General features: G+C 73.6%; 49 protein-coding genes (2 of these 49 running past the window's edge). 26 read left to right on the top strand and 23 right to left on the bottom strand.

All coding sequences use genetic code 11. The features are described 5' to 3' along the window. On the top strand, positions 1–1,400 hold the 3' portion of the coding sequence (gene treY / locus ACIQNG_RS11535) for a malto-oligosyltrehalose synthase (protein WP_401484174.1). It extends 964 nt beyond the left edge of the window; 1,400 of the gene's 2,364 nt are visible here — the last part of the coding sequence; its start codon lies off the left edge, out of view; it ends in the stop codon at positions 1,398–1,400. 369 nt (positions 1,401–1,769) lie between these two features. On the opposite strand, the gene ACIQNG_RS11530 is transcribed toward treY, so the two are convergent. The 3 genes from ACIQNG_RS11530 to ACIQNG_RS11520 form a co-directional block, all read right to left on the bottom strand. Continuing rightward, a complete protein-coding gene (locus ACIQNG_RS11530) occupies positions 1,770–2,204 on the bottom strand; it encodes an SSI family serine proteinase inhibitor (RefSeq protein WP_401484173.1) in 435 nt (144 codons plus the stop codon). 14 nt (positions 2,205–2,218) lie between these two features. Continuing rightward, positions 2,219–3,580: a M14 family zinc carboxypeptidase gene (locus tag ACIQNG_RS11525; RefSeq protein ID WP_401484457.1), complete on the bottom strand. Its 1,362-nt coding sequence runs from the start codon at positions 3,578–3,580 to the stop codon at positions 2,219–2,221. Positions 3,581–3,901: 321 nt separating this feature from the next. Next, positions 3,902–4,453, bottom strand: coding sequence for an FHA domain-containing protein (locus tag ACIQNG_RS11520; protein WP_401484171.1), 552 nt, complete (start codon positions 4,451–4,453; stop codon positions 3,902–3,904). 174 nt (positions 4,454–4,627) lie between these two features. On the opposite strand from ACIQNG_RS11520, the gene treZ reads away from it, so the two are divergent. Next, positions 4,628–6,373, top strand: coding sequence for a malto-oligosyltrehalose trehalohydrolase (gene treZ, locus ACIQNG_RS11515; RefSeq protein ID WP_401484169.1), 1,746 nt, complete (start codon positions 4,628–4,630; stop codon positions 6,371–6,373). Between the two features lie 73 nt (positions 6,374–6,446). On the opposite strand, the gene ACIQNG_RS11510 is transcribed toward treZ, so the two are convergent. From ACIQNG_RS11510 to ACIQNG_RS11500, 3 genes are all read right to left on the bottom strand, one after another. Further along, entirely contained in the window at positions 6,447–7,442 is a 996-nt protein-coding gene (locus ACIQNG_RS11510) for an aminoglycoside phosphotransferase family protein (RefSeq protein ID WP_401484167.1), read from the bottom strand. Between the two features lie 47 nt (positions 7,443–7,489). Continuing rightward, complete coding sequence (locus tag ACIQNG_RS11505; RefSeq protein ID WP_401425965.1) at positions 7,490–8,617, bottom strand: aminopeptidase P family protein; 1,128 nt, start codon at positions 8,615–8,617, stop codon at positions 7,490–7,492. Between the two features lie 216 nt (positions 8,618–8,833). Beyond that, positions 8,834–9,457, bottom strand: a complete 624-nt coding sequence (locus ACIQNG_RS11500; RefSeq protein ID WP_401484165.1) for a PDZ domain-containing protein — start codon at positions 9,455–9,457, stop codon at positions 8,834–8,836. 159 nt (positions 9,458–9,616) lie between these two features. Between ACIQNG_RS11500 and ACIQNG_RS11495 the strand changes: the two genes are divergently transcribed. After that, positions 9,617–11,152 (top strand): hypothetical protein, encoded by a 1,536-nt coding sequence (locus tag ACIQNG_RS11495; RefSeq protein WP_401484162.1) that lies wholly within the window; start codon positions 9,617–9,619, stop codon positions 11,150–11,152. Here the strand turns inward: ACIQNG_RS11495 and cyc2 are convergent. Both cyc2 and ACIQNG_RS11485 read right to left on the bottom strand, forming a co-directional pair. Further along, positions 11,145–13,496: a germacradienol/geosmin synthase Cyc2 gene (gene cyc2, locus ACIQNG_RS11490; protein ID WP_401484160.1), complete on the bottom strand. Its 2,352-nt coding sequence runs from the start codon at positions 13,494–13,496 to the stop codon at positions 11,145–11,147. The genes ACIQNG_RS11495 and cyc2 overlap by 8 nt on opposite strands. A 184-nt stretch (positions 13,497–13,680) precedes the next feature. After that, positions 13,681–14,640: an ABC transporter substrate-binding protein gene (locus ACIQNG_RS11485; RefSeq protein ID WP_401425955.1), complete on the bottom strand. Its 960-nt coding sequence runs from the start codon at positions 14,638–14,640 to the stop codon at positions 13,681–13,683. 387 nt (positions 14,641–15,027) lie between these two features. On the opposite strand from ACIQNG_RS11485, the gene ACIQNG_RS11480 reads away from it, so the two are divergent. The 4 genes from ACIQNG_RS11480 (at position 15,028) to ACIQNG_RS11465 (ending at position 19,345) form a co-directional block, all read left to right on the top strand. After that, positions 15,028–17,637 (top strand): ATP-binding protein, encoded by a 2,610-nt coding sequence (locus tag ACIQNG_RS11480; RefSeq protein ID WP_401484158.1) that lies wholly within the window; start codon positions 15,028–15,030, stop codon positions 17,635–17,637. Next, entirely contained in the window at positions 17,634–18,110 is a 477-nt protein-coding gene (locus ACIQNG_RS11475) for a roadblock/LC7 domain-containing protein (protein WP_401425951.1), read from the top strand. Before ACIQNG_RS11480 ends, ACIQNG_RS11475 begins: the two co-directional genes overlap by 4 nt. A 163-nt stretch (positions 18,111–18,273) precedes the next feature. Next, entirely contained in the window at positions 18,274–18,759 is a 486-nt protein-coding gene (locus ACIQNG_RS11470) for a DUF742 domain-containing protein (protein ID WP_401426416.1), read from the top strand. Then, entirely contained in the window at positions 18,746–19,345 is a 600-nt protein-coding gene (locus ACIQNG_RS11465) for a GTP-binding protein (protein ID WP_401484157.1), read from the top strand. The genes ACIQNG_RS11470 and ACIQNG_RS11465 overlap by 14 nt, the downstream gene beginning before the upstream one ends. A gap of 78 nt (positions 19,346–19,423) precedes the next feature. On the opposite strand, the gene ACIQNG_RS11460 is transcribed toward ACIQNG_RS11465, so the two are convergent. The 7 genes from ACIQNG_RS11460 to ACIQNG_RS11430 form a co-directional block, all read right to left on the bottom strand. Next, positions 19,424–20,098, bottom strand: coding sequence for an ABC transporter permease (locus ACIQNG_RS11460; RefSeq protein ID WP_401425946.1), 675 nt, complete (start codon positions 20,096–20,098; stop codon positions 19,424–19,426). Continuing rightward, the gene (locus tag ACIQNG_RS11455) at positions 20,095–20,793 is read right to left on the bottom strand and encodes an ABC transporter permease (RefSeq protein WP_401425943.1); all 699 of its coding nucleotides are present in this window, start codon (positions 20,791–20,793) and stop codon (positions 20,095–20,097) included. Before ACIQNG_RS11455 ends, ACIQNG_RS11460 begins: the two co-directional genes overlap by 4 nt. Next, the gene (locus tag ACIQNG_RS11450; RefSeq protein ID WP_401484154.1) at positions 20,790–21,965 is read right to left on the bottom strand and encodes an ABC transporter ATP-binding protein; all 1,176 of its coding nucleotides are present in this window, start codon (positions 21,963–21,965) and stop codon (positions 20,790–20,792) included. The genes ACIQNG_RS11455 and ACIQNG_RS11450 overlap by 4 nt, the downstream gene beginning before the upstream one ends. An 83-nt stretch (positions 21,966–22,048) precedes the next feature. Next, positions 22,049–22,549 (bottom strand): hypothetical protein, encoded by a 501-nt coding sequence (locus tag ACIQNG_RS11445; protein WP_401484152.1) that lies wholly within the window; start codon positions 22,547–22,549, stop codon positions 22,049–22,051. An 18-nt stretch (positions 22,550–22,567) separates the two neighbouring features. After that, positions 22,568–23,296: an FAD:protein FMN transferase gene (locus tag ACIQNG_RS11440; RefSeq protein WP_401484150.1), complete on the bottom strand. Its 729-nt coding sequence runs from the start codon at positions 23,294–23,296 to the stop codon at positions 22,568–22,570. 1 nt (position 23,297) lies between these two features. Then, positions 23,298–23,768: an FMN-binding protein gene (locus ACIQNG_RS11435; protein ID WP_401484148.1), complete on the bottom strand. Its 471-nt coding sequence runs from the start codon at positions 23,766–23,768 to the stop codon at positions 23,298–23,300. Between the two features lie 141 nt (positions 23,769–23,909). Then, positions 23,910–25,250 carry a ferric reductase-like transmembrane domain-containing protein gene (locus tag ACIQNG_RS11430; protein WP_401484147.1) on the bottom strand — a complete coding sequence of 447 codons (1,341 nt, stop codon included), beginning with the start codon at positions 25,248–25,250 and terminating at the stop codon, positions 23,910–23,912. A 272-nt stretch (positions 25,251–25,522) separates the two neighbouring features. On the opposite strand from ACIQNG_RS11430, the gene ACIQNG_RS11425 reads away from it, so the two are divergent. The 3 genes from ACIQNG_RS11425 (at position 25,523) to ACIQNG_RS11415 (ending at position 29,306) form a co-directional block, all read left to right on the top strand. After that, positions 25,523–26,212, top strand: coding sequence for a response regulator transcription factor (locus tag ACIQNG_RS11425; RefSeq protein ID WP_401426414.1), 690 nt, complete (start codon positions 25,523–25,525; stop codon positions 26,210–26,212). Continuing rightward, positions 26,209–27,675 (top strand): sensor histidine kinase, encoded by a 1,467-nt coding sequence (locus ACIQNG_RS11420; protein WP_401484146.1) that lies wholly within the window; start codon positions 26,209–26,211, stop codon positions 27,673–27,675. The genes ACIQNG_RS11425 and ACIQNG_RS11420 overlap by 4 nt, the downstream gene beginning before the upstream one ends. A 563-nt stretch (positions 27,676–28,238) precedes the next feature. Beyond that, positions 28,239–29,306 (top strand): YbhN family protein, encoded by a 1,068-nt coding sequence (locus tag ACIQNG_RS11415; RefSeq protein ID WP_401484144.1) that lies wholly within the window; start codon positions 28,239–28,241, stop codon positions 29,304–29,306. Between the two features lie 88 nt (positions 29,307–29,394). On the opposite strand, the gene msrB is transcribed toward ACIQNG_RS11415, so the two are convergent. From msrB to ACIQNG_RS11395, 4 genes are all read right to left on the bottom strand, one after another. Continuing rightward, positions 29,395–29,802, bottom strand: coding sequence for a peptide-methionine (R)-S-oxide reductase MsrB (gene msrB / locus ACIQNG_RS11410; RefSeq protein ID WP_401425924.1), 408 nt, complete (start codon positions 29,800–29,802; stop codon positions 29,395–29,397). 14 nt (positions 29,803–29,816) lie between these two features. Then, positions 29,817–31,208 (bottom strand): UDP-N-acetylmuramate--L-alanine ligase, encoded by a 1,392-nt coding sequence (murC, locus tag ACIQNG_RS11405; protein ID WP_401484142.1) that lies wholly within the window; start codon positions 31,206–31,208, stop codon positions 29,817–29,819. Positions 31,209–31,561: 353 nt separating this feature from the next. After that, on the bottom strand, positions 31,562–32,035 hold the full coding sequence (locus ACIQNG_RS11400) for an indole-3-glycerol phosphate synthase (RefSeq protein WP_401425920.1): 474 nt from the start codon (positions 32,033–32,035) through the stop codon (positions 31,562–31,564). Positions 32,036–32,187: 152 nt separating this feature from the next. Continuing rightward, complete coding sequence (locus tag ACIQNG_RS11395) at positions 32,188–32,973, bottom strand: pyrimidine reductase family protein (RefSeq protein WP_401484140.1); 786 nt, start codon at positions 32,971–32,973, stop codon at positions 32,188–32,190. Positions 32,974–33,020: 47 nt separating this feature from the next. Here ACIQNG_RS11395 and zapE point away from each other — a divergent pair, with 47 nt between their 5' ends. The 6 genes from zapE to ACIQNG_RS11365 all read left to right on the top strand — a co-directional run bounded on the left by zapE (position 33,021) and on the right by ACIQNG_RS11365 (position 40,022). Beyond that, positions 33,021–34,211: a cell division protein ZapE gene (zapE, locus tag ACIQNG_RS11390; protein WP_401484138.1), complete on the top strand. Its 1,191-nt coding sequence runs from the start codon at positions 33,021–33,023 to the stop codon at positions 34,209–34,211. Between the two features lie 830 nt (positions 34,212–35,041). After that, the gene (locus tag ACIQNG_RS11385; protein WP_401425913.1) at positions 35,042–35,623 is read left to right on the top strand and encodes a carbonic anhydrase; all 582 of its coding nucleotides are present in this window, start codon (positions 35,042–35,044) and stop codon (positions 35,621–35,623) included. An 8-nt stretch (positions 35,624–35,631) separates the two neighbouring features. Continuing rightward, positions 35,632–37,122 (top strand): SulP family inorganic anion transporter, encoded by a 1,491-nt coding sequence (locus tag ACIQNG_RS11380; protein WP_401484135.1) that lies wholly within the window; start codon positions 35,632–35,634, stop codon positions 37,120–37,122. 114 nt (positions 37,123–37,236) lie between these two features. After that, a complete protein-coding gene (locus tag ACIQNG_RS11375; RefSeq protein ID WP_401425908.1) occupies positions 37,237–38,187 on the top strand; it encodes a slipin family protein in 951 nt (316 codons plus the stop codon). 238 nt (positions 38,188–38,425) lie between these two features. Then, positions 38,426–39,289, top strand: coding sequence for a polysaccharide deacetylase family protein (locus tag ACIQNG_RS11370; RefSeq protein ID WP_401484133.1), 864 nt, complete (start codon positions 38,426–38,428; stop codon positions 39,287–39,289). 28 nt (positions 39,290–39,317) lie between these two features. After that, entirely contained in the window at positions 39,318–40,022 is a 705-nt protein-coding gene (locus tag ACIQNG_RS11365; protein ID WP_401484132.1) for a peptidyl-tRNA hydrolase, read from the top strand. A gap of 17 nt (positions 40,023–40,039) precedes the next feature. Here ACIQNG_RS11365 and ACIQNG_RS11360 read toward each other — a convergent pair whose 3' ends face one another. Beyond that, positions 40,040–41,194, bottom strand: a complete 1,155-nt coding sequence (locus ACIQNG_RS11360; RefSeq protein WP_401484130.1) for an aminoglycoside phosphotransferase family protein — start codon at positions 41,192–41,194, stop codon at positions 40,040–40,042. 209 nt (positions 41,195–41,403) lie between these two features. On the opposite strand from ACIQNG_RS11360, the gene ACIQNG_RS11355 reads away from it, so the two are divergent. The 3 genes from ACIQNG_RS11355 (at position 41,404) to ACIQNG_RS11345 (ending at position 45,524) form a co-directional block, all read left to right on the top strand. Next, entirely contained in the window at positions 41,404–42,759 is a 1,356-nt protein-coding gene (locus tag ACIQNG_RS11355; protein ID WP_401484128.1) for a DUF692 domain-containing protein, read from the top strand. A gap of 203 nt (positions 42,760–42,962) precedes the next feature. After that, entirely contained in the window at positions 42,963–43,772 is an 810-nt protein-coding gene (locus ACIQNG_RS11350; protein WP_401484126.1) for a TIGR04222 domain-containing membrane protein, read from the top strand. Between the two features lie 168 nt (positions 43,773–43,940). Next, a complete protein-coding gene (locus ACIQNG_RS11345; protein ID WP_401425893.1) occupies positions 43,941–45,524 on the top strand; it encodes an alpha/beta hydrolase in 1,584 nt (527 codons plus the stop codon). A gap of 30 nt (positions 45,525–45,554) precedes the next feature. Here the strand turns inward: ACIQNG_RS11345 and hemQ are convergent, their stop codons facing one another. Together hemQ and hemG are read right to left on the bottom strand one after the other, a co-directional pair. Next, complete coding sequence (gene hemQ / locus ACIQNG_RS11340; RefSeq protein WP_401425891.1) at positions 45,555–46,280, bottom strand: hydrogen peroxide-dependent heme synthase; 726 nt, start codon at positions 46,278–46,280, stop codon at positions 45,555–45,557. Between the two features lie 4 nt (positions 46,281–46,284). Further along, the gene (hemG, locus tag ACIQNG_RS11335) at positions 46,285–47,742 is read right to left on the bottom strand and encodes a protoporphyrinogen oxidase (protein WP_401484124.1); all 1,458 of its coding nucleotides are present in this window, start codon (positions 47,740–47,742) and stop codon (positions 46,285–46,287) included. 208 nt (positions 47,743–47,950) lie between these two features. Here hemG and ACIQNG_RS11330 point away from each other — a divergent pair, with 208 nt between their 5' ends. The 3 genes from ACIQNG_RS11330 (at position 47,951) to ACIQNG_RS11320 (ending at position 51,656) form a co-directional block, all read left to right on the top strand. Further along, on the top strand, positions 47,951–48,964 hold the full coding sequence (locus ACIQNG_RS11330; protein ID WP_401484122.1) for a DUF4349 domain-containing protein: 1,014 nt from the start codon (positions 47,951–47,953) through the stop codon (positions 48,962–48,964). Between the two features lie 43 nt (positions 48,965–49,007). After that, positions 49,008–50,441, top strand: coding sequence for an FAD-dependent oxidoreductase (locus tag ACIQNG_RS11325; RefSeq protein ID WP_401425885.1), 1,434 nt, complete (start codon positions 49,008–49,010; stop codon positions 50,439–50,441). 357 nt (positions 50,442–50,798) lie between these two features. Then, positions 50,799–51,656: a rhomboid family intramembrane serine protease gene (locus ACIQNG_RS11320; RefSeq protein ID WP_401484456.1), complete on the top strand. Its 858-nt coding sequence runs from the start codon at positions 50,799–50,801 to the stop codon at positions 51,654–51,656. A gap of 13 nt (positions 51,657–51,669) precedes the next feature. Here ACIQNG_RS11320 and hemE read toward each other — a convergent pair whose 3' ends face one another. Next, positions 51,670–52,737 carry a uroporphyrinogen decarboxylase gene (hemE, locus tag ACIQNG_RS11315; RefSeq protein WP_401484119.1) on the bottom strand — a complete coding sequence of 356 codons (1,068 nt, stop codon included), beginning with the start codon at positions 52,735–52,737 and terminating at the stop codon, positions 51,670–51,672. Positions 52,738–52,853: 116 nt separating this feature from the next. Between hemE and ACIQNG_RS11310 the strand changes: the two genes are divergently transcribed. The 4 genes from ACIQNG_RS11310 to ACIQNG_RS11295 form a co-directional block, all read left to right on the top strand. Beyond that, complete coding sequence (locus ACIQNG_RS11310) at positions 52,854–53,531, top strand: DUF3000 domain-containing protein (protein ID WP_401425878.1); 678 nt, start codon at positions 52,854–52,856, stop codon at positions 53,529–53,531. Positions 53,532–54,067: 536 nt separating this feature from the next. Beyond that, positions 54,068–54,730 (top strand): response regulator transcription factor, encoded by a 663-nt coding sequence (locus tag ACIQNG_RS11305; protein ID WP_037671863.1) that lies wholly within the window; start codon positions 54,068–54,070, stop codon positions 54,728–54,730. 243 nt (positions 54,731–54,973) lie between these two features. Next, positions 54,974–56,263 carry an HRDC domain-containing protein gene (locus ACIQNG_RS11300; protein WP_401425875.1) on the top strand — a complete coding sequence of 430 codons (1,290 nt, stop codon included), beginning with the start codon at positions 54,974–54,976 and terminating at the stop codon, positions 56,261–56,263. A 363-nt stretch (positions 56,264–56,626) separates the two neighbouring features. Further along, positions 56,627–57,671 carry the 5' portion of a thiolase family protein gene (locus ACIQNG_RS11295; RefSeq protein ID WP_401484117.1) on the top strand. Its footprint extends 173 nt past the window's final position, so only the first 1,045 of its 1,218 coding nucleotides appear in the window; it begins with the start codon at positions 56,627–56,629; the stop codon falls past the right edge of the window.

Raw genomic sequence — 57,671 nt, 5'->3', positions numbered from 1 at the left:
CCGACCGGGGCGGCGAGTGGGCGGCGACCGTGCGCCGGGCCGCGTACAAGGTGCTGGGGCATGAGCTGGCGGCCGAGCTGGAGCGGCTGACGCGGACCGCGAGCCGGGTGTGCGCCGACTCGCCGGACCCGGCGCTGCGCGACCGGGCGCCCTGGGCGCTGCGCACGGCCCTGCGTGAACTGCTGGTCCGGCTGGAGGTCTACCGGCCGTACTCGGCCGCCGACACGGCCGCGCTGCTCACCGAGGAGGTCGCGGCCGAGGCCCGGCTCGCCTTCCTGGTGCCCGAGGAGTCGGGCGCGGTCGATGCCGTACGGGATCTGCTGCTCGGTCGGCACGGGGAGGGGCCGGGGCCCGCGGAGCTGCGGGCGCGGTTCGCCCAGACGGCGTCGGCGCTGCGGGCCAAGTCGGTGGAGGACACGGCGTACTACCGCTATGTGCCGCTGCTGTCGGCGGCGGAGGTCGGCGGGAACCCGGGTGCCCCCGGGGTGACGCCGGAGGAATTCCACGCGTACTGCGTCCGGGTGCAGCGCGACTGGCCGGCCACCGGCACCGTCGTGACCACGCACGACGCCAAGCGCAGCGCCGATGTCCGGGCGGCGCTCGCGGTGCTGACGGAGTGCCCGCGGCGCTGGGCGGACATGCTGGCGGAGGTCACGCGCTCGGGCGAGGGAGTACCGGACGCCCAGCTCGCGTGGGCGGCCTGGCAGACGGTGTTCGGGCTGGGGCCCGCCGCGCCGGAGCGGGTACGGGAGGCGCTGCTGAAGCATGTGCGCGAGGCGGGGCTGTACACGAGCTGGACCGAGCGGGAGCCGCCGTACGAGAGCGCCGTGGCCGCGTTCGTGGACGCGGGGCCCTGCGGCGCCCCGGGTGAGCGGGTGACGACCCTCAGGCGGGCGCTGGAGCCGTACGTCCGGGCCAATGTGCTGGGCACCGCGCTGCTCCATCTGACGATGCCGGGGGTGCCGGATCTGTACCAGGGCACGGAGGGCGAGTACCGGGCGCTGGTGGACCCGGACAACCGGCGGGCGGTGCCGCTGCCGCCGCCGGACCCGGGCGAGAAGGGCGCGCTCACCCGCGCGGCGCTGGGGCTGCGGGCGCGTCGGCCCGAGGCGTTCGGCGACACGGCGACCTACGAGCCGCTGTCCGCCGGGGGCCCCGCCGCGAACCACTGTCTGGCCTTCGCCCGCTCCGGACGGACCGTCACCGCCGTGACCCGGCTGTCCCTGCGCCTCGCGGAGTCCGGCGGCTGGGCGGACACCCGGCTGCCGCTGCCGCCCGGCCGCTGGACCGACGTCCTGCACCCGGGACCCGAGTTCTCGGGACCCACCCGCGCGGCCGACCTCTTCGCACGTTCACCGGTGGCACTGCTGGAACGCGTGGACGGCGACGGACCCCGCTGACGAGCACACGGGCGGCAGCGAGGGGCCCAGGGGGCGCGTGATGCCGGGGTGGCCCCGGCCCACCCGAGCCGCCGGACGGCCCACGCGCAGCCCACCTGCTCCCACGCGCCCCCGTTCGTGGACGTGCCGAGGCGACGAGCGCACCTGCCGCCGGCCGGACCCGGCCCCCGCGCCCGGCACCGACCACGACGCCGCCCCGCCGAAGCCCCGGTGTCAGGCGGGCGGCCACGTGGATGACACCCCGTCGGCCGACCCCACGACGGCGTACGTCGTCGGCGGGGACGCCTTCCCGCGCGAGGCCGCCGCTGTCCCGGGCGCACGCCCCCTGACGGGCGGGCCCGGATGCGGGTGTACGGCGGCCCCGGGGGCTCAGTCGTCCAGCTCGAACACCGCGCCGGTGCTCCCCTTCAGCTCGCAGTCGTTGGAGAACGTCTTGCGGAACTCGACCGACCGTCCGCTCCACTGCCCGCGGGCGTGGGCGGTCACCGGCGCGTGCAGCAGGGGGCAGCTGGCGGCGGCCCGCGGGATGTTGCCGATGTCGCCGCCCGCGGAGGCGAGTTGCCCGCATGCCTCGGCGGCCAGGGTGTGGCCCTGGGGCGGGTTGCACATGAGGAGGGTGCCGCTGGTGTCGCTGACGAGATGGTCCCCGCGTGTGACGCTCAGGTACAGCCAGTTGCCCGGGAGGGAGGGCTGGACGGACGCCTGGGCGGGCGCGGTGGCGGCGGCGAGCAGCAGGGCCGCGAGCAGCCCGCCGCGTACCGCCCTCCTCGCCGTCGACTCCTTGCGATATGCGTGGTATGTCATATACGTCTTGTACGTCATTCCCGGTGCATCGGCACGGCGGTGGGCGGCCCCCAGCCTCCCCGCTCACCCGAACGGGAGGGCCGTACGGCCCGGCGCCGGGCCAGGTCGAAGGCGTCCAGCACCACCTGCGCCTGGTAGGCGACCTGCCGTTCGACCGGGATCCAGCGCGCCCCGCACCCGTCGCGGAAGTCGGCGCACCACAGGTCGATCAGCCGGTTCAGCTCGGGCAGCACCCCGGCCGGGTCGGATCCGGCCCGTCGCACCAGCTGGTGCAGGAGCCCGGCGGTGCGCAGCGCGAGACGGCGCGCGGCGAGCCGCAGGGCGGTCAGATGCGCGCGGGTGAGCGAGGGCAGCGGATGGGTGCGGGGGACGCGGTCGCGGGTGTCCGGGTCCCAGGCGTCGGCGATGCCGGGGCAGACGTAAAGGTAGTCGTCCACGGGGGCGAGCAGCCGGCCCGCGTCCGGAGCGCCCGTCAGATACGGGCGGCAGCGCGCGAGGAGCGCCTTCAGCAGCCGGGTGTCCGCGCGCAGAGCGCGGCTGAGGGCGCGCAGCGCGCCGTCGGGGTCGGCGAGCGCGGAGCCGTCCTGCACGGCGGCCACCCCCCACATCGGGGCCTCCACGACGGCCGTGACGGTGCCGTACCGGTGGGGGTGGAACCAGGTGGACTCCACCGCCGCCTCGGTGATCGCGGCGGCCAGGCCCGCGCGCCGGGGGCGGGGGATCCGGTAGACGGCGGGGCCGAGGGCGGGCCAGTACAGGGTGTCGTACGGGCCGAGTTCGCGCGGTACGCCCAGCCGGGCCGCCGCACGGGCGACGCGCGGGGCCAGTCCGGGCAGGTCCCGGGTGAGTTCGACGAAGCCGCCGCCGACGTCCACTCCGTGCAGCGAACACTGGAAGAAAGGTTTCATCTGGTCCTGGAGCCCGAGCAGCGCCCGGGTCTCGGGCAGCACGGCGCCGGCCGCGCCGTCGGGCAGCCACTCGGGCTGTTCGAGGAAGCCGGGGCGGAAGAAGTTCCGAAAGTACCGGCCGAGTGTGTACGGACCTCGCAGCCACCCCTCGTTGCGGCGCAGCCCGTCCGGGTCGAGGCAGAGCAGCAGGTCCCAGGTGACATCGGCGCCCTCGTGGAGCGCGGGGTCGGCGAGCACCCGCTCGGCCAGGTGGAGGGTGGTGGCGCCGCCGCACGGCTCGTTGGCGTGCGGTCCGGCGACGACGAGGGCGTGCCGGCTGCCGCGCCCCACGGACAGCAGCCACAGGGGCGAGCCCGCGCGCGAGGTGCCCGCGCGACGCAGCCGGGCGAGCCCCGGCCGGCGGGCCACGAGGGCGGCGGCCCGGGAGCCCAGTTCGTCGGGGGTGGGGTAGCGCTGGAGGGGCGGCAGGGCACACCTCCCCCGTGCGACGCCGTCGTCGTATCACCTGTAGTGCAGGCGTAGGCACAGTCAGTCAGTCACGCACAGGGGTGGACGTCAACACCGGCGCAGGCAAAGGGTTCTCCAGGACAGCGGGCGGGGCGTCCCGCGCGGGGGCCCACCGGCGGGGCGGGCGTCGGACGCCTCGGACGCCGTCCGGCGGGGCGGGCGTCGGACGCCTCGGACGCCGTCCGGCGGGGCGGGCGTCGGACGCGGCGCCGGGGGCACACGCCGGGCGCATCCGACCCCATCCGCGGCGGCAGGCATCGGGCGCGGCGCCGACAACCCCGTTCAGCCCGCCGCCAGTCGGAAGGCCATGCGGCCGAAGGACACCTGGTCGCCCTCCGCCACCGCGACCGCGCCGATGACCCGGCGTCCATTGACCGTGGTGCCGTTGGTGGAGCCGAGGTCGCGCAGCACCCACATGCCGCCCTGGCGGGTGAGTTCGGCGTGCACGCGCGAGACCGTCTCGTGGTTCAGCCGCAGCCCGTTCGCCGGGTCGCGGCCGATCCGCAGCGCGTGCCCGGCCGCCGGGTGGGGCAGCAGCAGCTTGGGCAGCCGCTCGGCCCGCCAGGCCGTGCGCAGCCGTACGGTGAACCCGGAGACGGCCTCGACGGTGCCGAACACCGCGCGGGAAAGGCGGCCCTCGGTGGGCAGATCGGCGGTGAGCAGGGCCAGCTCGTCGGAGCGGCGGGCCACCAGCGCCAGTTCCATGCGGCGCACGAACGTGTCGTGCGACAGACGGCCCTTGGCGACGCCGTCACGGAGCACCTTCAGCGCCTGGTCGCGCTCCGCGTCCGAGAGCCGCGCGGGGTACGTGGAGAACTCGAAGGACGACGTCACAAGGCTGATTGTCGGTCAGCGAGGAGCGGGTGTCCAGAAAACCGGTCAGCACCGGCCACGCGCGCGTACCCGCCGACACCGGACGCGAACGGGGGTATGGGACAGCCAAATGATCGCGCTTCCCGCACCATGGGACGCGCTACATCCCGGTGAGCAGACGAAGGGGAACCGTCCGTGCAGTTCGAGGTGTGGGCACCGCAGGCAGAGAGCGTGGCGCTGGAGTGCGACGGCGCCACGCGCGCGATGGAACGCGATCCGCGGCGAGCGGGATGGTGGAGGGGAGAGGCCGACGCGGCGCACGGCTCGCGGTACGGCTACGCGCTGGACGGCGGGCCGGTCCGGCCCGATCCGCGCTCGCGGCGGCAGCCGGACGGCCCGGACGGGCTGAGCGCGGTGGTCGACCACGGACGCCACACCTGGCGGGCGCGGTGGTCCGGGCGCCCGCTCCAGGGGGCGGTGCTGTACGAGCTGCACGTGGGCACGTACACGCCCGAGGGCACCCTGGACGCCGCCGCCGAGCGGCTCGGCCACCTCGCGGAACTGGGCGTCACCCATGTGGAGTTGATGCCGCTGTGCCCCTTCCCGGGCCGGCACGGCTGGGGCTACGAGGGCGTGTCGCTGTGGGCGGTGCACGAGCCGTACGGCGGTCCCGAGGCGCTCCAGCGGTTCGTGGACCGGGCGCACTCCCTGGGTCTGGGCGTGGTCCTGGACGTCGTCCACAACCACCTCGGGCCGTCCGGGAACTACCTCCCCGAGTTCGGCCCGTACTTCACGGACACCCATCACACGCCGTGGGGTTCGGCGGTCAATCTGGACGCGCCGGGCTCCGACGAAGTGCGCGCCTATCTGCTCGGCAGCGCGCTGGCCTGGCTGCGGGACTACCGGCTCGACGGGCTGCGGCTGGACGCCGTGCACACCCTGGCGGACAGCCGCGCGTACCCGTTCCTGGAGGAGCTGTCGACGTCGGTCGACGCGCTCTCCGCCGAGGTGGGCCGGCCGCTGTTCCTGGTCGCCGAGTCCGATCTCAACGACCCCCGGGTGATCACACCGCGCGCGGAGGGCGGCCTGGGACTGCACGCGCAGTGGAGCGACGACTTCCACCACGCCCTGCACACCGCCCTGACCGGCGAGTCCCAGGGCTACTACGCCGACTTCGCGCGGGCCCCGTTCGCCGCGCTCGCCAAGACGCTCACGGGCGGCTTCTTCCACGACGGCACGTACTCCGGCTTCCGGGGCCGCCACCACGGCCGCCCGCTGGACCGGACCCGGATCGCCGCGCACCGGCTGCTCGGCTACACCCAGACCCATGACCAGGTCGGCAACCGCGCCCAGGGCGACCGGCTGTCGGCCGCCCTCTCCCCCGGTCTCCTCGCGTGCGGGGCGACCCTCGCGCTGACCGGGCCCTTCACCCCGATGCTGTTCATGGGCGAGGAGTGGGCGGCGGCCACGCCCTGGCAGTTCTTCACCGACCACACCGACCCGCACCTGGCGGACGCGGTACGGCGGGGCAGGCGGCGCGAGTTCGCCGCGCACGGGTGGGCCGAGGAGGAGGTGCCCGACCCGCAGGACCCGGCGACCCGGGACCGCTCGTGCCTGGACTGGTCCGAGCCGGACCGCGAGCCCCACGCGCGGGTGCTGGCCTGGTACCGGCGGCTGCTCGCGCTCCGCCAGGACCAGCCCGACCTCACCGACCCCGATCTGTCCGACCTCAAGGTGGCCTACGACGAGAGCGCGCGCTGGCTCGCCTTCCGGCGCGGGGACATCTGTGTGGCCGTCAACCACGCCGGGGAGCCCGCCGCGATCCCGCTGGGCACCCGCCGCGCGGTGGTCCTCGCCGCGTGGGAGCCGGTGGAGCCGCCGGGCGAGGACGGGCTGCTGCGGCTGCCGGGCGAGTCGTGCGTGGTGCTGGTGCAGCCCTGAGCCGAGCCCGCCGCGGCGACGGGGGACGCAACCCCGGAGGACGCAACCACGGGGGACACGCTCTGAAGGCGGCTCAGGGCGGGTCGTCCTCCCGCAGTTCTGTCACCCGCTCCAGCAGGATCGCCTCCCACGCGTGCGCCGTCCGGTCGCGCAGGGCGGACAGCGGCACCGGGCCACCCCCGCCCTCGACGCGGGCGGCGAGGTGGACGACCGCGTCGCAGCGGGCCAGCCACAGCCCGCGCAGACAGGGGCGGGCGCCGTAGCCGGCGAGGGTGGCGGCGCGGACGGCGGCCGGGGAGCCGACGGCCTGGGCGAGGGCGGCGATGTCCTCGGCGGGGTCGCCGATCGCGGCCTCGTCCCAGCCGAGGACGCCCCGCACCCGGCCGTCGGCGCTGACCACGAGGTGCTCGGCGGTCAGGGCGTGGTGGACCAGGACGGGGGCGCCGAAGGTGCCGGCGGCGCCGGACCGGGTCCCCAGCTGGGCGGCGGCGGCCGGGGTGAGCTGGCGCACGCGCGCGGAGTCGAACTCGTCGGCGGCGGCGAGCCGTTCGGCGGCGTCCGTGGCCGCCTGCCGCAGTGCCTCCAGCGAGCGGGGCGCCAGCCGTGGCACCCCGAGCGCCTCGGCCTGTCGTACGGGCACCTCGCGCAGCCCGGTGAGGACGGCGGCGAGGTCGGCCTCGCCGAGCGCGGAGACGTCCTGGCGGTCGCCGGAGCCGCCGGGCACCTTGGTGTCCAGGGTGTAGCCGAGGCCGGGCGCCCACTCGCCGTGCGCCACGCTGAGGGGCACGGTGACCGGGAGGTGCGGGCGGACCAGTTCGCGCAGCCGCAGTTCGCGGCGGTGGCGGACGGCGGCCTCGGGGTCGGGGGCGAGGCGCAGCACATGGCGGGTGCCGACCCACCAGGTGACGCCGGTGCCGGAGACCGGCCGGACCTCGGGACCGCCGGGGCCGGGAGCGCCGCTGCCGCCGACGGTTTCCTTCCCGTCGCCGGGTTCTTCGAGCAGGGTGCGGACCAACCTGCGGACGGTGTCCGCGGTCGGTGTCGGTGCGGGTGTCGCTGCCGGGGTCATGGTCACGTCGTCGTGTGCGGTCTCCGGATGAGAGGGGTGGTCCGGGCTCAGTCGACGACCACGAGTTCGCGTGTGGTGTCGTTCAGCCTCCGGCCGCCGTCCCCGGTGACGGTGACGATGTCCTCGATGCGGACGCCGAAGCGGCCGGGCAGATAGACGCCGGGTTCCACGGAGAAGCACATGCCGGGCACCAGGGGCCGTTCCTCGCCCTCGATCATGTACGGCGGCTCGTGGGTGGTGACGCCGATGCCGTGTCCGGTGCGGTGGATGAAGTACGTGCCGTATCCGGCGTCGGCGATGACCGCGCGGGCGGCCCGGTCGACCTCCTGGCAGGCGACGCCGGGCCGTACCGCCTCGAATCCGGCCTGCTGGGCGGCGCGCACCAGATCGTGCACCCGGCGTTCCTCGTCGGTGGGTTCGCCGACGTGGACCGTGCGGGAGGTGTCGGAGCCGTAGCCGTCCTTGAGGCCGCCGAAGTCGAGGACGACCATGTCGCCGCGCTCGATGACCCGGTCGCCCGCCTCGTGGTGCGGGTTGGCGCCGTTGGGGCCGGAGGCGACGATGGTGAAGTCCACCTGTTCGTGTCCGTGGCGGCGCAGCAGCGCGGCGAGGTCGGCGGAGACCTCGGACTCGCGCCGGCCGCCGAAGCGCACCGCGCGGATCTCCTCGAAGGTCGCGTCGGCCGCCGCGCCCGCCGCCGCCATCAGCTCCAGTTCGGCGGCGTCCTTGACGGCGCGGAGCATGGGCAGTGCCTCGGTGAGGGCGGCGTACGAACTGTGCGGCAGCGCCCTTTGCAGACCGAGCAGATGCAGGGCCCAGGCGTTGTCGCTGACGCCGAAGCGGCCGGTCGGGGCGAGCAGGGCGGCGGTGGCGGCGTAGGGGTCCTCGCCGTCGGTCCAGTCGCGCAGCGCGAAGGCGGGCGCCCCGGTGGCCTTGGCCGCGTCGGGCGCCTCCAGGGTGGGCACGACCAGCGCCGGATCGCGGCCGGGGGCGAGGACCAGCAGAGTGAGCCGTTCGGTCGCCGCGGGCGGGGCGTAGCCGGTGAGCCAGACGAGGTCGGGCCCCGGCGCGATGAGCAGTCCGGCCAGCCCGGCGGCCTCGGCCTCCCGCACGGCGCGCTCCGTACGGGCCCGGTAGTCATCGGCGGTGAAGGGCTCACGCGGGCTGGCGGTCATCGGGGGCCTCCCTGGCGACGGGGTGGACTACGGCAGCATCCTGCCTCCCCCGCGAGTACCGCGCGAGCGGTCCGCCCAGGTTCGACCCCCGCGATGACCCTGGGCCCGCACCCGCGTTTCCCCCGGCCTCCCACCGCCGATTCCGCGGCCCCGCACCGGTGTTTTCCCCGGCCCCGCTTCCGCGTTCCGCCCCGGTCACCCGCGGCGGCCGTGGGGTCAGAGGACGTAGCCCGGTGTCACGGAGAGTTGCTGGTAGCCGCCGCTGTCGTGGCGAACGGTCACGGTGACCGGCTTTCCCGGTTCGGCCGCGCGGACCGCGCGGGCGAGGTCGGCGGCGGCGTCCACGCGGGTGCCGTCGAAGGTGAGGAGGACATCACCGCGGACGAGTCCGGCGGAGTGCCCGGGGCCGGGTACGTGGACGCCGACGAGCAGGGCGCCGGGCTTCTCGGCGTCGACGGCCTCGGCGCCGAGGGTCGCGCCGGGAAGGGCCGGGGAGCCGGGCGGCACGGAGGCATCGGATCCGGCCACCCCGGCCGTGCCGCCGGGGGCGGTACGCGGAACCGGTCCCGCCGCTTCCGGGGGCTGCCGTCGCAGGTCGGCGAGGGTGCTCATGCCGATCACGGTGGCGCCGACCGTGCCGATGCCGACTCCGGAGAGGACCAGCACGGTACCGGCCAGGAGGCCGAGGAGCAGCGTCCGCAGCCGTCGGTTCCGGCGCCGCGCGGCGTGCGGTCGGCGGGTGGCCCCGGCCTTCTCCCCGCGGTTCTTCGCACCGCCGGGCCGACCGGTCCCGGACACCCGACCGGGCATCGGCTTGGGTCGCAGCGCCGTCTGTTCCATCGGATCACCTCCCGCTGTGCTCTACCCGGCGCATCGGCGCCCGACGAGTCACGAACGAGTGAGACTGAACTCCGGTCAGGACCGAAAAGCGCTCAACCATCGAACGCCAGTTCCCGTCATGCACCGAGAATGTCAGCGCTGGCTGTTACGTTCCGTGACATGACGGATGAAGCCCTGCGGCTGCTCAGGGAGCAGCCCTCTCTCGCGGCGCGAGCCGCCCACCCCTTCGGCTTCGATGTGGACCGTGCCGACCACGGCCATGTCGAGGAGGTCCGCCTCGTCACGGGCGGCCCGCTGGAGGTCATCGCCGGCGACGACACCGGTGGCACGTACTTCCGGTGCGCGGACGGCTCGGTGCTGTACGCCTCCTCGGAGGGCGCGTCCGGGCTGGTCGGCTCGACCGTGGACGAGGCCCTGGAGACAGTCATCGGCCTGCCGGACTGGGGCGCGTACGCGAACCTCACACCGGAGGACGGCGAGGCGGCGGTCCAGGCCATGGCGGCGGAGGTCGCCGCGGAGTTCCTTGAGCACTACGGCCCCGGGGTCGAGGAGCAGCGCGTCGCCCTGCTCGCCGCGCTGGGCCTGCCGGAGCGCCCGCGGGTCGAGCTGGTGAGGCTGCTGTACGCCGCACTGGAGCGCAGCGAACCGGAGTTCGTGCTGCTCAACGCCGAGGAGGGCCGGGCCTACGAACCGCTCCACGACCGCCCGCTCCCCCCGCTGTGGACACCGGTGCTCGCCCGGGGCCGCGCCGACCTCGCGGCGCTGCGCAGGGGGGACGGGGCGACGCGCGCGGCGGTGGAGTCGGACGCGGTGCGCCGCCGGGTGGTGCTGCGGGCCGCCCAGTTCGACCGCGCGGAGGGCGACCGGGAGCTGCTGCGGCGGCTGCTGCGCCGGGAGGCGGACCGGTCGATGACGGACGAACTGCGGCTCGCCGCCATGCTGGTGGGGCGGTACGGCCGGGCGGAGGACCTGCCGCTGCTGCACGAGGTGCGGGACACCGACTTCGACACCGCGCAGGGGCTGAGCGAACTGCCCGGTGCCCGCGCGGACGGTGCGGAGCTGGCGCGCTGGGCACGCGATCTGGACACCTTGCGGTTCGGCTCGGATCCCGCGGACGAACCACTGCTCCTATGGACCGGGCTCGCCCTCGACCAGGGGCTGACCGAGCTGGCGCGGGTGGCCCTGATCCGGGACCTGGACGAGATCGAGCTGGACCAGGGCCGGCTCAGGAGCCCGGCCGATCCCGGTCGGCTGGTCCCGCAGCCGCTCGCGGATCTGGCCCGGGAGTTCGAGCGGCTGGGCGACCTGCGCCAGGCCCTGCGCGCCCAGCGGCTGCACACGGCGTTGCAGGACACCGCGTGGAACCGGGTGTCGGCCCGGCTCGACCAGGCCCGGCTGGAGCGGGAGGCGGGCCTGGCGGAGTCGGCCGCCGCAACCCTGGCGGGGCTCCGGGACATCCTGGCCGACCCGGGCGACGGCTCGCTCCTGTACTGGCACCGGGTCACCCTCGGCCGCCGGGTGGCACAGGAGCACTACACGCTCGCCGTCGCCCTCGCCGACGCGGGCCTCGCGCGGGAGGCGCGGACGGTGCTGGCGGCCGGGGACGCGATACTCGGCCGGCTCTCGGAGGCCGCCGCGAGGGGGGTCCGGGAGCTGGCCGAGGAGACCGCGACCTGGGTGTGGGGGGTCAGCTGACCGGCAGCGGCGACAGCGACGACGACCACGGCGGGGACGGTGGCTGTGGCGGCGTCAGAGGCGTCAGAGGCGTCTGCGGTGTCAGAGGCGACAGAGGTGTCAGCGGCATCCGGCTGAACGGCGGGACCGGCGCGGGAGGACGGTCCGGCAGGAAGCCATGGGTGCGCCCGGCGAGGTACTCGGCCTTGTAGCGGTCCACCGAGCGGTGCCAGTTGAGGATGCCCGCCAGCCAGTTCTGGAGGTCGACCACGTAGTCGCGCATGATCCCGCGGGCTTCGGCGGAGAGCTGGAAGTCGTCGTAGACGACGGGCAGTTCGTGCGCGACGACATGCTCGAACTGCTGCATCCGCTGGGTCATCAGATCGTGGACGATGCCGAGGCCGGTCGGGTAGTCGCAGCCGAAGAAGTTCTGCACGACGAGGATCGCGTTGTGGATCTCGCCCTCGTACTGGATCTCCTTCTGGTAGGAGAAGACGTCGTTGAGGAGGCAGGCGTAGTCGGCGGCGGCGTTCTCCAGGGAGCGGACCGGGCCGCTGCGGTAGACCTCCTCGGGGACGGCGGGGCCGTGGCCCATCCGGCACAGGCTGAGGGTGAGGTCGGAGCCGAAGGTGTCGCGGCGCATCTCCAGGTAGTCGACCGGGTCGGGGACGCGGTTCTGGAACTGGTTGACCAGCTCCCACACCCAGGACTCGGTCATCCGGTCGACGGCGGTCTTCAGCCGCTCGCGGTGCCCGGTCGTCATCTGTGCCGTGGTGCGCGCCCACAGGTCGATCAGCCCGCGCTCCATGGCGTTGGCCGGGACGGGGACGCAGGCGGCGTCCGCGCCGTGCACCGGCATGCAGGCGGAGAGGCGGGCGGTGGTGAGCCGGGCGGCGGCGAGGTCGCGGCGGTGGCCGTAGACCAGCGGGTAGTAGTCGTCGCCGTAGGTGCCCCAGGCGAGCCAGGCGGCGCTGAGGTCGAGGGCCTCGGGGGTGCCGTCCGGGTCGATGCCGCAGGAGCACAGCGCCAGGTCGTAGGCGCGGAGTTTGTCCTCGTCCCAGACCCCCTCCTGGAGGAGGCCGGTGGCGCGGCACCAGTCCTTCAGCCGGGCGCGGGTGGCGTCGAGGTGGGGGCTGAGCTGGAGGGCGAAGGGCATGTGGAGGTCGGGGATCAGGGACGGGCCGACCTCGGGGTACGGCACATGGGTGTGGTTGCGCAGCCGGCCGGAGCGTCCGGTGTGGGTGTGCGACAGCGCCGAGCCGCCGGCCGCGACGAGCGAGGCGAGGGTGGCCGCCGCGGTGCCGGGGCCGCTCGGGGCGGCGAGGGCGGCGGCCCAGGGGGTGGTGCCGTCGGCGGTGCCGGAGGCGGTGCCGCGGGTCTTCTCGTTCATGTAGCGGCTGGAGCGCAGATGCCATTCATGACCGCCGGACTGCCAGTCCTGGAGTCCCTTGGTGTACGCGGCGACGGCGGCGATCTCGCCGGGGGTGAGGGCGTGTTCCAGGGCGATCGCCGGGACCTCGGTGAGGGCGGTGTGCTCGAACTGGTGCAGCCGTGAGGTCAGTACGTCGTTGACGGCCTCGGCGGCCTCCTGGGTGGAGCAGCCGAAGAACGTCTCCAGGACCAGGACGCCGTTGCTGAGTTCGCCCTCGTCCTCGACCTCGCGCTGGTAGGAGAAGAGGTCGTTGCGCAGATGGACACCGTCGGAGAACGTCTCCATCAGCACCCGCAGCGGCCGGGAGCGGGAGACGGACGCCGGGACCTCGGCGGTCGCGTACTCGACCAGTCCGGCGGACCAGGGCGCGCCGCCGACCTTGCGGCGCATCTCGATGTACTCGACGGGGTTGGAGATCCGCCCCTCGTTGATGTTGGACAGCTCCCACAGGGACTCGTTGAGCAGATGCTCGGTCGCCGTGGAGAACCGTTCCCTCCAGTCCGGGGACATCGCCGGCACCGTGCGCGCCCACAGATCGGCGAGACCGGCCTCCACCGGGTTGCGCGGCTCGGGCACGGGGGTGCCCGGGTCGAGCGGCATGAACAGCGGGAGCCGGTCGAGGTACGCCTTGCCGCCGGCGCGGTCCTGGGAGCGCTTGAAGGTCTCCAGGAAGTGGTCGTCGAAGAAGAAGACCCACACGTACCAGTCGGTGATCAGGGACAGCGCGGGTCCGTCGCAGTCCGGGTGGGTGTAGGCGCACAGCAGACCGTAGTCGTGCGCGTCCAGGTCCGCCTGCTCCCAGATCCCGGACCCCTCCAGCATCCCCATCTCGCGGGCCCACGTTCTGGAGTGGGTCCGGGCCTCCTCCAGATGGGGATTGAGTCGGGCCGGATACGGCATGTAGAAGTGCGGGAGTTCGAACGGCTGCGTCATGGCCGGGGGCTACCCCTGCCCCATGAGACGCATCCGCATCCCGCCAGATGATCACACCATCGCGTGAATCATCGGGGATTCCTGAACACGTGCGCGAGCGCGCCCCTCCCCCGTGACGGGGGCGGCGTCCCGGTGCTCCCGTCGGTCACCGGGGCGCCGCCCTCGTACGGGGTGAGGGCCGGGCTCAGTCCAGTCCGGCCGTCTTCAGCCAGTCGCGGGCCACGTCCAGCGGGTCCTTGTTCTCCAGCTGGACCTGGGCGTCCAGTTCGAGCAGGGTCGCCGTGTCCAGCTTCGCGGAGACCGCGTTGAGCGCGTCCACCCCCTTCTGGGGCAGCCCGGACTTGTGGACCAGCGGGGTCACGTTCGCGAACCCGAAGAGGTTCTTCGGGTCCTTGAGGACGACGAAGCCCTCCTTCTTGATGGTCGGGTCGGTGGTGAAGATGTCCGCGGCCTGCACGGTGTTCTTCGTCAGCGCCGCCTGGGTGAGCGGGCCACCGGCGTCGAGCGCCTTGAAGGACTTGAACTTCAGGCCGTACTCCTTCTCCAGCCCGACCAGCCCCTGGTGGCGGGTCTGGAATTCGGGCGAGCCCCCGATGACCAGGTCGGGCGCGATGCCCGCGAGGTCGGCGAGGGTCGACTCGGAGGTGAGGGAGTGCTCTTCGGCGGTCTCGGCGTTCAGCGCCACGGAGTCCTTGTCCTCGGCCGGGGAGGACTCCAGCAGGGTCAGCTTGCTGTCGAGCGCGGTCTTGACGGCGGCGTTGACCTTCTCGACCGACTCCTGCCCGGCGTCCGGGTCGAGATAGGCCAGCAGGGAGCCGTTGTACTCGGGCAGCACGGTGATGGTGCCGTTCTTCAGCAGCCCGTAGGTGGTCTCCCGGCTGCCGATGTTGGGCCGGTACTCGACCTTGATGCCCTCGGCCTTCAGGGCCTCGCCGTAGATGTCGGCCAGCAGGATGGACTCGGCGAAGTTGTTGGAGCCGACGACGACGGTGCCGCCGTCCGCCTTGCCCTCGTCCAGCGGGTCGTCGGACGAGCCGTCCGAGGAGCCGCATCCCGCCAGGAGCGACGCCACGACGGCGAGCGCGGCGGCGGCCACGCCGGAATGTCTCGTTCTGGACCAGCTGCTCTTAGCGGTAGAAGTCACGATTCCCGTTCCGGGCTCAGAAGTCTGGTGGTGGATGAGTCGAACCGCCGATGACGCATGGCGTTTTCTGATCCAATCCAGGCGCTTCCAGCTCAGTCAAGTGCAGCTTGGTCACCAACAGAATGCGCAGCGTAATCATTTGTGAAGGACGCGCGGACAACGCGTCCTCGGTACGCAGCGGGTTGTAATGGATTCTTGACTCGGCGTCCCCAGGCGATCTTCCCAAGAGGGGGTAGTGTCGCCGGGGTTGGCGGGAGTCACACAGGTATACGAGAGTTGCTCAGGTGTCGTCACCCGCCCGTCCCCAGCCGGTCAGAAACGATCTGCGGTCGTTCTGCGACAGTCACGTGAAATCTTCGCGCGCGAGACACCCATGGAGGAGGCCCGGTGTCCACGAATGAGCGCAGCGGAGCCGCAGCGAAGGGGAGCCCCGGTCCGGAAGGCTCCCCCGGCGCCGACTCCGCCCCGCACCCGGTCCCGCCGCGCATCCCGCGTGGCCTCCGGCGTTTCGCGGACCGCTGGCCCTTCCAGCACAAGCTCAATGTGCTGGTCGGCGTCCCGCTCGCCGGACTGGCCATCCTGCTGTCGTATCTGATCGTCGGGCAGATCGGGAAGGCCCGCGAGGCGGCCGACGCCGCCCGGCTGGTGCGGGACAGCGTGCAGGTCGCCGAACTGGTGGACCGCCTCCAGACCGAGCACCAGCAGGCCATCCTGCTCTCGGTGCGCTTCGAGGCGGCGGGCACCAGCCAGTCGGCCGACCGCTACCGCGAGGCCCAGGCCGCGGTCGAGGCCCAGGTGTCCGACGTCCGCGCCATCTACGGCGACCAACTCCCGGCGGACGCCGCCCACGCGCTGCGCGAGGCCGAGGGCCTGGACACCCTGCGCGACACCATCGAGCAGGGCTATCTGCCCGCCGACAACATCGACCCGGCGTACAACAACGTCACCCACGCGTTGATCGACGGCCTCGACCTGGACCGCAACCCCGCCCTCGCGGCCACCTTCACCGGCAATCTGCTGGACTCGCTGCTGCGCGCCGACGCCGCGCACGGCTCCTTCGAGACCGCCGTGTTCTCCGCCGCCACCGGCGACTCCAACGCGCAGAGCCAGTTCATCAACGCCGTCGGCGCCCATGAGGTGTACACCGACCAGGCCGACCGGTTCGCCCGGTTCGCCTCCGACGAGCAGGCCGCCGAACTGTCCGCCATCGAGCACAGCTCCGCGCTGGCCGTCATCGAGCAGGAGTACGCGGAGCAGCAGATCGACCCGAGCGGCCTCCAGTCCGAGACCCCGGAGGAGATCCGGGACAGTTTCACCGCGGCCATCGCCGCCTACCCCACCTACCGGGAGCAGGCGCAGGTCCGGCTGGAGATCACCTCCTCGCTGATCGAGCAGATCGCCGACCGCGCCGACGCCTCCTCCAAGAGCGCCCTCGGCAACGCGGCCCGGCTGCTGTTCGTCGCCCTGTTCGGGTACGGGCTGTGGCTCGCGCTGTCCGTGGCCGTGCGCCGCTCGGTGGTCCGCCCGGTGCTGGCGCTGACCGGTGTCGCGCAGGAGGTCGCCGAGGCCGCCGCCCGCGAACTGGCGCGGGTGGCCGACGACGACACCGAGGACGACGGGCCGCCGCTGCTGCGGGACGTGCCGGTCACCGCCAAGGACGAGATCGGTGAGCTGGCCGACGCGTTCAACCATGTGCAGACCACCGCCGTCGCCCTGCTGGAGCGGCAGGTGCTCAGCCGCCGCAACGTCGCCGAGATGTTCGGCAACGTGGGCCGCCGGGTCAGCAACCTCACCACCCGCCAGCTCGCGCTGATCGACGCCGTCGAGCGCGGCGAGACCGACCCGGAGCTGCTGGAGCGGCTCTACCGCATCGACCACATCGCGGTCCGGCTGCGCCGCAACGCCGACAGCCTGATGCTGCTGGCCGGTCTGCGGGAGACGGTGCTGGCCTCGGGACCGACCGCGCTCACCAATGTCGTCCGCGCGGCGCTCGGCCAGATCGAGGGCTACCAGCGGGTGGAACTGCACGCCGGTACCGAGGTGATGGTCGAGCCGGACATCATCGGCGACCTCACGCTGATGGTGGCCGAACTGCTGGAGAACGCGGTGTCGTTCTCCCCCGCGGGCAGCCCGGTGGAGGTGACCGTCCGCACCGGGGCGCGGGGCGACGCCGTCATCACCGTCGCCGACCACGGTCTCGGCATGAGCACCGAGCGGCTCGCCGAGGAGAACGCCCGGCTGGTCCGCCGCGAGCGGCTCGACCTCGTCCCCACCAAGGTCCTCGGTCTGTTCGTGGTGGGCACCCTGGCCCGCCGCTGGGAGATCGGCATCGCCCTCACCCGCACCCAGGGCGGCGGCGTCACCGCGGAGATCCGTATCCCGTCGTCCCTGCTGCTGACGATGAGCCCGGTGGCGTCCGCCACGGCCGACCGGTCCGCGGCGAACGGCACCGCCCCCGAAGCCCCGAAGCCGCCCGAGGCGCCCACGGCCCCGGAAGCCGCCGCGGCCCCCGAAGCGGCCGGAGCCACCGCCGAGGCCCCCGAGGGCGGCGAAGCCTCCGACGCTCCGGCGGTCCCCTCCGGTCCCCGGCCGGCCGCCGCGCTGCCCGCCCCCGAGGGCGAGGCCACCCCGCTGCCCCGCCGGGTGCCCCGGCGTGACCCGGCCGCCCCCGACGACGGCACCCCGCTGATCCCCAAGGCCCGGAGCGAACGCCCGCTCGACCGGGCCGACGGCTCACCGCGGCCGTTGCGCCGCCGGGTACGGGGCGCCACCCTGCGCGGCACCCTCGGCGCCGAGGCCAACCCGGCCGCGCCCGGCGCCCGGCCCGCCGCGCACACCGCCGACGCCGACGCCGTACGCAGTGCGCTGGAGGAGTTCGAGGCGGCCGTGGAGCGCGCGCACCGCGACAGCACGGACGACGCCCCGGGCAGCGCGCCGCACACCCCATCAGACCCCCCGCACCACCAGAACCACCTCCCGGAAGGAGCGGAGCAGTGAGTACGTCGACAGGTGGCACACCGGCATCGGACGCCACACCGGACGAACTACGGGCCGCGGCGGCCGACTTCACCTGGCTGCTCAACCGCTTCGCGACCGAGACGGCGGGTGTCGTGGACGCCATCGCGGTCTCCTCGGACGGGCTGCTCATCGCCGTCGCGCAGTTGCGTGAGCGCGCCCATTCCGAGCGGCTCGCCGCGATCGTCTCCGGCCTGACCAGTCTGGCCGCCGGTGCCTCCGGCAACTACGGCCTGGGCGCGCTGAACAAGGTCATCATCGATCTGGAGGGCGGCCATGTGCTGGTCTCCGCGATCGGCAGCGGTGCCGTGCTCGGCGTGGTCGCCGACAAGGAGGCCAAGCTGGGCAACATCGCCTACGAGATGACCCTGTTCGCCAACCGCGCCGGAGCCGCGCTCAGCCCGCAGCTCGTGCTGGAGCTGAAGAACTCGGTCGGCGTTCCGTCGACGGGCTGACCGGTCGCCGTCGTCCGTTGCAGAGAGGAAGAGACCAGCCATGGCGGACGGCCGCGCTTCCGGCGACCTGGACCGGACCACACCGGGCCCGACCGGCCCCCCGAGCCCGACGGACACCGCCGACCCGGCGGACCCGGCCGACCCGGGGGACTCAGCCGACTCAATGGGGTCCCCGGAGTCCTCGGGGTCCCAGGGGTCCGCGGACTCCGGGGACCCCGCGAGACCGGAGCGTGCCGGGGCCGCCGTGGCCCGGGGCCGGGACCACGCGGTGGAACCGGTCGCGGCCGTACGGCCGTTCCTGGTCACCGCGGGCCGGGTGGCGGGCACGGCCACCGGCCGTACGATGCCCGTCGAGACCCAGGTGATCGCCACCGCCCAGGGGCTCCACGCGCTCGGCCGGCTCTCTTTCGAGCAGCACGACATCGTCGCCGCGTGCGCGGTCCCGCAGTCGATCGCGGAACTCGCGTCCCGGCTGAAGCTGCACCTCAACGTGGTCCGGGTCCTCGCCGAGGATCTGCGGGCCGAGGGGCATCTGGCGGTGCACGTGCCCGACGCCGCCGCCACCCATGACGCTTCCGTCCTGCGAAGGGTTATCGATGGCCTGCGGGCCATCCCCGACTCCCGAGGGGTACTCCGTGACACCGACTGATCGTCTCGCCGTCGGCACGGCCGGACGGGCCGCCGTACGTCCGCCGCTGCCGGTCAAGCTGGTGATCGCGGGCGGGTTCGGGGTGGGCAAGACCACCACGGTCGGCGCGATCTCCGAGATCGAACCGCTCACCACCGAGGCGGCCATCACCGAGGTCACGGCGGGGGTGGACGATCTGAGTCACACCCCGCGCAAGACCACCACCACGGTCGCGATGGACTTCGGCTGCCTCACCATCGACCCGACGCTGAAGCTGTATCTGTTCGGCACGCCCGGACAGGAGCGGTTCGGGTTCATGTGGGACGACATCGTGGAGGGGGCGGTCGGCGCGCTGGTCATCGTCGACACCCGCCGGCTCGACGACTGCTATGCCGCCGTCGACTACTTCGAGCACCGGCGGATCCCGTTCGCCGTGGCCGTGAACGCCTTCGACGGGCGGGTGGAGCACGCGCTGGACGAGGTGCGGTGGGCGCTCGACGTCGCCGAGCCGGTCCCGCTGGTGGTGTTCGACGCCCGGGAACGGGGCTCCGTGCGGGACGCGTTGCTGGTGGTGCTGGAACTGGCGTTGCAGCGGGCGGAAGGGTGACACGGGGCCGCGGGTGACACGGGGGCCGCGGGGAACGTGTCGGCCGGCGGGGCCGGAGTGCGCCGTTCCCCGCGCCCCCTACGGGACGCTCCTGCCGCGTACGCCCCGGGACACCGCCAGCTTCCCCGCCGTCCAGAACAGGCCCAGGGTCACCAGGGCCATCGCCGCCACCAGGGTCGCCCCGCCCACCACCTTCTCGTAGTCGCGCTGGTAGAGGCCGTCCACGATGTAGCGGCCCAGGCCGCCGAAGCTGACGTACGCCGCGATGGTCGCGGTGGAGACGATCTGGATGGCCGCGGAGCGCAGCCCGCTGAGGATCAGCGGCAGCGCGACGGGAAGCTCGACGCGGAAGAGGATCTCCGGTTCGGCCATGCCCATGCCCCGGGCCGCGTCCACGGGGGCCGGGTCGACGGAGCGGACCGCCTCGTACGTGGTGACGAGGATCGGGGGGATGGCGAGGACCACCAGCGGGATCATCACGGGGGCCAGGCCCAGTCCGAGCAGGACGAACAGCAGGACCATCAGGCCGAAGCTGGGCAGTGCGCGGGCGGCCGTGGCGATGAGGGCGAGGGCGTTGCCGCCGCGCCCGGTGTGGCCGGTGAGCAGGCCGACGGGCAGGCCGACGGCGGCGGCGATGCCGAGGGCCATCAGTGTGTACTCGATGTGCTCCAGCAGCCGGGTGGGTATCCCGTCGTAGCCCTCCCAGCGGGCGCTGTCGCTGAAGAAGGCGTCCATGAAGTGGAGGATGTTCACGACGGGGTCTCCTCCGCGGCGACGACGGTGAGGGTCGGGGAGGCCGACTTGGCGGAGCCCCTGGGCATCCACGGCGTCAGCAGCAGCCGCAGTCCGATCAGGGCCGCGTCCACGAGGACCGCGAGCACGGCGGTGCCGATCACGGAGAGCCAGATCAGCCGGGGCTGGTTGTAGATCATGCCGCTGTTGAGGAGGTTGCCGAGGGCGCCCTGGTTGCCGATCAGCATGCCGACGCTGACCAGGGAGATGCTGGAGACCGACGCCACCCGCAGTCCCGCGATGATGGCGGGGGCCGCGATGGGCAGTTGGACCTGGAGGTAGCGGCGGACCGGGCCGATGCCCATGGCGACGGCCGCGTCCAGGGTCTCGCGCGGCACCGAGCGCACCCCGTCCACGATCGCCGGGACGAAGACGACCAGGCTGTAGACGGCGAGCGGGATCATCACCGTGGTCTCGCTGAGGCCCGTGTAGTCGATCAGTACGACGAAGAAGGCCAGCGACGGGATCGCGTACAGGACTGTCGTCACCCACAGCACGGGCGGGTAGAGCCAGCGCACCCGCACGCACGCCTGGGCCAGCGGCAGCGCCACCAGCAGTCCGATCAGTACCGGGATCAGCGCGTTGCGCAGATGCAGTCCGATCAGCCCCCAGTAGGTGTTCTGGAGGTCGCTCGGCATGTCGAAGAGGCCGTTCACGGGGCGACCTTCGCGGCCGGGACGCCGCCGGGGGCACTGCCTGCGGCCGGGGCGCCTCCCGGTGTGTCGCTCTTCGCGTGGGCGCCCCGGATCGCCTCGCCGATGGCGGCCTGGGAGACCACCCCGACGGCGCGGCCCTCGGCGTCCACGGCGACGGCCCAGCCGGTCGGCGACAGCACGGCGGCGTCGAGCGCGGCGCGCAGCGAGTCGTGGCCGGGGCGGAAGGGGTGGCCGTAGGGGAGGAGCCGGTCGGGGTCGATGCGGCCGGCGCCCGCCGCGTGCTGCTCGCTCCAGCCGAGGGGCCTGCCGTCGACGTCGATGACGAGGAGGTAGGGCGTGTCGGCGCCGGTGCGGGCGGCGATCTGCTCGGCGGTGGCGTCCACGGCGGCGATGGGCTCGGTGCGCAGCGGCAGCCCGGCCGAGGGGAAGAAGGAGAGCCGGCGCACTCCCCGGTCGGCGCCGAGGAAGTCCTCCACGAAGGCGTCGGCGGGGTGGGTGAGCAGGTCGGCGGGGGGCGCGAACTGGGCGAGCCGGCCGCCGGTGCGCAGCACGGCGACCATGGTGCCGAGTTTGACGGCCTCGTCGATGTCGTGGGTGACGAAGACGATGGTCTTGCCCAGTTCCTCCTGGATCCGCAGGAGTTCGTCCTGGAGGCCCTTGCGGACGACCGGGTCGACGGCGGAGAAGGGTTCGTCCATGAGCAGGACGGGCGGGTCGGCGGCGAGGGCGCGGGCCACGCCGACGCGCTGCTGCTGGCCGCCGGAGAGCTGGTAGGGGTAGCGCCGGGCGAGGGCGGCGTCGAGTCCGACGCGTTCCATCAGCTCACGGGCGCGGGCGCGGGCCTTGTCCTTGCCCCAGCCGAGCAGCCGGGGCACGGTGGCGATGTTGTCCACGATGGTGCGGTGCTGGAAGAGGCCCGCGTTCTGGATGACGTATCCCATGGACCGGCGCAGGGTGTTCACCGGCTGGTCGGTGATGTCGACGCCGTCGAGGAGGATGCGGCCCTCGCTGGGCTCGACCATCCGGTTGATCATGCGCAGGGTCGTGGTCTTGCCGCAGCCCGAGGGTCCCACCAGGACCGTGATGGAGCGGTCCGGTATGTCGAGGGAGAGCCGGTCGACCGCCACCGTGCCGTCCGGGTATCGCTTGGTGACTGAATCTATCCGTATCAAAACGCCGAATACCCTTCGGGGTTGGCAGGTGCTGACCGCATAGGGGCACGTTGCGCGCGGTCTCGGGCCGTCGGGGAGTGAGTCTAGACCGGTTGTGTTGCGGAAACTTGGCGGGAGTACGCCGGTTCCCGACCGGGCCGGGTGGACTCATGCCGGGCAGTGCACCATGGCGGTCGGCCGGAGGGCGACCTGTTTTCAGCCGCCTTCACCCTCCCTCCACCACTGAAGGTGAGCACGGACCTGACGGGTGCCACGTCGGCGGGGGCGGGCCGGTGGTGGGAGAGCAGCGGGCCGGTCTCCTCGGCCAGGGTGATCAGCCGGACGTAGGAGCACTCCATCGTCCACAGGCCGCCGAGCACCGCGCCGACCGCGGCGACGGTCGGGGCGTCCTGCCGGGCCGGCGCGAGCCGCAGCGCGTGCACCGGGTTGTCCTGCCCGGCCCGGACGAGTTCCCAGGTGCCGTACGGGTCGGGGCCGAAGGAGGTGTCGTGCCGGGCGGTGCCGAAGTCCCGAAGCCCGAGCAGGCGAACACGCCGACGCAGGCGCCGGGCGTCGGGCCCGCCGGGCGACGAACCCCGGGGCAAGTGCGCGCGCCGAGCGGCTCAGCCCGTGTCCGCCAGTGGCAGCCGGGAGGATCTGCGCACCCTGCCCTCCCGGTCCACGGCGAACACCTCGCAGCCCGGGCGCGCGGCGGCCCAGTCGGCCCCTTCCGCGCCGAGCGCGAACCCCGCCGTGGCCACCGCGTCGGCCTCCGTCAGCGTGGGCGCGACGACGGTGAGGCTCAGCAGCGCGTCGGCCGCCTCGCCGGTCCGCCCGTCCACGATGTGATCGCCCCGCTCGTACCGCGCGGACGTGGCCACCGCCCCGTCCGCGATCCGAAGCACCGCGCACAGCCGCCCGGCGTCCCCGGGATGCCGTACGCCCACCCGCCAGGGCCCGCCCGCCGCCACGACATCGCCCCCGGCGTTCAGACAGAACCGCCGCACCCCGGCCGCGCGCAGCGACTCGGCGGCCCGCTGCACCGACCACCCCTTGACCACCGCGCAGGGATCGAGGCCCCGCCCCGGCAGCCAGGCGTCGAACGCGCCGCCGGTCGCCACCCGGTAGTACTCGCACAGCCGCAGCACCTCGGCCAGTTCGGCGCTGATCGCGTCGGTCGCGGTCTCCCCCCGGTCGAGCCGGGACACCTCGCTGCCGGGCCGGAACGGGCTGAACCGCTCGTCGACCTCGCGCAGCCAGGCGAACACCGCGTCCACGGCCCCCTCCGGCACCCGCTCGTCGTCGATCCGCACCGAGACGGGGAACCCCATCACCTGCTCGACCCGCCGCACCTCAGATGCCCTTGGCGTCCAGCGCCGCCTGCAAGGACTCCTTGTAGCCCTCGCTGGTGACGGTGGCGCCGGAGACTGTGTCGATGTCCGCGCTCTGCGCCGTGAGGGTGTCCTCGATCAGCCGGGGCACGGCGGCGGTGGTCTGCGGATGGTCCGGCTGCGTCAGCATGCGTACGGCCGTGATCTCCTCCCCCGCGAACGTCACCTCCACCTGCACCGGCCCCTTCTCGGTGTGCACCAGGGACCCCGCGAAGACACTCGGCCCGGGAGCCGGGGTCCCGCCCGAGGATCCGTCCATGGATCCGTCCGTGGATCCGCCCGAGGTCCCGTCCGACGGCCCGTCGGGGGAGGGCGCGGGGCCGACCGGCCGGGCGGCCTCGGTGGGGGCGGTCGTACCGGTGGCGGGCGCGTAGCGCCAGAGCGGGACCAGGCCCACGACGGTCAGGGCCAGAACGGGCAGTACTCGCTTCACGGTCGCTTCCTTCTCATGTCCGGGACGTCGGCGTCGGGCGTCGGGCGTCGGCATCGACATCGCCGTCCGCGTCGGCTTCCGCGTCGGCATCGGCGTCGGCTTCGGGCGTCGGGCGTCGGCGTCGGCGTCGAACGGCCGGGGTCAGCCGGCAAGGCTGAACCGCTCGAAGTGGATCTGCGGCCCCGGCACCCCCAGCTCCCGCAGGCTGCGCAGGACGGCCCGGGTCATCGCGGGCGGACCGCACACGTAGACGTCCCGGTCGGCGATGTCCGGTACCAGCCGGGTCAGTTCGGCCGGGGCGAGCCGGTCGGGCCGGGCCGGGCCGGTGATCACATGGAGTGCGGCGCCGCGGGACAGGGCGAGGCCGCGCAGTTCGTCGTGGAGGACGGCGTCCCGGTCGGCGGTGACGCGGTACAGGACGACGGCGTGGCCCTCCAGTTCCTCCAGCAGCGCGCGGATCGGGGTGACACCGACACCGCCGGCGATCAGGACGGCGTCGGGGCGGGTGCGGTGCAGGGTGGTGAAGGCGCCGTAGGGGCCCTCGGCGAAGACCCGGGTGCCGGGCCTGAGTCCGCGCAGGGCGGCGCTGCCGTCGCCGGACGCCTTGGCGGTGAGCCGCAGGGTGCGGCCGTCGGGCGCCGCCGACAGGGAGTAGGGGTTGGCCTGCCACCAGCGGTCCCGGGTGAGGAACCGCCACAGGAAGAACTGTCCGGCGCGGGCGGGCAGCAGATCGAGCCGGCGGCCGGTCATATGGACGGAGACCACCTGGTCCGACTCGGGCACGACGGCGGTGACGACCAGCCGGTGCCGCCAGTTGCGCCACAGCGGCAGCACCACCCGGCCCGCGCACACCGCGCCGAGCGCGCCGCCCCACAGGACGTACCAGTAGGCCGTGGCGAGGGACGAGGCGGCGAAGGTCGTACCGGCGGCGACCTGGTGGGTGAAGGCGAGCACCACCGCGAGGTAGGTGTAGAGATGGATGAAGTGCCAGGTCTCGTACGCCAGTCGGCGCCGGGCGAAACGGGCGGAGACCGCGCCGACGACGAGGATCAGGGCGAGGGCGACGACAGCGCGGAGCACGCCCTCGACGGTCTCGGCGAGATGCACGAGCTGGTCGACGGGGTCCAAGCCGGCGGGGTCGGCGTAGCCGAGGACGATGAAGACGACGTGGGCGAGGAGCAGCCAGAGCACACCGAAGCCGGTCCAGCGGTGCCAGGAGGTGAGCCGGTCCATGCCGATCCGCCGGTCCAGCCAGGGCAGCCGGGCCACCAGCAGCAGTTGGAACGCCATCAGCAGCGCGCCGTAGAGCCCGGCCAGCCGGCCCAGGACGATCAGGGCGTTCGAGGCGAATCCGGCCTGGACGAAGAAGTAGCCCACCACGGCCGCGTTGACGGCTAGGCAGGTGGAGAGACCGGCACGGGCCAGGACGCTCGGCCGGATGCCGGTGGCGGGGGTGGTGGAACGCGGGGCGACGGTCGTCACGGACGGCAGCTCCTTGGTCGGATCCCGGTGCGGCGGGTGGATCGGGGTGCGGTGCGTCGAGCTTGCCGGGCGGGAGCTGTCGTTCTCCTGTCGGACGGCTTTCAAGTGGTTATCGATCGCCTCCCGTCCGGGACCGGGGGGCTGGCACGGGCGGGCCGGTGGCGCAGTATGGACGGGTGGAGAACGCGCGAGACGGCCGGACGGACCAGGACAGCCGGACGGACCGGGACAGCCGGGTGGACCGGGACAGCCGGACGGACCGGGACAGCCGGGTGGACAAGGTGCGGGTGCTGGTCGTGGACGACGACCCGCCCATCGCCGATCTCGTCGCGACCGTCGCCCGCTACGAGGGCTGGGAGGCCGCGACGGCCAACACCGGGGAGGACGCGCTGCGGCTGGCCGGTGAGTTCCGGCCGGACATCGTGGTGCTGGACCTGATGCTCCCGGACGTGGACGGCTTCGGGGTCCTGGACCGGCTACGCCGCTCGGGGACGATGGTGCCGGTGGTGTTCCTGACCGCGCGGGACGGTGTCGCGGACCGGGTGGCGGGGCTGACCCGCGGCGGCGACGACTATCTGGTCAAGCCGTTCGCGGTGGAGGAGCTGATGGCCCGGCTGCGGACCGTGCTGCGGCGCGGCGCCGGGCCCGGCTTCCAGCGTTCGGTGCTGTCGGTGGGCGATCTCAGCATGGACGAGGACACCCGTGAGGTGCGGCGCGGCGACCGGCTGCTGACCCTGACGCCCACCGAGTACGAGGTGCTGCGCTATCTGATGCGCCGCTCGCCGACCGTGCTCACCAAGGCGCAGATCCTGGACCATGTCTGGGAGTACGGCTTCGGGGGCCGCTCGAACGTGGTGGAACTGGTGGTGAGCCGGCTGCGCCGCAAGCTGGACGACACCGGTGAGCCGATGATCCACACGGTGCGCGGCTTCGGCTACGTGATCCGGCAGGCGGCCGGGTGAGACGCGTTCTGGCGCGGCTGCGGCGCACGTACGGCAGGCTGCGCCTGGGCACCCGGCTCGCGCTCGGGCTCGGGGTGCTGTCGCTGGCGGTGTTCGCGGTGGTGGGCACGGCGCTGACGACGTACATGCGGGACTATCTGGAGGCCCAGCTCAACGATCAGATGCGGCAGGCCCAGGTGGTCCAGTCGCAGGACGTCAGCCAGCACGGCAACGTGGAGAAGCAGACGTATCTGGGCTGGTACCAGGCGGTCTACGACGTGTCGGGCGACGTTCCCGAGCTACGGCTGCCGGCCCAGTTGCCGGACGACGCCTCGGTGTTCACGGGGCTGGCGGAGCGGATGGACTCCTCGCCGACCGACCTCACCCGCACCGCGCAGCTGCCCGGCGAGGGCTCGTACCTGCTGCGGGCCTGTGAGATCGAGCCGGGTCTGGTGCTGGTGACGGCCGCTCCCACGAAGGACATCGACGCCACCGTCACCCGGCTGATCACCGTGCAGGTCATCGCGTTCGCCCTGGCGCTGCTGGCCCTGGTGGTGTTCGGACGGCGGACGCTGCGGCGCGGGCTGAAGCCGCTGAGCGACATGGCGCACACCGCGCACGGCATCGCCTCGCACGATCTGACCGAGTCGGCGGCCCGGCTGCCGCTGCGGGCCGGTCCCCGGGGCGGCGGCCCGGAGGTCGAGGAACTGCGCACGGCGTTCAACACGATGCTGGAGCACATCGACGACTCGCTGGCGGTGCGCGCGGAGGCCGAGCAGCGGCTGCGCCGGTTCGTGGCGGACGCCTCGCACGAACTGCGCACCCCGCTGATGTCGGTGCGCGGCTACGCCGATCTCTTCCAGTACGCGGCGGCCGACGCGCCCGGGGAGCGGGAACGGCATCTGGCCCGGCTGCGGGCGGAGGCCGCGCGGATGGGGGTACTGCTGGACGATCTGCTGCTGCTCGCCCGGCTGGACGCGGCCGAGGCCCAAGCGCCGCTGCGGCTCGCGGAGACGGATCTGGTGGAACTGGCGCGGCACGCGGCGGACGCGTTCCGGGCCGGGCGCCCCGACCGTCCGCTGACGGTCACGGCCGGTCCGGAGCCGGTCCGGCTGGCACTGGACGCGCAACGGCTGCGGCAGGTGCTCGACAACCTGCTGACCAACGCGGCCGTGCACACCCCGCCCGGCACCGAGGTGTCGCTGGCGGTGGCGGTGGCGGACGGGGCGGCGCTGGTGCGGGTGGCGGACACCGGGCCGGGGATCCCGGCCGCCGACCGGGAGCGGGTCTTCGACCGCTTCTACCGGGTCGACCAGGCCCGCAGCCGGGACCGGGGCGGCAGCGGGCTCGGTCTGTCGGTGGCGAGTTCGCTGGTCCGCGCGCACGGCGGCACCCTCGAACTGACCGGCGGCCCGGGGGAGACCCTCTTCACGGTCCGACTGCCCCTGCGCCCGGTCCCGACCCCCACCCCGACGGGGGTCTGACGGGGCCGACCGCCGGGGGCGGGTCGCCGGGCGCGGACGTTCGGCGGGGCGGTCAGGTATAAAGAGTGGCAAATCCATAGAAAAAATGCGCGGGTCGTCGGTCGGCGGGTATCTCCTCCTTGGGGCGCGTGGCGCCCGTCCGTCCGCCCTTCGTGGCCTCGTCGGCCGCGGGTCATCCGTCCGTCATGACGGACGGGGACCTTTCCGACGTCCCCTTCGTTGGACCCGTACAGATGCCCGGTCTCCCATCCGGACATCCTCGTCGCCCCTGCCCCGCCGTCCCCGTCCCGCTCCCCCGGCCCCACAGGCCATACCGTCCCCACAGGCCATACCGTCCCCACAGTCCCCGTAGTCCCGCACCAGTCCCCTTAGTCCCGCACACTCCTCGTAGTCCCGCACACTCCTCGTAGTCCCGCAGACTCCCCGTAGTCCCGCACACTCCTCGTAGAACGCACACTCCTCGCAGTCATCCGACGTCCCCACCGTGCCCCCTCCCCCGCTCGCCTTGCATCCGTCCGCCCCGCTCCTTCGCGTGGGCGCGATGCGGAAGGACGACGTACGCCGTGACGCTCATGCCGCTCGACGGCCCGCCGAGGCCGCTGCCCGACGCCGTTCCCTCCGCCGATGCCGCCGACGCCATCGGTGCCGCCGACGCCACCGACGCCCCCCACGTCACCGATGTCCGCCGCTCCCCCGTCTCCGCCCGCGCCGTACGCCTGACGGTCAGCCTGCTGCCCCTGCTGGTGATCGCCGCCTGGGCGGTGGCCGACTGGCGTTCGATGTACGACGGTGTCGTGCGCCTCGCCTCGGCCGACCCCTGGTGGCTGCTGATCGCGGGCGTCTTCACCTGCCTCGGCTGGGTCGCCTCCGCCGTCACCCGGCAGGGCGCGCTCCCGGAGCGGCTGCCGCCGGGCCCGCTGCTGGCCTCCCAGTTCGCCGCGGGCGCCGCGAACCATGTGCTGCCCGCCAGCATCGGCGCCCACGCCGTCACCCTGCGCTTCCTTCAGAACCAGGGCATCCCGCTGCCCCGCGGCACCGCGTCGCTCGCGCTGTACTCGCTGGTCAGACCGGTCGCGAAGACGGTCGTACTGATCGCCTTCCTGGTGGCCTTCCCCGGCATGCTGCACCTCGGCGATCTCATGCCGAGCACACGGACGCTGCTGCTGATCGGGGGCGGGGTCACGCTGGCCGGGGTGACGGCTGCGGTGCTGGTGACGGCCCTGCCGGCGCTGCGCCGCCCGCTGGGCGGGTTCCTGCGCACGGCGCTCACCGACGCCCGCGTGCTGCACTCCCGCCCGAGCCGCTATCTGCCGCTGTGGCTGGGCGCGGCGGCCACCCCGCTGCTCCAGGGCAGTGTGATCGCGGCCGTCGGCTTCGCCGTGGGGCTGCCGCTGGGCTGGGCGCAGGTGGTCTTCGCGCTGCTGATCGCCAGTACGGCGGTGGGCGCGGTGCCCGCGCCGGGCGGCATCGGGCCGGTGGACGCGGCGGTGATCTTCACGATGAGCGCGCTGGGCGCCCCGGTGTCCCTCGCCACGACCACGGTCATCGGCTACCGGGTGCTGACGGTGTGGCTGCCGCTGCTGCCGGGCGCGCTGGTGCTGTCGGCGCTGGTGCAGCGGAAGGTGCTGTGACCCCGGGCCCCTGGCCCGAGCCCCCGGCCCCGACCCCGGCGGGGGCCGGGGGCTCGGGCGGGGCTCGGGGTTCAGGGGCCGGGTCGGCTCACGCCTGCTCGGGGCTCAGCTTCAGCGAGATGCTGTTGATGCAGTACCGCTGATCGGTCGGGGTGGCATACCCCTCGCCCGCGAACACATGCCCGAGGTGCGAGCCGCACCGGGCACACCGCACCTCCGTGCGCACCATCCCGTGCGAGCGGTCCTCGATCAGCTCCACCGCGTCGCTGTCCTTCGGATCGAAGAAGCTCGGCCAGCCGCAGTGGGAGTCGAACTTGGTGTCCGAGGTGAACAGCTCGGCACCGCAGGCGCGACAGGAGTAGACGCCCACGGTCTTGGTGTCGGTGTACTCACCGGTGAACGCGGGTTCGGTCCCGGCCTGGCGCAGTACCGCGTACTCCGCCGGGCTCAGCTCGGCCCGCCATTGCTCGTCCGGCTTGTCGACGTCGTACGCCATGGCACTCGGTCCCTTCACTGCGACAGTCGGTCCAGGAGGTGCGGTCCGAGGTCGGTGACGTCGCCCGCACCCATGGTGAGAACCAGATCCCCCGCCTTCGCCATTCCCGCGATCAGGGCCGGCGCCTCGCCCTTGTCGTGCACGGCGGTCACCTCGGCGCCCGCCGCACGGGCCGCCTCGATGATCAGCTCGCTGGTCACCCCGGGGATCGGGTCCTCGCGGGCCGGGTAGATGTCGAGCACCACGGCGGCGTCGGCGAGGGCCAGCGCCTCGCCCATCTCCTTGCCCAGCTCCTGGGTGCGGGAGAACAGGTGCGGCTGGAAGAGGACCAGGATCCGTCCGTCCCCGGCCGCCCCCCGCATCGCCTCCAGGTCGGCGGTCATCTCGGTCGGGTGATGGGCGTAGGAGTCGATCACCTGCACCCCGGCGGCCTCGCCCTTGAGCTGGAGCCGCCGCTTGACCCCGGTGTACGCGCCGAGCGCCGTGGCCAGCCCGGCGGCCGGCACCCCGAGGGCGACGCCCGCGGCGAGCGCGGCGACGGCGTTGTGGGCGTAGTGGCGGCCGGGCACGGAGACGGTGAACGTCAGCTCGGCCCCGTCGAGCAGTACGGTGACCTCGCTCCTGAGTCCCTGCGGCACGACCGAGAGGATCCGTACGTCGGCGTCCTCGGCCTCCCCGTACGTCACCACCGTGACGGCGCGGCCGGCCACCCGGCGGGTCAGCTCGCGCGCGCCCTCCTGGTCGGCGGCGACGACGAGGGTGCCGCCGTCGGTGATCCGGTCCACGAAGGTGGCGAAGGACTCGTAGATCTCGTCCATCGACGCGTAGTTCGCGTGGTGGTCCAGTTCCACGTTGAGGACGATGGCGACCTCGGGCGCGTACTTGTGGAAGCTGCGGTCGGATTCGTCGGCCTCGGCGACGAAGATCTCCCCGGCGCCGTGCAGCGCGTTGGAGCCGGGCGCGTCCAGGTCCCCGCCGATCGCGTACGACGGCTCCAGGCCCAGCGCGGCCAGGGAGACCGCGAGCATCGAGGTGGTGGTGGTCTTGCCGTGGGTACCGGCGACCGCGATCGGGCGCAGCCCCTCCATCAGCGCGGCCAGCGCGTCGGAGCGGTGCACGACCGGCACTCCCCGTTCGGCGGCGCGGGCCAGTTCGGGGTTGTCCGGCCGGATCGCCGAGGACACCACGACACAGCTCGCGTCGTCGGCGAGATGCCCGGCCGCGTGCCCGATGTGGACCGTCGCCCCGAGCGCCCGCAGGGCCTCGGCCGTGGCCGACTCCTTGGCGTCGCTCCCGGCGACCGCGGCACCCCGCTGCGCGAGGATCTTCGCGATCCCCGACATCCCGGCCCCGCCGATGCCGATGAAGTGCGGTCGGTCCATGGCGGGGGGAAGGCCGGGTGCCATACGTTCTCTCCCTGTTGCTCGGGTGGCGCGGTTCTGCCTGGTGCTCGGGTGGCGCGGTTCTGCCGGTGGCCGGGTGGCGCGGTTCTGCTTGGTGCTCGGGTGGTGCGGTTCTGCCGGTGGCCGGGTGGTGCGGTTCTGCCGGTGGCCGGGTGGCGCGGTTCTGCTCGTTGCTCGGGTGGTGCGGTTCTGCCGGTGGCCGGGTGGTGCGGTGCTGCTCGTTGCTCGGGTGGCGCGGTTCTGCTTGTCGCTCGGGTGGCGCGGTTGTGCCCTGGTGGCGAGGGGTGTGCCGGTGTCACCAGAGCGGTCAGCGCCCCCGCCCGGGGGCGCTGACCTCAGCCTATGCCCTGCGCGCGCTACGCCTTGCTGTGCGAGAACAGCTTCAGCACCGGCACCCCCACCTTGTGCCGCGCCCGCGAGGCCCAGTCCCGGTGGAAGAACTCCTCCACGTAGTGGGGGTCGGTCAACACGATGACCTCGTCCGCGCCGGCCTCCTCGACCAGCCCCTTCAGTTCGTCCAAGGGGTGGTTCTCGATCAGCCGCCCGGTCGCCTCGCTCCCCGCCGAGCGCAGTGCCTGCAACGACACGTCCAGCGCCTGCCGTCCTTCGCCGCGCGCCTGCGCCCCTTCCGGCGCGTCCCGCTCCCGCGCCGCCTCGTCGAGTTCGCCGAGGGCGAGGTCGTCGATGGCCCGCAGCAGCCGGTCCGCCTGGTCCCCGCGGGGCTGGAGCAGCACATGGAAGGTGACCGGCTCCTCCCCGTGCAAGGTCGTGACGAACTCCACGTCGGCGGACGTCAGGGCCTTCTCGATCATCAAAACGCTTGTGAACACCAGACGCCCCTTCTCTTCGAGGGCCCTCGGGCCCTCCGTCCTGCGTGGGCCGCTGGCGGCCCTGCTGAAACCATCCTGCCCCGTGATCGCACGGGTACTGCGTGTCTTAGTGTGCCCCCAGGAAGCTAAACGGAACGGCAGATTCCGCTGATTTACGACCGACGGTAGCGGCTGAACAGAAAACCGGCCTCTTCCAGCAGGGACACCAGTTCGAAGCGGCGCGGGACCTCCACCGCGGGGCCGTAGGCGATCCTGCGGGCCTGCCCCGAGGTGAGCATCGGCGAGACGGTGAGACACAGCTCGTCGAGCACCCCCGCCGCCACGAACTGCCCCAGCAGCCGTGGCCCGCCCTCGGTCAGCAGACGGCGGTGGCCCAGTTCCGCCAAGGCCCGTACGGCCCGCGCGGGCTCCACCCCGAGCCCGTCCCCGGCGATCACCACCCGGGCCCCGGCGCCCTCCGCCGCGGTGATCCGGTCGGGCGGCGCCGCGGCCCCGGTGAGCACCAGCGTGGGGACCAGTGGCGAGGTGAACAGGGGCAGCGAGAAGTCCAGGTCGAGCGCGGCCGAGACCACCGCGACCGCGGGCGCCGGGCCCTGTCCGGCCGCCCGGCGCCGGGCCGCGAACTCGGTCCGCGCGCGTGCGGGCCTGTACTGCTCCTGACGTACCGTTTCTGCGCCGACGATCACCACATCCGCCAGGGCGCGGAGCGTGCCGAAGACCCTCATGTCGGTGGCGCAGGAGATCGGCTGGGAACGGCCCTCGTGCTCGGCGGCCCCGTCGAGGGTGGAGACCATGTTGGCCCGCAGCCAGCCGCCGCCGTCGCCCGCGCCGGGGTCCGGATAGGCGTACGCCTCGGCGAGCCGGTCCAGACTCCACTCGGAGTCCGCCGCCTCATCGGCAGCCGCTGTCTCATCGGTCACAGGGAACAGGCGTCGCATGACGTGCAGTGTTCCATGCCGTTCCACGCCGCCTACCATGGTGAACCGTGTCGTCCTCCACCGCCGCCCCAGTCCCCGGCCCGATAACCGACGTGGCCCCGGTCTCCCTGTGCACGCTCGAACCACACGTCCCCGCGGACCGTCTGGTCGCCGAGATGGTGCCGCCGCCCCGCTTCGACGCGGTGCGCTTCAGCACCTACCTCCCGGACCCGGACCGGCCGAGCCAGACCGAGGCCGTCCGGGCCCTGGAGGGTTTCGCGGCCGGACTCACCGGCGCCCCGCCGGCCGGCGGGGGCCGCCGCGGCTTCCTCGGGTTCGGCCGGGCGCGGGCGAAGAACGCGGGCCGGGCGGACTCCGGCCCGCGCGGTGTCTATCTGGACGGCGGCTACGGCGTCGGCAAGACCCATCTGCTGGCCTCCCTGTGGCACGCCACCCCGGCCGAGCCCGCGCAGAAGGCGTTCGGGACGTTCGTGGAGCTGACGAACCTGGTCGGCGCGCTGGGCTTCCAGCAGACCGTGCGGACCCTGTCCGGCCACCGGCTGCTGTGCATCGACGAGTTCGAACTGGACGACCCGGGCGACACCGTCCTGGTCTCCTCCCTGCTCGCCCGGCTGGTCGAGGCGGGTGTCGCGCTCGCCGCCACCTCGAACACCCTGCCGGGCAGACTCGGCGAGGGCCGGTTCGCCGCCGCCGACTTCCTGCGGGAGATCCAGGGCCTGTCCGCCCACTTCCGGGCCCTGCGCATCGACGGCGAGGACTACCGGCACCGGGGCCTGCCGGAGGCTCCGGCGCCCCATCCGGACGAGCTGGTGACCCGGACGGCGTACGCCACCCCCGGTTCTTCGCTCGACTCCTTCCCCGAGCTGCTGGAGCATCTGGCGAAGGTCCACCCGAGCCGCTACGGCGCGCTGACCGACGACCTGACGGCGGTCTGTCTGACGGGGGTGCGGGCGGTGCCGGACCAGTCGACCGCGCTGCGCCTGGTGGTGCTCGCCGACCGGCTCTACGACCGTGAGGTGCCGGTGCTGGCCTCGGGGCTGCCGTTCGACCAGCTGTTCAGCCAGGAGATGTTGACGGGTGGTTACCGCAAGAAGTACTTCCGGGCGATCTCCCGGCTCACCGCCCTCGCCCGCGACGCCGCCCGCCTGACGCGAACCGACCAGGACGGGACCGACCGGTCCGGAGCCGACCAGTTCGGGAGCGATCCGGACGGCGACGACAAAGGCGGAGAGAACTAGGGCCTGTCGTTCGGATCATCCCGGCGTCGCGGGGTCTGGCACGCGGATCTGCGGCGTTGTCGTCGGTTGCCGACGCTCCGCGTCGCCGCCCTCCTCCGCCTTGCAGCTCCACGCACCAGACCCCGCTCGGGTCGGCCGAGCAGCACCGATTCTCATAGCCAGGCTGATCCGAACGACAGGCCCTAGGGCAGGTTCGCGCCAACGCACCCGCACTTTTGAGGCTCTCTCCTGCCGGAAACCTTGAGTTAACCCTGCAAACAACTTTGCAGGGTTAACGTGTTTCTTGACCGACTGTTGACCAACCGTTGGTGTACGCATGAGGCGTGCGTGATGCGAAGAGGAGCACAAGGTGCGAGGTACGAGGGGATGGACGGCTCCGCCGCCCGCTGCCGCCGTGCCACGGACCCTCGCGCTCCCCGACTTCGCGGACCTCTTCGCAAGCGCGTACACACTCCGTAAGGCAACGGCCAGGGCTCGACGCGTCGCGCCCCCGGATCCGACGGCCGCCCGTGACAGCGAAGTCACGTGCCGCCCCGACGAGATACCCACGGCGGGGCACGCCACCGGACCCCACGGTCCGGCGGGAGCGTCGTACGCGTCGAGACCACACAGCCGACCGGAGCCCGCGACGCGTCGCACTCCGGACGGAGCCTCGGTCCACGGCCGCTGAGCGGGAGCAGAACCCGCCCACCGGCCGGGAGGGACGAGACCCACCGACCCAGCCGCCCGCCTCCGCCACGAGAGCGTGAGAGGGCGCACGGGGGCACCCCTCCCACCGTCCCGCAAGCCCGACGCGCACCCCACAGCGCGCCAGGAGGAGACACGACACCATGCAGCCCCTCATCGACAACGCCCGCACGTTCGGACAGCGCCCTGAGGAGTTCGCCCGGATGGCGGAGGGCCAGTCCCCCCAGGTCCTCTTCATCACCTGCTCCGACTCACGGGTCGTACCGGCCCTGATCACGGGCGCCCGCCCCGGCCAGCTGTTCGAGCTGCGCACCGCGGGCAACATCGTCCCGCCCTACGGCTCCGACCGGCCCACCGGCGAGGCCGCCACCATCGAATACGCCGTGGAGGTGCTCGGCGTCGCCGACATCGTGGTCTGCGGCCACTCCCACTGCGGCGCGGTCGGCGCGCTGGTGCGCGGCGACGACCTCGACGCGGTGCCCGCCGTACGGGACTGGCTGGTGCACGCGGCCGGCGAGCCGCGGGCCGACGACCCGGCGGACCCCACCGTCGCGGGGGCCGTGCAGCACCATGTGCTGGCCCAGTTGCTGCGCCTGCGCTCGTACCCGTGCGTGGAGCGGCGGCTGGCCGACGGCCGGCTGACGCTGCGCGGCTGGTACTACGAGGTCCACACCGGTGCCGTGCGGGAACACCGCGCGGACACCGACCGCTTCGAGGCCCTGTGAGCCGCGCGATGACCGACAACCCTCACCCCCCGCCGCCCGCGCGCGCGGGCCGGTTCCCGTACCTCAAGCAGGACTTCGCGGCCTCCCTGGTCGTCTTCCTGGTCGCGCTGCCGCTCTGCGTCGGCGTGGCCGTGGCCTCCGGCGTCCCGGCCGAACTGGGCCTGGTCACCGGCATCGTGGGCGGTATCGTCACCGGTCTGATGCGGGGCAGCAGCCTCCAGGTGTCAGGTCCGGCGGCGGGGCTGACCGTGCTGGTCTTCGAGGCCGTCCAGGAGTTCGGACTGGCCGTGCTCGGCGCGATCGTGCTCGTGGCGGGCGCGCTGCAACTGCTCATGGGCGCCCTGAGGCTGGGGCGCTGGTTCCGGGCCATCTCCGTCTCCGTCGTGGAAGGCATGCTGGCCGGCATCGGCCTCGTGATCATCGCGGGCCAGCTCTACGCGGCGGCGGGCCTCGCGGCCCCGGCCTCCGGCCTGGACAAGCTCCTCGGGCTGCCGGGGGCGGCGGCCGACGCCCTGGGCAGCAGCACCGCCCTGATCTCGCTGGCCGTCGGCGCGGGCACCATATCCGTGCTCGTCCTGTGGAAACACCTCCCGGCGCGGGTCAGGGCCGTGCCGGGAGCCCTGGCGGCGGTCCTGCTGGCCACCCTGATCACCCAGGTGTTCGACCTGCCCGTCGCCACGGTCGAGGTCAAGGGGCTGCTGGACGCGATCCAGCCGCCCGGCGCGGACGCCCTGGCCCAGCTGGCCACCCCGGCCGTGCTGGGCACGGTCCTCGCGTTCACCCTGATCGCCTCCGCCGAGAGCCTGTTCAGCGCGGCGGCCGTGGACCGGCTCCACGACGGGCCGCGCACCCAGTACGACAAGGAGCTGATGGCACAGGGCGCGGGCAACGCCGTGTGCGGGGCGCTGGGCGCACTGCCCATGACCGCCGTCATCGTGCGCAGTTCCGCCAATGTGCAGGCGGGCGCGAAGACCAAGGCGTCCCGGGTGCTGCACGGCGTGTGGCTGCTGCTGTTCGCCGCGCTGCTGCCCGCCGCGCTGGCCCTGATCCCGCTGCCCGCGCTGGCCGGCATCCTGGTCCACGCGGGCTGGAAGCTGATCCCGTTCCGGCAGCTGGGCAGGTTGTGGCGAACCCATCCCGGCGAAGCCCTGATCCTGGTGGTCACGGCGGTGTCGATCGTCGCGGTGAACATGTTCGAGGGGGTGCTGATCGGTCTGGCCCTGTCGGTCGCGAAGACCGCCTGGGAGGCGTCGCACGTCCGGCTGGAGGTCATAGACAAGGGCGCCGGGCCCGTCCAGGTGTACCTGTCGGGCAACGCGACCTTCCTGCGGCTGCCGAAGATCCTCGACAGTCTGGAGGCGCTGCCCCAGGACCGCCCGGTCGAGCTGGATCTGTCCGGGCTGCACCATCTGGACCACGCGTGCCGTACGGCCCTGGAGAACTGGGCGGAGCGGCACAGCGCGGCCGGGACGGAGCCGGTGAAGGTGACGGCGCAGTGAGCCGCCGCCGCTGACCGGGCGCCGGTCCGGGGACCGCGTACCGCCCCCGGACCGGCGCTTCGGGCATATCGTGGAGAGCAGGAAGAAATCGGGCCTCTGTGCGAGGAGGTCGCCATGCTCGAAGCAATCCTGGTGGCCGTGGTGGTGGTCGCCGCGGTCGGGCTGCTGTACGCCGCCTCCGGTGCACGGGTGGTCAAGCAGTACGAACGCGGTGTGATCCTGCGGCTCGGCCGGCTCCGCGGCGAGGTGCGGGCGCCGGGACTGGCACTGATCGTCCCGTTCGTGGACCGGCTGCACCGGGTCAACATGCAGATCGTGACGATGCCGGTGCCGGCCCAGGAGGGCATCACCCGGGACAACGTCACCGTGCGGGTGGACGCCGTCGTGTACTTCAAGGTGGTCGACCCGGCGAGCGCGCTGATCAAGGTCGAGGACTACAAGTTCGCCGTCTCCCAGATGGCGCAGACCTCGCTGCGCTCGATCATCGGCAAGAGCGAGCTGGACGATCTGCTCTCCGACCGCGAGAAGCTGAACCAGGGCCTGGAGCTGATGATCGACAGCCCGGCCGTGGGCTGGGGCGTGCAGATCGACCGCGTCGAGATCAAGGATGTGTCGCTGCCCGAGACGATGAAGCGCTCGATGGCCCGCCAGGCCGAGGCCGACCGTGAGCGCCGCGCCCGGGTCATCAACGCCGACGCCGAACTCCAGGCGTCCAAGAAGCTCGCCGAGGCGGCCCAGCAGATGGAGGCCACCCCGTCCGCGCTCCAGCTGCGCCTCCTCCAGACGATCGTCGCGGTGGCCGCGGAGAAGAACTCCACGCTGGTGCTGCCCTTCCCGGTCGAGCTGCTGCGCTTCCTCGAACGGGCCCAGACGGACCAGCCGACGCACGAGGACCGGCGGGAGCAGGCCCAGGCACAGGAGAACCGGCGGGAGCAGTTGCGGGAGGCCGCCCAGGACCAGCCCCGGGAGGACCGGCGGACGCCGGCACCCGAGGAGCGGCCGACCCTGCCGCCCGAGGACCAGCCGACGCTGCCGCACGAGGACCGGCACCCCCTGGGCACCTGAGCCGCGTCCCGCCCGGGTCACCTGGGCCGAGGCCGGGGGGTAGCGGTACCGGTGAGACGGGCGCGGGCGCCCGACCGGCATCGCTCTGACCGGCATAGGCCCGGTCGGTATAGGCCCGGCATAGGCCCGGCATAGGCCCGGTATAGGCCCGACCGGCATTGGTCCGAACGGAGCGCATCCCGTGCCGGGCACGGGAGGGGTGCGCATTTTGTCGTATTTATAACGGTACGTTCGTCCGGTGATCCGACCCGCTCGACGCGTACAACGTCTCAGCGCGGCCTGCGCCCTCGCCGCCGCGCTCGCCTCCCTCGCCGCCTGCTCCGGCGACCCCGCCGCCGACCGCGCGGCGAAGGAACGCCCCGCCACCCGGGCCCCGGCGTCCCGTCCGCCCACCCTCGCCCCCGGCCCCGCCGGTCTGACCCCGGTGTTCCGCAACGACGCCCACGCGCGGGACAAGACCGTCGCCCTCACCTTCGACGCCGACATGACCGCGGACCAGGGAGCGCGAGCGGCGGCGGGCGAGCGGTTCGACAACCCCCCGCTGATCGCGGCCCTGCGCGGGCTGAAGGTGCCCGCCACCGTGTTCATGACGGGCCGCTGGGCGGAGCAGTACCCGGAGCAGGCCCGCTCCATCGGCCGGGACAGCCGGTTCGAGGTGGCCAACCACTCCTACAGCCACTACGCGTTCACCGCCGACTGCTACGGCCTGCCGACCGTGTCCCCCGACCGGATGCGGGAGGACGTGGAGCGGGCGTACACCGCCTTCCGCGAGGCCGGGGTGCCGAACGCGATGCCGTACTTCCGCTTCCCCGGCGGCTGTTACGACCGGCAGGCGCTGCGCGCCCTCAGCGGGACCGGGGTGACGGCCGTGCAGTGGGACGTGGTCGGCGGCGACGCCTTCGCGACGGACCCGGACGCGGTGGCCCGCCAGGTGCTGGACGGGGTGAAGCCGGGCTCGGTGGTGGTGCTGCACTGCACCCGCAGCGCGGCCCCGACGACCGAGCGGGCGATCCGGACGATCGTCCCCGCCCTGCGCGAGCGCGGCTTCCGTTTCGTGAAGGTCTCCGAACTGATCGCCGGCGGCGGCACGGGACGGTCGTGACCCGCGGGGCTCACGTACCCTGCGAACCGTGAACGACAGCACCATCCGCCCCGAGCGGCCCGCGACCGACGCCCCCGGCACGGCACCGGAGTTCGTCCTTCCCCTGGTCGTGCGGATCGAGCGGGCCGACCCGCCGCCGCGCACCGACGCGCTGGAGACGACGGCCCGTGCGGTGCTGGTGCTGCTCAGCGACGCGCGGGCGCTCGGCGACGGGGAGTGGGCGCGGGCCGTGCGGGACTGGCAGGACGCCCGGATCCGCAAGGTCGTCCGGCGGGCCCGGGGCGCCGAGTGGCGGCGGGCGCAGGCGCTGCCCGGCATCACCGTGGCCGGAAAGGCGGCGGAGGTACGGGTCTTCCCGCCCGTCCCGCTGGACGGCTGGCCGAAGGACCTGGCCCGGCTCCAGGTCTCCGGCACCGACCTGGCGGACCCCGAGCCGCCTGCCGCGCCCGAGCCCGGCGCACCCGTGCTGTGGATGAGCCCCGAGGTGGAGATGTCGGCGGGCAAGGCCATGGCCCAGGCCGGCCATGGCGCCCAGCTCGCCTGGTGGGCCCTGGGCGACGGGGAACGGGCCGCCTGGCGGGACGCCGGGTTCCCGCTCGCCGTACGCACCGCCGCCCCCGCCGGATGGCGGGCCCTCACGACGAGCGGGCTGCCGGTGGTACGGGACGCGGGCTTCACGGAGATCGCCCCCGGCTCCTGCACGGTGGTGGCGGACCACCCGTCCCTCCGCTAGCCGACCGGTTCGTTCGTCTAGACCACCGGCTCGTCCAGCAGTTCCAGCAACGACTTCACGGTCTCGACGGGCCCGGTGGGTCCAGTCGGCCCGGTGGGTCCAGTCGGTCCGGTGGGTCCAGTCGGTCCGGTGGGCCCGGTGGGCCCGGTCAGCCCGGCTTGGCCCGCCGCACCCGCCGCACCCGCCCGGCCGGCCGCCCCCGCAGACCCGTACGCCCCGGCACCCCCGTACGCCCCCGGAAAGACCCGTCCCCACGCGCCCGCGCGGCCGAGGGCGGCGGCGCGGCCGGCCAGGGTCAGCGCGCGGCGCAGGTCGGCGGAGGTGCGGCCGGGGCCCGTCCAGGGCTCCAGGTAGGCGTCGCGCAGCCGGGGCAGTACGGCGGGGCCGTGGCGGCGCACCGCCTGCCGGGCGGGGACGCGGAAGCTGCAGAAGGGGTGGGAGACCAAGGCGTCACCCCAGTCGAAGAAGGTGAACCGGCCCGGTTCGGGGCGGAACATCTGGGCCTCGTGCAGATCGGCGTGGTCGAGCGAGTCGGCGATGCCGAGGGCGGCGAGTTCGGCGCAGGATTCGACCAGCAGGGGCCGGACGGCGAGGAGTCTCCTCCGGTCGTCCGGGGCCAGCGCGCCGCTCGCCGTGCTCTCGCCGAGGAGCCGGTCGAAGAGGGCGGGCAGGGCGGCGGTGCGGGCGCCGGGGACGCCGAGGCGTTCGATGGCGTCGGCGTGCGGGACCAGGGCGCGTTGCATGACCGCGTACTGCCGTAGCAGCGCCTCCCAGACCCGGGCGTCCTCGGGGGCGCGCTCCAGTTGCCGCCGCAGGTCCTCGCCGCCGTCGGGCAGCAGGGACCAGCCGCGCCCGGCGTCGACGGCGAGCGGCCGGAGCACATGCCCGGGCACCCACTCGGCCAGCGCCTGCCCGAGCCCGGCCTCGAAGGCACTGGCGGGCGGGTTGGCCTTGAACCACACCACCGCGCCGTCGGCGACGGTGAACCGCACGATCACGGACCACGGCCGCAGCCGTACCCGCCACTCCCCCGCGGCGGGTCGCCCGGCGGCGGCCAGTTCGCCCACGGCCCAGGCGAGGGCGGCCTCCCGCCAGCCCCGGTCCTCCCAGGGCGTCACGGTGGCTTCGTACGTCCCACGGTCCACGGCGGTGGGCCCGGCATCCGGTCTCATCACCCCATCCCACCAGCCGGAACGCCGGGGCTCCAGCCGATTTCCCGCGCACGGGCCGGACCGTCCCCCGCACTCCCCGCCCCGTCGCCGGACGGCCTCCGCCCTCCCCCCAACCTCAAATGTTGCTCTGAAGGCGGGCGCCCCGGGGTTCGGCGTCCGGCCGCGGGGCCATACCCCCGTCATACCTCGGACGTGCGGAGGAGGGGGCCATGGGGGCGGCACGGGCACTGGGCACAGGGATCGGATGGCGGCCGGAGATCGCGGACGTCGTCGCGGGGATGCCGGGCATCGACTGGGTGGAGGTGGTCGCGGAGAACGTGTGTCCCGGCCACCTCCCGGACGCGCTGGTACGGCTGCGGGAGCGCGGGCTGACCGTCGTCCCGCACGGGGTGTCGCTGGGGCTGGGCGGGGCCGACCGGCCCGACGCGGGCCGCCTCGCGGCGCTCGCGGAGCGGGCGGAGGCGCTCGGCGCGCCCCTGGTCACCGAGCACATCGCGTTCGTCCGGGCGGGCGGCGCGCTCACCGCCTCCCCACGGCTGGAGGCCGGTCATCTGCTGCCGGTGCCCCGTACCCGCGACGCGCTCGACGTGCTCTGCGCCAACATCCGGATCGCGCAGGACGCGCTGCCCGTGCCGCTCGCCGTCGAGAACATCGCCGCCCTGCTGTCCTGGCCCGGCGACGAGATGACCGAGGGGCAGTTCCTCTACGAACTCGCCGACCGCACCGGCGTCGGACTCCTCATCGACGTCGCCAACCTCCACACCAACCACGTCAACAGCGGCGACGACCCCGCCAAGGCGCTGGCCGAACTGCCCCTCGAAGCCCTCGCGTACGTCCATGTCGCGGGCGGCTTCGAGCGGGACGGCGTGTGGCACGACAGCCACGCCCACGCCGTGCCCCGCCCCGTCCTCGACCTGCTCACCGACCTCGCCTCCCGCGTCTCCCCGCCCGGTGTGCTCCTGGAGCGCGACGAGGACTTCCCCGAGGCCGCCGAGTTCACCCGCGAACTGACCGGCATCCGGGAGGCCGTGGCGGCGGGGCACCGACTGCGGGAGTCCGCCCGGGCCGTGTGGGGGACGGACCCGGACCGGAACACCGCCACCCCGCGAGCCCACGAGAACACCACCGCCGGCGCCGACGCCGACGAAGACCCCGCCCGGCAGCGTCTCGCTCTCGCCCAGGTCTCGCTGCTGTCCGCCCTCGTGGCCGGCACTCCCGCGCCCGAGGAGTTCGACCGGGCCCGGCTGCGGATCCAGGCGCGGGCGCTCGCCGGAAAGCGGGCGGACGTGGTCGCGAAGGTCGCGCCGGAGCTTCCGCACCTGCTCGGCGCGCGGTACCGGACGGCGTATCTCGCGTACGCCCAGGGGCACCCGATGACCGGCGGCTACCGCGCGGACGCCCTGGCCTTCGTCTCCCACCTCCTGGACACCGGGCAGCCGCGCGACGCCCGGGTCCGGCACGACCTGCGGGAGTGGTGGCTGGACCGCTCGGGCCCGGCCCCGCGCCCCCACCACCCGACGGCACGGCTCGCCCGCGCCACCCGACGGGCCCTGCTGCGGCGGTGAGCAGAAACAGGCGCTGGGCAGGGCAGGCGGTGAGCAGGACGGGCGTTAGCAGAACAGGCGGTAAGCAGAACAGGCGCTGGGCAGGGCAGGCGCCCACGCCCCGGACCGGAATCTGCCCTTCCCTCACAGCTCCCGACCCGAACACGCGTCCGCATACTGAACAGGGCATGGCGTTTCCCTGTCCCCTGGCATAGAAACGCGGCATGTTCTGGGTGCCTCTCCTGCTGCTGGCCTGGGCCGTCGCCGGTGTCGCGTGCACCCGGCTGTGCCTGGCCGCGGTCCGCGCGGCGACGGTGGACACGGAGACCGGTCGTACGCGTGATCTCACGCTGTACGAGGCCGCGTTCCTGTCCGGCGGCCCCGCGCGCGTGGCCGAACTGACCCTGGTGTCGATGGCCCGGCAGCGCCGGCTGCTGCTCGCCCGCACCGGCTGGGCGACGGTCGTGGATCCGCGCGGGCGCGACGCGATGGAGCGCACGGTGATCGGCGCGATCGGTCCGCGCGGGCAGTCGCCGATAGCGCCGGTACGGACCGCGACGGCCGCCGCCGACCCGGTACGCGGCCTCGCCGACACTCTGGTGCGGGCGGGGCTCGCGGTGCCGGAGGGCTCCCCGTCCACCGTCGCCTCCGGGGTACGACAGGTGCGCGGCGCCGCGTTCGTCGTGCTCGCGCTGGGCGTGGTCGCCCTGCTGATGCCGGTCCCGAGCGAGATGGCCCGCCCTCTGATGGCGATGTGGTTCGCGCTGCCGCTCACCCTCACCCTGAGCTGTCTGGTCCTCGCGCGGATCGAGGCGCACCCGTACACGCCGTGGGCCTCCCCCGCCGGGCAGCGGCTGATAGGGGCGCTGGCCCGCCGTACCGGCCCCGCCGCCGGGGACGGGAGCGACCGGGCCTTCCTGACCTCCGTGGCCGTCCTCGGCGTCCACGCCGTCGGCGAGCCCGACCTCCGGGCCGCCTTCGCACACCGCGAGCGGGAGCCGGACCGCTACCGGCACCGCCACCGGGAGCGTTAGGCGACGCAGCGGGGCCCACCCGGACGGCGACCGTCCACCCGGACGGCGTGGGGCGCACGGAAGCACTCACGCACCTTCCCGCGCGACACCAGCGGCCGGTGCTTGCCTTCCCTCACTTTCGAACGAAATATCCCTTATGTCGCCACCGTGCCTCGAAGGGACGTCCCCATGCGCGCCGCCGCCCTCTGTACGGCCGCCGGATCCTTGCTGCTGACGGCGCTTGCCACCGCCCCGGCCGGCGGTGCTCCCGCCAGGGCGGGCGCGGCCGAGTGGCACGGCACCCGGGTCGCCGTCGAGCGGGCGGGCGCGGCCGGGGTCGCCTTCGGCGCCTGCTCCGACGCCCAGGACATGCCCGGCGCCCTGGAGTGCGGCGAGGTCGGGGTGCCGCTCGACTACGCGGACCCCGGCGGCAAGCAGATCAAGCTGACCGTCAGCCGGGTCAAGGCCACGCACAAGGACCCCGGCAACAGCAAGCGCCGGGTGCCCCGCCAGGGCGCCCTCGTCTTCAACCCGGGCGGCCCCGGCGGCTCGGGCTTCTACTTCCCGCTGGTCGGCATGCTCCCCGAGTGGAAGCGCCTCGGCGCCGCCTACGACCTCGTCGGCTACGACCCGCGGGGCGTCGGCCGGTCGGCGCCGCTGTCCTGCCAGGAGCCCGGGCGGTTCTTCGAGGGCCCCACGCAGGCCCCGACGCACCCCTCGGAGGCGTACAAGAAGGAGCGGATCGCGCGGGCCAAGGCGTACGCGCGCGGGTGCGCCGAGCGCTCCGGCGAGGACCTTCGGCACTACCACTCGCTCAACAACGCCCGCGATCTGGACGTGGTGCGCGCGGCGCTGGGCGAGGAGAAGCTGACCTTCATGGCGTCGTCGTACGGCACCTACTTCGGGGCCGTGTACGCCACGCTCTTCCCCACGCATGTGCGGCGGATGGTGTTCGACTCGGCGGTCGACCCCGACCCGGCGGGGATCTGGTACCGCAACAACCTCGCCCAGTCCGCCGCGTTCGAGGGCCGCTGGACGGACTTCCGGGAGTGGGCGGCCGAGCACGACGCGGTGTACGGGCTCGGCACCACGGCACGGGAGGTGCTGCGCAGCTACGAGCGGGTGCGGGCCGGGCTGGCCGCGGCACCGGCGGGCGGGAAGGTGGGCCCCGGTCAGTTGCAGGGGGTGTTCCTGGAGGCCGGGTATTACGACGACTTCTGGCCGCATCGTGCCTACGCGCTGTCGGCGTACCTCAAGGGCGATCCGCAGCCGCTGGTCGACATCGCGGCGCCGGTGGAGGAGGCCGCGGCGGAGGCGGAGAACGCGCGGGCCGTGTACACGGCCGTGGAGTGCAACGACGCGCCCTGGCCGACGGACTTCGCGGTCTGGGACCGGGACAACACCCGGCTCGCGCGCGTGGCGCCCTTCGAGACCTGGGACAACGTGTGGCTGAATCTGCCGTGCGCCTATTGGACGGGGCCGCGTCAGCAGCCCGTCGACGTCCGGACCGGGCCGGGTGAGCTGCCGCCGACGCTGATCCTGGCCGCCGAGCGGGACGCCGCCGCGCCGTACCAGGGGGCGCTGGAGTTGCAGCGGCGGCTGACGGGGTCGGTGCTGGTGACCGAGCGGGACGCCGGGTCGCACGGGCTGGCCGGGGGCGGCAACGCCTGTGTGAACGGCCATCTGGAGGCGTATCTGCTGGAAGGGCGGCTGCCGGTGCGGCGCGCTTCCTGCGCACCGCACCCCGCGCCCGAACCCGACAGCGGGCAGTAGCCGCCGTCAGGGGGACCCGCCCCCGAAGGGCTACGCCAGCCCGGCGACGAGTTCCGCGACCGCCTTGCGGCGGCCCGTGTAGAACGGGACCTCCTCGCGGACGTGCATCCGGGCCTCGGAGGCGCGCAGATGGCGCATGAGGTCCACGATGCGGTGGAGTTCGTCGGCCTCGAAGGCGAGGATCCACTCGTAGTCGCCCAGCGAGAACGAGGCGACGGTGTTGGCGCGCACGTCCGGGTAGCCGCGGGCCATCTTGCCGTGGTCGGCGAGCATCCGGCGGCGGTCCTCGTCCGCCAGCAGGTACCAGTCGTAGGAGCGCACGAACGGGTAGACGCTGATGTAGTCGCGCGCGGTCTCGTCGGCGAGGAAGGCCGGGATGTGCGAGCGGTTGAACTCGGCGGGGCGGTGCAGCGCCATGTTCGACCACACCGGCTCCAGCGCGCGGCCGAGCCGGGTGCGGCGGAAGAGGTTGTACGCCTCCTGGAGCTGGTCGCTGGTCTCCGCGTGCCACCAGATCATCAGATCGGCGTCGGCGCGCAGGCCGGAGACGTCGTAGGTGCCGCGGACGGTGACGTCCTTGGCGGCGAGCTGGTCGAACAGCTCCTGGACCTCGTCCGCGTACCCCGCGCGGTCCTCGGGCAGCGCGTCCTTCAGCTTGAAGACGGACCAGAGGGTGTAGCGGATCACCTCGTTGAGGTCCTTGGCCCGCTTGCCCTTGTTCGGAATCCGGTCGGTGGTGGAGGCGTCGTCACTCATGCGGCTATTCTCCCGCTCCGCCGTGCGGAGTCCGCACCGGGGCGGCCGTGAGCTGCCGCACTCCGTGCCCGGCGCCGTCCAGCAGGTCGACCGCCGCGTAGGCGCTCGCCACACAGGCGGGGACGCCCACGCCGTCGTAGACCGCGCCGCACACGGCGAGGCCGGGCAGCGCGGCGATGTGCGCGCGGATCCGGGCGACGCGCGCGTGGTGGCCCACCGGGTACTGGGGCAGTCCGTCGTCCCAACGGGTGACGCGGGTCTCGACCGGTTCGGCGTCCAGGCCGACGGCCTCGCGCAGCTCGTGCCGTGAGACGGCGACCAGGTCGTTGTCGGGGCGCTGGAGGACCGCCGTGTCGCCGTGGCGGCCGACGGAGGTGCGCAGGACGAGGGTGCCGGGGTCCTCGTCGGCGATCCAGCCCCATTTGCGGGAGGCGAAGGTGGACGCCTTGATCGTGCGGCCGTCGACCGGCGGGACCAGGAAGCCGCTGCCGTCGGGGAGGCGGACGTCGGCGCTGCGGTAGGCGAGGGTGATCAGGGCCATCGACGCGTACGCGACGGCGGTCAGTTCGGCCGCGGCGGCGGGGGCCTCGGCGCGCAGCAGCCGGGCGGCGGCGGGGGCGGGCAGGGCGACGACCACGGCGTCCGCGCGCAGGACGCGCCCGCCCGCGGTGATCCGCCAGCCGCCGTCGGCCTCGCGGCGCAGTCCGGTGGCGGGCGTGCCGGTGAGGATCTCGCCGCCGCGTGCGCGGACCGACGCGGCGACGGCGAGCGGGAGGGTGCCGACGCCGCCCTCGATGCCCAGGAAGACGGGCCCGGCGGACGCGGCCTGGGCGGCGGCCTTCGCCTGGACGGCGCGGACCGCGTCGGTGAGGGAGGTGTGGCTGCGGGCGGCGTCGAAGAGCTGGGGCACGGCCGAGCGCATCGAGATGCGGTACGCGTCCCCGGCGTAGACCCCGCCGAGGAGCGGTTCCACCAGCCGGTCGACGACCTCGCGCCCGACGCGCGCGGCCACGTACGCGCCCACCGCCACGTCGTCGCCGATCTCGGTGCGGGGCAGTTCGGCGTCGCGCGCGATCCGGCGCAGACCGTCCTCGGAGAGCACCCCGGACAGCGCGTCGGCGGTGCCGGGCACGCCCATGACGTGACCCTTGGGCATCGGGCGCAGCGCGCCGCGCGTCCACAGCGAGGCGGTGGCGGTGGCGGGCGGCTGGAGCCGGTCGCCGAGGCCGACCTCGCGGGCGAGGCCGACGGCCTCGGGGCGGCGGGCCAGCAGCGACTCGGCGCCGAGGTCGACGCGGACGCCCGCGATCCGGCCGGGCAGCAGCTTGCCGCCGACGCGGTCGGCCGCCTCCAGGACGGTCACCGCGGCCCCGCGGTCCAGCAGCCGGTGCGCGGCGGCGAGCCCGGCGATCCCGCCCCCGATGACGACGACGGCCCTGCGGTCCCCAGCTCCTGCGCTCATACGTCCACCCTCTCAGACCCCGCAGCGGACCCACCTCAGACCCCGCCGCAGACCCCACCTCAGACCCCGCCGCAGACCCCGCCGACGCCCCGTGCCCGTGCCGAGTCCCGACCGTGACCGCTTCGGGACCGCCCGGTCCAAACGTCCCGGCCGCCTCCGGCGTCGAAGAAGCGTCATGCCGTCACGAACCCTTGGGGGGTGGGCGCCGATGCGCGCACAACATTCCGTACGACCGTCTCGACGACACCCGGTGCGGGCGCTGGCCGGGCTGCTGCTGGTGGCGGCGCTCGGCCTGACCGGGTGCACCGGGGCCGGCGGCGGGGCCGACAGCAGCGGCAAGGCCGCAGCCGCCGACGAGAAGGCCGACACCGCCCTGGACTCACAGGGCTCGGACCGGCCCGCCCGCGTCGAGGGCGAACAGGCGGACACGGCACCGTCCGAGGCGCCGAAGCTCCCGTCCAGCCACGTCATCCGCACGGCGGAGCTGGCCCTGGAGGTCGAGGACGTCCCGAAGGCCCTGCGGGAGGCACGGTCGCGGGTCGAGGACGCGGGCGGCCACATCGGCCAGGAGACCACCACCCGGGACGGCGAGGACGCCGAGTACACCGAGGTCAAGCTGCGGGTCCCGGTGGAGCGCTACGACAGCGTCCTCACCGAGCTGGAGGGCGTCGGCTCGGGAGAGCTGGTGCACCGCTCCACCAAGGCGAGGGACGTCACCGAGCAGGTCGTGGACGTGGCGAGCCGGATCACCTCGCAGCGGGCGAGCGTGACCCGGATCCGGGAGCTGATGGACCGGGCCGAGCGGCTCAGCGACGTGGTGACGCTGGAGGGCGAGCTGAGCACCCGTCAGGCCGATCTGGAGTCGCTGCTGGCCCGTCAGGCGTCCCTGAAGGACCGCACCGCGCTCGCGACGATCGACCTCACCCTCTCGCAGCCCCCGGCGGACGAGGACGGCACGGACGACGACCCGGGCTTCGGGGACGCCCTCGCGGGTGGCTGGGACGCCTTCGTGGGCATGCTGCGCTGGCTGCTGGTGGCCCTCGGCGCGGTGCTGCCGTTCCTCGCGGCGGCGGCCGTGCTGCTCCTGGTGTGGCTGAAGGTGGTCAGGCCGCGGCTGCCGCGCCGCGGGGAGCCGGCGCCGGTGATGATGGCTCTGGGACCGATACCGCCCGCGGGCCCGGTGGCGGAGCGGGACGGTCGCGGGGTGGAGGACGACGACTGACCTGGGCGGGGTGGGCCCCCGGCGAGCCCGTAGCGTGGACGGCATGAGCATCAGCCGTACCAACGACACAGGGGCCGCCGGGGTCGGCGGGGCCACGGGGAACGGACGGGAACGACTGGTCGTGATCGGCGGTGACGCCGCGGGCATGTCCGCGGCGTCGCAGGCCCGTCGCCAGAAGGGCCCGGACGAACTGGAGATCGTGGCGTTCGAACGCGGCCACTTCACCTCCTACTCGGCGTGCGGGATCCCGTACTGGGTCGGCGGTGACGTGGCCGAGCGGGACGACCTGATCGCCCGCACGCCCGAGGAGCACCGTGAACGTGCCATCGACCTGCGGATGCGCACCGAGGTCACCGAGATCGACGTGGCGGGCGGCAAGGTCCGCGCGCGGGACGTCGATTCCGGGGCGGAGTCCTGGACGTCGTACGACAAACTCGTCCTCGCGACCGGCGCGCGGCCGGTGCGTCCGGAGCTGCCGGGGATGGACGCGCCCGGGGTGCACGGGGTGCAGACGCTGGACGACGGGCAGGCGCTGCTGGACTCGCTGGCGGCGACGGCGGGGCGGCGCGCGGTGGTCGTCGGGGCCGGGTACATCGGTGTGGAGATGGCCGAGGCGCTGATCAACCGGGGGTACGAGGTGACGGTCGTCAACCGCGGCCCGGAGCCGATGTCGACCCTGGATCCCGACATGGGCCGGCTGGTGCACGAGGCGATGGAGGGGCTCGGCATCACCATGGTCGACGACGCCGAGGTCACCGCGATCCGCACCGGCGACGACGGCCGGGTGCGGGCGGTGGTGACCGAGGACGCCGAGTATCCGGCGGATGTCGTCGTCCTCGGTATCGGGGTCCGCCCGGAGACCGGTCTGGCGCGCGCGGCGGGGCTGCCGCTGGGCGAGTACGGCGGGCTGCTGACCGATCTGGCGATGCGGGTGCGCGGGCACGAGAACATCTGGGCGGGCGGTGACTGCGTCGAGGTGCTCGACCTGGTCGCCGGGCGGCAGCGGCACATCGCGCTCGGCACCCACGCGAACAAGCACGGACAGGTCATCGGCGCGAACGTGGGCGGCGGCTACGCCACCTTCCCGGGTGTGGTGGGGACCGCCGTCAGCAAGGTCTGCTCGCTGGAGATCGCGCGCACCGGGCTGCGGGAGAAGGACGCGCGGCGGGCCGGGCTGCGGTTCGAGTCGGTCGTCATCGAGTCGACCAGTCGGGCCGGCTACTACCCCGGCGCCTCCCCGATGACGGTGAAGATGATCGCCGAACGGCGCACCGGGCGGCTCCTCGGGGTGCAGATCGTGGGCCGGGAGGGGGCGGCGAAGCGGGTGGACATCGCGGCGGTGGCGTTGACCGCCGGGATGACCGTGGAGCAGATGACGATGCTCGACCTGGGGTACGCGCCGCCGTTCTCACCGGTGTGGGATCCGGTGCTGGTGGCCGCCCGCAAGGCCGTGGCCAAGGTGCGGGAGGCGGGCTGAGCCGTGGCGCGGGACGCGGGATGAGCCGTCCGGGGCGGGACGCGGGGTGAGCCGTGGGGCCGGACGCGGGACGAGCCGTCCGGGGCCGGACGCGGGACGAGCCGTGGGGCCGGACGCGGGACGAGCCGTCCGGGGCCGGACGCGGGACGAGCCGTGGGGCCGGACGCGGGACGAGCCGTGGGGCCGGACGCGGGACGAGCCGTCCGGGGCCGGACGCGGGACGAGCCGTGGGGCCGGACGCGGGATGAGCCAAGGCTCGGGACGCGGGGTGAGCCGTCCGGGGCTGTCCGCCGCGCCGCGTTAGGCCGTTGAGCCGGTGATCCGGTGGGCGGGGGACGGGCCGGGCAGTACTGCTCCGTGGTCATCCCCGTCCATGATCTGAACCCGGTGCGCCGCACCCCGTGGGTGACGTACGCGCTGATCGTCGCGAACGTCGTCGTGTTCCTGCTCATGCCAGGGATGGCGGGCTCGCTGACGGGCGAGAGCGGTCTGGCCCAGCTGTGCCATCTCCAGGCGTTCCTGGACCAGTACGCGGCCGTGCCCCGCGAGCTGATCCACGACCGGCTGCCGCGGCTGGTGCCCACCGGCGCCACCGGGATCGGCCCGCAGGGGCCCGGCTGTGTGGTGGGCCCGCCCGGCTACACCAAGTCGCCCTGGCTGAGCGTGCTCACGGCGATGTTCCTGCACGGGAGCTGGCTGCATCTGCTGGGCAACATGCTGTTCCTGCTGGTCTTCGGCAACAACGTCGAGGACCGCATGGGCCACCTCCCCTTCGCCCTCTTCTACGGCGTCTGCGGCGCGGCGGCGACCTACGGCTACGCCCTGCTGAACGCCGACTCCACGGCCCCGCTGATCGGCGCGTCCGGGGCGATCGCCGGGGTGCTCGGGGCGTATCTGGTGCTGTGGCCGACAGCCCGGGTGTGGGTGCTGGTGCCGTTCCTGATCTTTCTGCCGCTGCGGCTGCCCGCCTGGCTGGTGCTGGGCTTCTGGTTCGTGCTCCAGGCCGTGTACGCGACGGGACAGGGCGTCTCCGGCGCGGGCACGGTGGCGTACGCGGCGCACCTCGTCGGCTTCGTCGTGGGGCTGCTGATCGCCTGGCCGCTGCGGCGCGGGACGCCGCCACCGCCGGAACCGCGCGGTCTGCTCCTCGGCAGACAGGCGCGGCTCGGCGGACAGACACAGCCTGGGCCCCACTGGGGCGATCAGCAGCGGTGACCCGGAGAGGGGGTCAGCGGGCGGTGTGCGTGTGGACGTACTCCACCACGCGGGTCAGCGCGTCCGGGTCGGTGTCCGGGAGGACTCCGTGGCCGAGGTTGAAGACATGGCCCTCCAGACCGGCCGCCGCGTCCAGCACCTCGCGGGTCTTGGCCTCGACGGCCTCCGGCGGGGCGAAGAGCACGGCCGGGTCCAGGTTGCCCTGGAGCGCCTTGCCGGGGCCGACCCGGCGGGCGGCCTCGTCCAGCGGGACCCGCCAGTCGGCGCCGACGACATCCGCGCCGGCCTCGCCGAGCAGCCCGAGCAGCTCACCGGTGCCGACCCCGAAGTGGATGCGCGGCACACCGTACGACTCGACCGCGCGGAAGACCTTGGTGGAGGCGGGCATCACCGCGCGGCGGTAGTCCGCCGGGGCCAGGGCGCCGACCCAGGAGTCGAAGAGCTGTACGGCGCTGGCGCCGGCCTCGATCTGCACCTTGAGGAACGCGGCGGTGATGTCCGCGAGCCGGTCCAGCAGGTCGGCCCAGAGCTGCGGGTCGCCGTACATCAGCGACTTGGTGTGCTCGTGGTTGCGGGACGGGCCGCCCTCCACCAGATAGCTGGCGAGGGTGAACGGGGCGCCCGCGAAGCCGATCAGCGGGGTCGCGCCGAGTTCGGCGGTGAGCAGACCGATGGCCTCGGTGACGTAGGAGACGTCCTCGGGGGTCAGCTCGCGCAGCCGGTCGAGGTCGGCGCGGGTGCGGATCGGCCGCTCGACGACCGGGCCGACGCCCGGCTTGATGTCGAGGTCGACACCGATGGCCTTGAGCGGGACGACGATGTCGCTGAAGTAGATCGCCGCGTCCACGTCGTGGCGGCGCACCGGCTGGAGGGTGATCTCCGTGACCAGCTCCGGCCGCATGCAGGACTCCAGCATCGGGATGCCCTCACGCACCTTGCGGTACTCCGGCAGCGAACGGCCCGCCTGCCGCATGAACCACACCGGCGTGTGCGGCACCGGCTCGCGCCTGCACGCCTTGAGGAAGGCGGAGTCGTACGTGGCTGTCGGGGGCTGGCCCGTGGGGCGTCCGTTGGCACTCACGGGGCAAGTCTCCCATGCCGCCGGGCACCGTCGCGGCGGCCCCCGTGGGGAGCCGGGGCGGGCGGACGGGGTGTCTTGCCCTGCGCGCGGGCTCCGTTCCGCTTAATCTTCCCCGCATGGCTGCGGCTCAGGGACGACTGTCGGACGGCACTGGCGGAATGGACGAACCGAAGGACACGGAGGACAGCTCACTGCCTTCAGACGGGACGGTGCCGCCGCCCTTCCGGGCCGCGGTCGACGCGCTGCGCTCGGCGCGGCTGCGGCCCCAGGTGGAGATCGACCCGGTACCGGCGCCGAAACGGCTGGCGCCGTTCGCGTACGCGCTGGAGGCCACGGTGGTCGACGGCGAGCACGAACTCGCCGACGGGCGGCTGGTGCTGCTGCACGACCCGGACGGGCACGACGCCTGGCGCGGAACGTTCCGGCTGGTGACGCTGGTCCGTGCCGAACTGGAGCCGGAGATGGCGGTCGATCCGCTGCTCCCCGATGTGTGCTGGTCCTGGCTGACCGGGTCGCTCCAGGCACGCGGGCTGGCGTACGGCGAACCGAGCGGCACGGTCACACGGGCCGGTTCGCACTACTTCGGCGGGCTCTCGGCGCGCCCCGCCGCCTCGCAGATCGAGATCCGGGCGTCCTGGACACCCCGGGAGGGGCTGGGCGGGGTCCCGGACACGGGGGCGCATCTGGCCGCCTGGTGCGATCTGCTGGCGCAGGTCGCGGGGCTGCCGCCGGCCGGGCCCGGGGACGCGTCGGTGGTGACGCTGCCGCAGCGGCGGGGGCCGCAGTCACGCTGACGGTCCCATCCGGGTCCCTATCGGGTCCCATCGGCTCCCACCGGGTCCCAGCAGGACCCAGCAGGACCCAGCAGGACCCAGCAGGACCCACAGGTCTGGCCGGGTACCAACAGACCAACAGGTCTGACCGGGTCCCACCAGGTCCGACCATGTCCCCAGGGGCACGCCTGAGAGGTGTGCCCCTTTTTCATGCCCTTTGGGATTTGCCGCCCTCGATGCGGCTTACGCCGCCGTACGCCCCGTTTCGCTCCGCCTTCCGACCCACCCATGCGCCCGGATCGCCCGACCGCCGCGTTTCTATGCCATCACTTTGTCGATTCGGCCACTTTCAGCCACTCAATCGGCCCCGAGCGATCCGATTCGATCTTCGGACGATCGACCGCGTGTCCGAATTGCACGGATTGTTACTCACTGGATCGTGATCATTCTCTAAAGGAGCACGGGTTCGGTGCCGAAGACGACTGTGACCTTGAAAGCACGGTTCGTACCGGCTTCACCCCCACGAGCCGGCCCCGTCCCGCACCCCAGGAGGCCTGGTGTCCGTTCTTCTTGAGCAGCCCGCAAGCCTGGTCGCCTACCGCCCGAACAAGCCGACCGCGATGGTGGTCGTGGCCGATCCGCGCGTCCGTTCCACCGTCACCCGCCATCTGTGGGCCCTCGGTGTACGCGATGTCATCGAGGCCTCGTCCGTCGCGGAGGCTCGTCCCCGCATCGGCAACCCCCGCGACATCTGCGTCGCGGACGTCCATCTGCCCGACGGCTCCGGTCTGACCCTGCTGTCGGAGACCCGCGCCGCGGGCTGGCCCAACGGCCTCGCCCTCTCCGCCGCCGACGACATCGGCGCCGTCCGCAACGCCCTCGCGGGCGGTGTGAAGGGCTATGTCGTCACCGGCACCCGCACCAACCTCGGGCTCCCCACCCGACCCGGTGCCGCGCCCATCGGAGCCGCCGCCGCGCGGCTGCACCGCCGCCCCCCGGGTGCTCCGAGCCACCCGGGCGGCTACCGCGAACTGTCCGGCCGCGAGGTCGAGGTGCTGCGGCTGGTCGCCGAGGGACAGTCGAACAAGGCGATCGGCGTCTCGATGGGCCTGTCCGCACTCACCGTCAAGAGCCACCTCGCCCGCATCGCCCGCAAGCTCGGCACCGGTGACCGCGCCGGAATGGTCGCGGTCGCCCTGCGGACCGGGATCATCCACTGACCCCTGACCCCTCCATTCCTCCCATTACCCACAGCCCCTCCCTTCCCCCCTTCCCCGTCGCCTCCCCGTCCCCTCCCCGTCCTCCCGCGCTCCCTCGTTCTCTTGTTCCTCCCGTCCCCCACCTGTCCCCGCCGCCGCCGTGAACCCGCTCTTTCACTGACATGACTGGTTTACGACCCTCGCGTGCCCGTCGACGGAACGTTCCGTCGGCGGGCGCGGTCCGTACATGGATACCCTTGACAGGTGACCGACGCCCAAGACACCGCAGCAGCCAGTTCACTGCGAACCACCGGGGGCGCCCCTCCGGACGACGGCGGAACCACTGCTCCTGGGGCGCCGACACCGCTGCTGGCTCCGCGTGAGGGCATTCCGCCCGTGATCGCGGACGCCACCTCCCTCGCCGCCACCGTGGCCGCCTTCGCCGCCGGCTCCGGCCCCGTCGCCGTCGACGCCGAGCGCGCCTCCGGATACCGCTACGGCCAGCGCGCGTATCTGGTCCAGCTCCGCCGTGAAGGCGCGGGCACCGCGCTGATCGACCCCATCGCCTGTCCGGATCTGTCGGGCCTCGGCGAGGCGCTGTCCGGCACCGAATGGGTGCTGCACGCCGCCACCCAGGACCTTCCCTGTCTGCGCGAGATAGGCATGCTGCCCAGCCGGCTCTTCGACACCGAGCTGGCCGGGCGGCTCGCCGGATTCCCCCGGGTGGGGCTCGGCGCGATGGTCGAGGGCGTCCTCGGCTATCAGCTGGAGAAGGGCCACTCCGCCGTCGACTGGTCCACCCGGCCGCTGCCCGAACCCTGGCTGCGGTACGCGGCGCTCGACGTGGAGCTGCTGGTCGACCTGCGGGACGCGCTGGAACAGGAACTGGACCGTCAGGGCAAGCTGGACTGGGCCCGCCAGGAGTTCGACGCGATCGCCACGGCCCCGCCCCCCGAGCCGCGCAAGGACCCCTGGCGGCGGACGTCCGGGATGCACAAGGTGCGGCGCAGGCGGCAGCTGGCCGTCGTGCGGGAACTGTGGGAGACCCGGGACCGGATCGCCCAGCGGCGGGACGTGTCGCCGGGCAAGGTGCTGTCGGACACGGCGATCGTGGAGGCCGCGCTGGCCCTGCCGGTCGGGGTGCAGGCGCTGTCGGCGCTGGGCGGGTTCGGGCAGCGGATGGGGCGGCGCCAGCTGGAACAGTGGCAGGCCGCGGTGGACCGGGCGAGGGCGCTGCCGGAGTCGCGGCTGCCGCAGCCGGGGCAGGCGGTGACGGGGCCGCCGCCGCCGCGGGCCTGGGCCGACAAGGATCCCGTCGCGGCGGCACGGTTGTCCGCGGCGCGGGCCGGGGTGACGGAGCTGGCCGAGGGGCTCGGGCTGCCGCAGGAGAATCTGATCTCGCCGGACACGGTGCGGAGGGTGTGCTGGGAGCCGCCGGTGCCGGTGGGGGTGGGGGCGGTGGGGGATGCGCTCGCCGGGTACGGGGCTCGGGCTTGGCAGGTGGAGTTGGTGGCGCCGGTGCTGGTGCGGGCGTTTTTGGGGGCGGAGGAGTAGCGCGGGCCGCGCGGTCTGGTGCGGGTGCGGTGCGGGTGGGTGGGGGTTTTGCGCAGTTCCCCGCGCCCCTAGGTGGGTGGTCGGGTGCGGGTGAGTGGGTTTTTTTGCGCAGTTCCCCGCGCCCCTAGGTGGGTGGGGGGTTCTTGCGGAGTTCCCCGTGCCCCTGGGTGGGTGGGTGGGTGGGTGGTTCTTGCGGAGTTCCCCGCGGCCCTGGGTGGGTGGGGGGTTCTTGCGGAGTTCCCCGCGCGCCCTGGGAGTGTGACGTAGGACGCTCCGGGGTGTGGGGGTGGGCAGCTACGTTACTGATTAGTAGCATGGTGGTGAGCAAGCGCTCAGCGTCCCGTATCCCTGGAGGAGAGCCACGTGCCTCGTACCGTCAGGGACGTCGTCTTCGTCGACGGCGTCCGCACCCCGTTCGGCAAGGCGGGTCCGAAGGGCATCTACCACGAGACCCGCGCCGACGATCTCGTCGTGAAGTCCATCCGGGAGCTGCTGCGCCGCAATCCGAACCTGGACCCGGCCGCGATCGACGAGGTCGCCATCGCCGCGACCACGCAGATCGGTGACCAGGGGCTGACGCTGGGGCGGACGGCGGGCATCCTCGCCGGGCTGCCGCAGTCGGTCCCGGGGTACTCCATCGACCGGATGTGCGCCGGTGCGCTCACCGCCGTCACCACCACCGCCGGATCCATCGCCTTCGGTGCCTACGACGCCGTCATCGCCGGTGGTGTCGAGCACATGGGCCGGCACCCGATGGGCGAGGGCGTCGACCCCAACCCCCGGTTCGTCAGCGAGAAGCTGGTGGACGAGTCCGCGCTGTTCATGGGCATGACCGCGGAGAACCTGCACGACCGCTACCCCGGCATCACCAAGCTCCGCGCCGACACGTACGCGGTGCGTTCGCAGGAGAAGGCCGCCAAGGCGTACGCCGACGGGAAGATCCAGCAGGACCTGGTGCCGATCTCGGTGCGGCGGACCAGCCCGGAGGCCGGTGAGACCGGCTGGGGCCTGGTCACCGCCGACGAGCCGATGCGGCCGGGGACCACCCTGGAGAACCTGGCGGGCCTCAAGACGCCGTTCCGCGTCCACGGGCGGGTCACCGCCGGTAACGCGGCCGGGCTCAACGACGGTGCCACCGCCTCGATCATCGCCTCCGAGGACTTCGCCCGCGAACACGGGCTGCCGGTGAAGATGCGGCTCGTCTCCTACGCCTTCGCGGGCGTCGAGCCCGAGGTGATGGGCTACGGGCCGATCCCGGCCACGGAGAAGGCACTCGCCAAGGCGGGACTGTCCCTCTCCGACATCGGTCTCTTCGAGATCAACGAGGCGTTCGCCGTCCAGGTGCTCGCCTTCCTGGAGCACTACGGCATCGCCGACGACGACGCCCGCGTCAACCAGTACGGCGGCG

Origin of the sequence: Streptomyces sp. NPDC091377 (assembly GCF_044757045.1) — a bacterium.
Taxonomy (GTDB): domain Bacteria; phylum Actinomycetota; class Actinomycetes; order Streptomycetales; family Streptomycetaceae; genus Streptomyces.
This window is presented reverse-complemented; position numbering and strand designations above follow the sequence as displayed.

What these genes read in the sequence shown, in the direction of transcription:
- ACIQNG_RS11530 (WP_401484173.1), bottom strand. Translation starts at nt 2,204, where the DNA reads ATGACATACCACGCATATCGCAAGGAGTCGACGGCGAGGAGGGCGGTA.
- ACIQNG_RS11510 (WP_401484167.1), bottom strand. Translation starts at nt 7,442, where the DNA reads ATGACCCCGGCAGCGACACCCGCACCGACACCGACCGCGGACACCGTC.
- ACIQNG_RS11505 (WP_401425965.1), bottom strand. Translation starts at nt 8,617, where the DNA reads ATGACCGCCAGCCCGCGTGAGCCCTTCACCGCCGATGACTACCGGGCC.
- ACIQNG_RS11500 (WP_401484165.1), bottom strand. Translation starts at nt 9,457, where the DNA reads ATGGAACAGACGGCGCTGCGACCCAAGCCGATGCCCGGTCGGGTGTCC.
- ACIQNG_RS11495 (WP_401484162.1), top strand. Translation starts at nt 9,617, where the DNA reads ATGACGGATGAAGCCCTGCGGCTGCTCAGGGAGCAGCCCTCTCTCGCG.
- cyc2 (WP_401484160.1), bottom strand. Translation starts at nt 13,496, where the DNA reads ATGACGCAGCCGTTCGAACTCCCGCACTTCTACATGCCGTATCCGGCC.
- ACIQNG_RS11470 (WP_401426416.1), top strand. Translation starts at nt 18,274, where the DNA reads ATGGGGTCCCCGGAGTCCTCGGGGTCCCAGGGGTCCGCGGACTCCGGG.
- msrB (WP_401425924.1), bottom strand. Translation starts at nt 29,802, where the DNA reads ATGGCGTACGACGTCGACAAGCCGGACGAGCAATGGCGGGCCGAGCTG.
- murC (WP_401484142.1), bottom strand. Translation starts at nt 31,208, where the DNA reads ATGGCACCCGGCCTTCCCCCCGCCATGGACCGACCGCACTTCATCGGC.
- ACIQNG_RS11395 (WP_401484140.1), bottom strand. Translation starts at nt 32,973, where the DNA reads ATGCGACGCCTGTTCCCTGTGACCGATGAGACAGCGGCTGCCGATGAG.
- ACIQNG_RS11385 (WP_401425913.1), top strand. Translation starts at nt 35,042, where the DNA reads ATGCAGCCCCTCATCGACAACGCCCGCACGTTCGGACAGCGCCCTGAG.
- ACIQNG_RS11380 (WP_401484135.1), top strand. Translation starts at nt 35,632, where the DNA reads ATGACCGACAACCCTCACCCCCCGCCGCCCGCGCGCGCGGGCCGGTTC.
- ACIQNG_RS11375 (WP_401425908.1), top strand. Translation starts at nt 37,237, where the DNA reads ATGCTCGAAGCAATCCTGGTGGCCGTGGTGGTGGTCGCCGCGGTCGGG.
- ACIQNG_RS11360 (WP_401484130.1), bottom strand. Translation starts at nt 41,194, where the DNA reads ATGAGACCGGATGCCGGGCCCACCGCCGTGGACCGTGGGACGTACGAA.
- ACIQNG_RS11355 (WP_401484128.1), top strand. Translation starts at nt 41,404, where the DNA reads ATGGGGGCGGCACGGGCACTGGGCACAGGGATCGGATGGCGGCCGGAG.
- ACIQNG_RS11350 (WP_401484126.1), top strand. Translation starts at nt 42,963, where the DNA reads ATGTTCTGGGTGCCTCTCCTGCTGCTGGCCTGGGCCGTCGCCGGTGTC.
- ACIQNG_RS11345 (WP_401425893.1), top strand. Translation starts at nt 43,941, where the DNA reads ATGCGCGCCGCCGCCCTCTGTACGGCCGCCGGATCCTTGCTGCTGACG.
- hemQ (WP_401425891.1), bottom strand. Translation starts at nt 46,280, where the DNA reads ATGAGTGACGACGCCTCCACCACCGACCGGATTCCGAACAAGGGCAAG.
- hemG (WP_401484124.1), bottom strand. Translation starts at nt 47,742, where the DNA reads ATGAGCGCAGGAGCTGGGGACCGCAGGGCCGTCGTCGTCATCGGGGGC.
- ACIQNG_RS11330 (WP_401484122.1), top strand. Translation starts at nt 47,951, where the DNA reads ATGCGCGCACAACATTCCGTACGACCGTCTCGACGACACCCGGTGCGG.
- ACIQNG_RS11325 (WP_401425885.1), top strand. Translation starts at nt 49,008, where the DNA reads ATGAGCATCAGCCGTACCAACGACACAGGGGCCGCCGGGGTCGGCGGG.
- ACIQNG_RS11310 (WP_401425878.1), top strand. Translation starts at nt 52,854, where the DNA reads ATGGCTGCGGCTCAGGGACGACTGTCGGACGGCACTGGCGGAATGGAC.